Raw genomic sequence first — 56,918 nt, 5'->3', positions numbered from 1 at the left:
TCCGGACGCCGCGGCCGCGCTTCGGACCTGGCCGGGGACGGGGTGGGTGTCGGTGGACGGGGATAGGCTGGTTGTCGTGCACCCCCCGTCCGACCGGACGAGGGGCAGCCGTCGTGTGCGTCGACTCCCCTGGAAGTGATCACATGCTCACCGGTCTGTTCTCCGCCGCCCTGGCCGACCCCGGGCTGGCCCGGGCGCGTGACCTGGCGCGCTCCGGTGCCGCGCAGGTCGACGGCCTCGACATCACCGCCCCACCGGCGCTGCGGCCGTTCGCGGTGGCCGCCGTCGCCGCCGACCCGGATGGTTCCGGTGGCGGGGCGGGGCGGCCCGTGCTGGCGGTGACCGCCACCACCCGCGAGGCCGACGACCTGGCCGCGGCGTTGGGCGGGCTGCTGCCGGCGGAGCAGGTGGTGGTCTTCCCCTCCTGGGAGACGCTGCCGCACGAGCGGCTCTCCCCGCGTTCGGACACCGTCGGCCGGCGACTGGCCGTGCTGCGCCGGCTGGCGCACCCCGAGTCGTCCGACGCGCACGGCAGCACCGGGCCGTTGCGGGTGGTCGTGGCCCCGGTCCGTTCGCTGCTGCAACCGCAGCTCAAGGGGCTCGGCGACCTGGAGCCGGTGCAGCTCGCCGCGGGCGAGGAGGCCGACCTGGAGGAGGTCGCCCGCCGGCTGATCGACATGGCGTACGCCCGGGTCGACCTGGTCACCAAGCGTGGCGAGTTCGCGGTGCGCGGCGGCATCCTGGACGTCTTCCCGCCCACCGACGAGCACCCGTCCCGGGTCGAGTTCTGGGGCGACGAGGTGGAGGAGATCCGCACCTTCGCCGTCGCCGACCAGCGCACCATCGAGCAGGTTCCGCTGCTCTGGGCGCCGCCCTGCCGGGAGTTGCTGCTCACCCCGTCGGTCCGCGAGCGGGCCGCCGCGCTGGCCGAGCAGCACCCCGAGTTGGCCGAGATCCTGGACAAGCTGGCCGAGGGCATCCCGGTGGAGGGCATGGAGTCGCTGGCGCCGGTGCTGGTCGGCCCCGACTCGCTGGAGCTGCTGCTGGACGCCATGCCGGCCGGCACCCACGTGCTGCTGTGCGACCCGGAGCGCATCCGCACCCGGGCGCACGACCTGGTGCGTACCTCGGAGGAGTTCCTCCAGGCCAGTTGGGCCGCCGCCGCGGTCGGGGGCCAGGCCCCGGTGGACGTCGGCGCCGCCGCCTTCCGCACCCTGGCCGAGGTGCGCGCCACCGCCGGCAAGCTCGGCCAGCCGTGGTGGACGCTGTCCCCGTTCGGCTTGGTCGAGGCGGAGGCCGCCGACACGCGGCAGCCCTGGGAGGACGCGCCGGAGCAGGCCGTCGTCACCCCGGACGATGCCATCGCGGTGACCCTTTCCGCCCAGCCGGCTCCGCTCTACCACGGCGAGACCGCCCGGGTGGTCGACGATCTCAAGCGCTGGGCCGGCGAGGGCTGGTCGATCGCGCTGGTCTTCGAGGGGCACGGCCCCGCCCAGCGCGCGGTGGAGGTGCTGCGCGACGCCGGGCTGGGCGCCCGCCTCGTCGAGGAGGTGCCGACCGCGCCCGTCCCGGGCGAGCTGGTGGTGACCTGCGGTGCGCTGGGCAGCGGGTTCGTCGATGAGGCATCCCGTTTCGTGCTGCTCACCGGCAACGACGTGACCGGCGGTCGGGGCACCTCGACGCGGGACATGCGCAAGATGCCGAGCCGGCGTCGCAACACCATCGACCCGCTGGAGCTCAAGGCCGGCGACTTCGTGGTGCACGAGCAGCACGGCATCGGCCGGTACGTCGAGCTGGTGCAGCGCACCGTCAACGGCGCCAGCCGGGAGTACCTGGTCATCGAGTACGCGGCCAGCAAGCGCGGCCAGCCCGGTGACCGGCTCTTCGTCCCCACCGACCAGCTCGACCAGCTCTCCCGTTACGTGGGCGGCGAGCAGCCGACCCTGCACAAGATGGGCGGCTCGGACTGGCAGAAGTCCAAGGCCCGGGCCCGCAAGGCGGTTCGGGAGATCGCCGCGCAGCTCATCCAGCTCTACGCCGCCCGGAAGGCGTCCAAGGGCCACTCGTTCGGCCCGGACACGCCGTGGCAGCGTGAGTTGGAGGACGCCTTCCCCTGGCAGGAGACGCCGGACCAGCTCGCGGCGATCGACGAGGTCAAGCGGGACATGGAGCAGACCGTTCCGATGGACCGGTTGATCTGCGGTGACGTCGGCTACGGCAAGACCGAGATCGCGGTCCGGGCGGCGTTCAAGGCGGTGCAGGACGGCAAGCAGGTGGCGGTGCTGGTGCCCACCACGCTGCTGGTGCAGCAGCACTACAACACGTTCGCCGAGCGGATGGGCCAGTTCCCGGTGGAGATCCGGCAGCTGTCCCGGTTCCAGACCCCGAAGGAGACCGAGCGGACGCTGGAGATGGTCGCCGACGGCACCGTCGACATCGTCATCGGCACCCACCGGCTGCTTCAGACCGCCACCCGGTTCAAGCAGCTGGGTCTGGTGGTCGTCGACGAGGAGCAGCGTTTCGGTGTCGAGCACAAGGAGCACCTGAAGACGTTGCGCGCCTCGGTGGACGTGCTGAGCATGTCGGCCACCCCGATCCCGCGCACCCTGGAGATGGCGATCACCGGCATCCGGGAGATGTCCACCATCGCCACCCCGCCGGAGGAGCGGCACCCGGTGCTCACCTTCGTCGGCGCGCAGGACGACCGGCAGGTCGCCGCGTCGATCCACCGGGAGCTGCTGCGCGACGGGCAGGTCTTCTACCTGCACAACCGGGTCGAGTCGATCGACCGGGCGGCCCGGCGGTTGCGGGAGCTGGTGCCCGAGGCGCGGGTCGCGGTGGCGCACGGCCAGATGGGCGAGGAAGCCCTGGAGAAGGTCATGGTCGGCTTCTGGGAGAAGGAGTTCGACGTCCTGGTCTGCACCACGATCGTGGAGTCCGGCATCGACATCCCCAACGCCAACACCCTGATCGTGGAACGGGCCGACCTGCTCGGCCTGGCTCAGCTGCACCAGATCCGTGGCCGGGTCGGCCGGGGCCGGGAGCGGGCGTACGCGTACTTCCTCTACCCGCCGGAGAAGCCGCTCACCGAGCACGCCCACGAGCGGCTGGCCACGATCGCCCAGCACACGGAGCTGGGCGCCGGCATGTACGTGGCGATGAAGGACCTGGAGATCCGGGGCGCCGGCAACCTGCTCGGCGGCGAACAGTCGGGGCACATCGAGGGCGTCGGCTTCGACCTGTACGTGCGGATGGTCGGCGAGGCGGTCTCCGCGTTCAAGGGCGAGCGGCCGGAGGAGGAGGCCGACGTCAAGATCGACCTGCCGGTCGACGCGCACCTGCCGCACGACTACGTGAGCGTGGAACGGTTGCGCCTGGAGATGTACCGCAAGCTCGCCGAGGCGCGCGACGAGGAGCGGCTGCGCGAGGTGGTCGCCGAGATGACCGACCGGTACGGGGAGCCGCCGGCCCCGGTGCAGAACCTGGTGGCGGTGGCCCGTTTCCGTCTGCTGGCCCGCCGGTACGGCCTGGCCGACGTGTCCATGCAGGGCAAGCACGTCCGGTTCGGGCCGCTGCCGCTGCCCGACTCGAAGCAGCTGCGGCTCAAGCGCTACCACCCGGACGCGGTCTACAAGCTGGCCACCGACCAGGTGAGCGTGCCCCGGCCGAGCACCCGTCGGGTCGGCGGCGAGCCGCTGCGCGACCAGGCGTTGCTGGAGTGGTGCGCCCAACTGCTCTCCGACGTGCTGGGCGCCCCCGCTCCGCTGGTCGGCGCGGCCGGGTGAGGTGGGGGCCGTCACAGCACGGGAGAGGGCATGAGAGAGTGACGGGCATGCGTGCTCGCCGTCTGATCGCCGCCGCCAGCGTCGCGGCTCTGGGTGTCCTCTCCCTCGCCGCCTGCGGAAAGTCCGCCCCGAACGTCGCCGCGTACGTCGGTGACACCACGTTCTCCGTGGACCGGGTGGATGCGATCTACGACGACGTGCAGGCGAAGTACGGCGAGGCGGTCCGGCAGGAGGCCGGTCAGGCGGGCGCGACGCCCGCGCCGGAGCAGTTGCGCTCCGCCGTCACCCGCCAGGACGTGGTGAACCTGCTGGTCAGCCTGGAGCTGGGCAGGCGCGTGGCGGCGGGGAAGAACCTCCAGGTGCCCGACGAGGTCACCCCGCAGCAGCTCGAGCAGAACCTGCGGGTGCCGGCCAGCACCGAGTACGCCAAGCTCTGGGGCGACTGGATCGACCTGCTCCAGGTGCTCAACCAGCAGCTTCCGCCGGCGGAGCTGAGCGACGACTCGATGATGGCCGTCTACCACGCCCTGGAGAAGACCGGGGCGATCAAGGGCGGGCTGTCGGTGGCCGAGGTCCGCCAGGCGTTCGGTGACGGTGGCTTCGTCCGCGCCGCGACCGCGCTCAGCACCGCGCTGGGCGAGGAGGCGACCAAGGTCGACGTCTCCGTCAACCCGCGCTACCAGGCGGTCGGGGTGCCGTCGGTGGTGAGCACCGGCCAGTCCCTGGTCTTCTACTCGCTGCCGTACATCAACGAGCACGGTTCGGTCACCGACATCTCCACGCCGGAGCCGCTGCCGTCGAGCGCGGCCCCGGAGGCCGAGGGCACGGCCAGCTGAGCATGACGGCACGGATCGTCCTGCTGGTCACGTCGCCCCGGCTGCCGGCCGGCCTGCTGACCTCCGCGGCCTGGGATGTCGTACGCCAGCACCCGGTGCTGACCGGCGCGGAGAGCGAGCTGACCACGGCCGTGCGCCAGGCGGGCGCCGAGGTCACCGTGGTGGACGGCCCGGCGGCGCAGCCGCTGCTGGACGCGGTGGCGGCGCACGGGGCGGCGGTCTGGCTGGCCGGGCCGGCGGGCGACGAGTCGCTGGCCCGGGAGCTGGGTCTGCGGCTGGCCCGCGAGCCGGGGTTGGCCGAGCTGGAGTTGATGTACGGCTCGTGGGACCCGCCGGGTGCCCGTTTGCTGGACGCGGTGGCTGTCATGGACCGGCTGGCCTCACCGGGCGGCGACCCGTGGAAGCGGGCGCAGACGCACCGCAGCCTCGCCGGTTACCTGCTGGAGGAGAGCTACGAGGCGTACGACGCGATCAGCGCCGGGGACACCGACGCGCTGCGCGAGGAGCTGGGTGACGTGCTGCTCCAGGTGGTGCTGCACGCCCGGCTCGCAGAGGAGCTGCCCGAGGGCGAGCGGTGGAACGTCGACGACGTGGCGGGTGGCCTGGTCGACAAGATGATCCGACGCAATCCGCACGTCTTCGCCGGCGCGGAGGCGGGCACGCTGGAGGAGATCACCGCCAACTGGGAGCGGATCAAGCGGGCCGAGAAGGCGCGCGAATCGGTGCTGGACGGGGTGGCGCTGAGCCAGCCCGCGCTCGCCCTTGCGGCGACGATCCTGGACCGCGCCGCCCGGGTGGGGCTGGCCGTCCCGCCGCCGCTGGCGGACTCCCAGGTGGACCCGGAGGCGAGGCTCGGCGCCAGCCTCCTGGCCACGGTCGCGGCGGCCCGCCAGGCCGACCTGAACCCGGAGGCCGCCCTCCGCCGCGCGACCCTGGCGTACGCCGAGGCGGTCCGCGCCGCCGAGCGCGCCACCCCGCCCGCCGAATGACGTTGATCAAGAGGTCTGCGTCACCTCCGGGCCGGATCCTGACGCAAACCTCTTGATCAACACGGCTGGCCGAGGGGCGGTCGGTAGGGTCGGGGGGTGGAAGCGTTTGGGGTTCTGGCGGAGCGGGTCGTCGAGGCGTTGCTGGAGTCGCGGCCCGGGGTCGCGACCGCGGCCGGGGACCACCGGTACGACGACCGCCTGCCGGATCTGTCGGCCGACGCACTGGCGGCCGACCGGGCCATGCTCTCCGATGCGGCGAACGCGCTGTCCGAACTGGATCCCGACTCGCTCGACGTCGAGGAGCAGGTGGACCACGCTCTGCTCACCTCCTTCGTGGACCGGGAGCTGTTCGAGCTGACCGAGATCCGGTCGCACGAGTGGGACCCGCTGCACCACAACCCCGGCCCGCTGCTGCACCCGTTGTTGGCCCGTCCGTACGCCCCGGTCGAGGTCCGGCTGACAGACCTGGCCGGCCGGCTCGCGGCCGTACCGGACGCGCTGGCGACGGCTCGCGCGACGCTGCGGGACATGCCGCGGATCCATGCGGAGACGGCGGTCGGGCAGTTCACCGGCACGGCCGCGCTGATCCGCGACGAGCTGCCGCCGCTGCTCGCCCAGGCCCCCGGCAGCCTCGACCGGGTGGAGCCGGCGGCCACCGCGGCGATCGCCGCACTGGAGGAGTTCGTCGCCTGGCTGCGCATCGGCCTGGCCGCCGACGCCGGTCCCGGTCGTGACCCCCGGCTGGGTCGTCGCCGCTGGGAGGCCCGGCTCTGGCACACCCTCGACACCGAGCTGGGCGCCGCCGAGATCCAGCGCCGCGCCTGGGCCAACCTGGACCGGGTCACCGCGGAGATCCGCGAGGCGGCGGTCGAGCTGGTCGGCGGCCCGGCCGACGACGCGGCGGTCCGCCGGGCGCTGGACGTGCTCGCCGCCGAGCACCCGGACGACGCGACCATCGTCGAGCTGGCCGGGGTCACCCTGGACGAGGCGACCGACTTCGTCCGGGCGCACGACCTGGTCAGCCTGGTCGACGACCGGTGCGTGATCCAGGAGATGCCGGAGTTCGCCCGGGGCGTCGCGGTGGCGTACTGCGACTCGCCCGGCCCGCTGGAGACCGCGGCCCTGCCGACCTTCTACTGCATCGCGCCCACCCCGACGGAGTGGCCCGCGCACCGGGTCGAGTCGTTCTACCGCGAGTACAACGACCACATGATCCGCAACCTGACCGTGCACGAGGCGATGCCCGGGCACTTCCTCCAGCTCGCCCACGCCCGCCGCTATGTCGGCGGCACCCGGGTCCGGGCGCTGGCCGAGTCCGGCCCGTTCATCGAGGGCTGGGCCGTGTACGCCGAGGAGCTGATGGCCGGGCTCGGCTTCGGTGGCCTGCCGGTGCGGTTGCAGCAGCTCAAGATGCAGCTACGGATGACCATCAACGCGCTGCTCGATCAGCTGGTGCACGCCGAGGGCCTGCCCGAGGCCGAGGCGATGGCGCTGATGACCGGTCGCGGCTTCCAGGAGGAGGGTGAGGCGGCCGGCAAGTGGCGCCGGTCGCTGCTCACGTCCACCCAGCTCTCCACCTACTTCGTCGGGTACAGCGAGGTGGCGGAGATCGCCGCCGCCCGCCCCGACGGGGTGTCGGTGCGCGACTGGCACGACGCGATGCTCGCCCACGACTGCCCGCCCCCGCGCCATCTGCGCACCTTGCTGGACGTCTGAGGAACGCCCGCGCGCCACCCGGCCTGACATGCGGGTCACCGTCGTGCGGCGGTCACCGTCGCGTCGATCAGCCAGCGCGAGATGGAGTACGCGGGCGGCAGTTCCGCCGGCAGCGCGTCCAGGCCGAACCAGCGGGCCTGGGTCAGCTCCCGGCCGTCGACCACCGGCTCGGCGTGCGGGTCGGCGGCGCGGGCGGTGAAGCCGGCGAGCAGCACCCCGGGGCCGGAGATGGCCCACGGCTGGCTGCCGAAGTAGGCCGGCCGGTCGATGCGCAGCCCGACCTCCTCGCCGACCTCCCGGTGCACGGCCGCCTCCAGCGTCTCGCCGGCCTCGACGAAGCCGGCCACCAGTGCCCACAGCCCGGTCGGGCCGGTGGCGTGCCGGACCAGCAGCAGCTCGTCGGGGCCATGGGCCGGGGCGGGTCGGGTGATCGCCACCAGCACCGCGGCGGAGAGCTGCATCGGGACGTACAGGCCGCAGTCGGGGCAGCGGCGGGAGGTCTCGCCGGGCTGGTCGGTCAGCTCGGCCCGGCAGGCGCCGCACCACCGGTGGGTACGCCGCCAGGTGACGACGGCCAACGCCCGGCCGGCCAGCGTGGCGAGCGGTTCGGGCACCTCGGCGGCGAGCGACGCCCAGCCGCGTGCCCGGCCGGGGACCTCGTCGGCCGTGGCCAGGTCGGTGGCCCACGCGGGCACGCCGTCGAGGGTGCCCAGCGGGACCCAGCGGGTGTCGGCGGGCAGGTCGCCGACCCGGGCCACCGTCCCGTCGGCGTTGGTCAGCAGCTTTGCGCCGACCACCGGCAGGGCGAGGTCGCTGGGCACGGGTGGGCGGCCGAGGTCGGCGCCCGGCTGGAAACCGGCGCGCTGCGCGGCGGGTGCGCTCCCGGCGGCCGGGCCGGTCACGAGCCGCCCGGCCGGCGGTCCACCACGCCGGCGCCGGCGGGCGGGTCGAACGCGTCCTGCTCCACGGTGTCGGAGTAGCGGCTCAGCGCCAGCTCGGCCGGCTTGCCGTCGACCGGCCCGGTGAAGCTGCCGAGCACACCCTCGGTGGTCACGCAGGCGGTGAAGTCGCCGTCCGACCGCTGCACCTCGACGCAGGTGGCGTGTCGACCGGCGACGCTGGTGTCGCTCTGCTTGATGACCGCCTGCGGGTCGAGCGCGGCGGCGGTCAGCATCCCGACCACCACCGGCGGGGTGACGAGGCCCTGCCGGTTCGCCTCGGCGAAGAGCGCCACGGTGGGCTTGGTGCCCGGGGTCGGCGGCGTCACCAGCGTGCACGCCGTACGGCCACCGGCCGCCGTGCACCGGGTGACCGCCTCCGGGGTGACGGTGAGCCGCCCACCGGGGTAGGTGTACGCGGAGCGGGTCGGATCCTGCGCCTGCACGATCTCGGCGCGTTCCCCGCCCGGGAGCTGGTACTCGGCCGAGTAGGTCAGCTCGAGCGCCCGGTCGAGCCGGGCGGCGAGGTCGTTGACGAGGTCGGAGCGGCCCATGGCGCGTCCGGCGTCCTCGAATGTCTGACAGCCGGTGACCGTGAGCGACGCGATGACCGACACGGCGAGCATGCGGAGGGTGGTCGAGGCGGCGGGCATGGCGACCAGCCTGGTCGATCGGGTCCGCGCAGCGCAAACCCGTTGCCGGTTGAGGCCGGGAAATCCGGGAATGTCCGTCAGCGCGGGGCGACTCGGGTGCGCGGGCGACGCCGTGCCCGTTCCTGCGGCCCGATACGCTGCGTTCAACACCTGCCTCAGCCGCACCGTCGCGGCCCACCCACGGACCGGATAACAACAACGAGGAGCGACTCAGTGGCAACCATCGAGGGAATCGTCGCCCGGGAGATTCTCGACTCGCGGGGCAACCCGACGGTCGAGGTCGAGGTCGGCCTGGACGACGGCACGGTGGCCCGCGCCGCCGTGCCCTCCGGCGCCTCCACCGGCGCCTTCGAGGCGATCGAGCTGCGCGACGGTGACGACGACCGCTACCAGGGCAAGGGCGTGGAGAAGGCGGTCTCCAACGTCGAAGACAGGATCGTCGACCAGATCATCGGGTACGAGGCCAGCGAGCAGCGCCTGATCGACCGGAAGATGCTCGACATCGACGGCACCGACAGCAAGTCGGAGCTGGGCGCCAACGCCATCCTCGGCGTCTCCCTCGCGGTGGCGAAGGCCGCCGCCGGCAGCGCGGAGCTGAGCCTCTTCCGCTACCTGGGCGGCCCGAACGCGCACCTCCTGCCGGTGCCGATGATGAACATCCTCAATGGTGGTGCGCACGCCGACTCCAACGTCGACATCCAGGAGTTCATGGTCGCGCCGATCGGCGCGCCCACCTTCCGTGAGGCGCTGCGCTCCGGCGCGGAGGTCTACCACGCGCTGAAGTCGGTGTTGAAGAAGAAGGGCCTGTCGACCGGGCTGGGCGACGAGGGTGGCTTCGCGCCGAACCTGCCGACCAACGCCGCCGCGCTGGACCTGATCGCCGAGGCGGTCGAGAAGGCCGGCTACCGGCTCGGGACCGACATCGTGTTCGCGCTCGACGTGGCGGCGACGGAGTTCTTCGACAACGGCACCTACACCTTCGAGGGCACCCCGAAGTCCGCCGAGGAGATGAGCACCTACTACACCAAGCTGGCCGACGAGTACCCGATCGTGTCGATCGAGGACCCGCTGGCGGAGGACGACTGGACCGGCTGGCAGACGCTGACCGCCTCGATCGGCGACCGGGTGCAGATCGTCGGTGACGACCTCTTCGTGACCAACCCGCAGCGCATCGCCCGCGGCATCGCGGAGAAGGCGGCGAACGCGGTCCTGGTGAAGGTCAACCAGATCGGTTCGCTGACCGAGACGCTGGACGCGGTGGACCTGGCCCACCGGGCCGGCTTCAAGTGCATGATGAGCCACCGTTCCGGCGAGACCGAGGACACCACGATCGCCGACCTGGCGGTGGCCACCGGCTGCGGTCAGATCAAGACCGGCGCGCCGGCCCGCTCGGACCGGGTCGCGAAGTACAACCAGCTGCTCCGGATCGAGGAGGAGCTGGCCGACGCGGCGCGCTACGCCGGCGCCGGCGCGTTCCCGCGCTACCGTTCGGCCTGAGACCGGCGAGCCTCGGGGGAGGGGTGTGACGATGCAGCAGCGCCGCACACCGGGTGGTCAGCGTCCCGCCCGCCGGCCGGGTCAGTCCGGCCGGCCGGGTGGTGGGCGGGCCACGCGGGGATCGGTCCGGGAGACCGGCGTACGCGCCGAGCCGCGGGGCGCCGCGGGTCGGGCGCCGGGCGCGGCCCGGGGCGCCGAGGGGGTCCGCTCCGCGAACCGTCCGGCCGCGGCCCGGCGTACCGCCGCCGGTGGCGCCGTCAAGCGTCTCGCCGCACCCCACCCCCGTGGCCTCACGGGCCGGGCCACCGTCCTGTTCGCGGTGCTGATCGCGCTCGCCCTGGCCTACACCTATCCGGTCCGGGTCTACCTGGACCAGCAGGCCGACATCGAGCGGATGGAGGCGGCACAGGCGGCGCAGGAAGAGGAGATCGCCAAACTTGCCGCCGAGGCCGCCAACTGGAAGGACCCGGCGTACATCGAGACCAAGGCCCGGGAACGGTTCTTCATGGGCCGGCCGGGCGAGAAGATGATGGTGGTGCTGCACGACCCGGAGGGCGCTGCCCGGGACGCCGGGAAGCCGGCCGGGCCGGCCGCCCCGGCCGGGCCGGTCACCTGGTACGACACGCTCTGGTCGAGCGTCCAGGCGGCGGACAGCCAGCAGCCGGGCAAGTGAGCCACCGACCAGCACCAGGAGAGATGGCACCGTGACTGTCGCACCACCGCCGGAGCCGGCGGCGGATTCCGTACCCCTGCCGCACCGTGCGCCGGCCACCGAGGCCGACCTGGCCGCGGTGGGCGCGCAGCTCGGCCGTACGCCCCGGGGGACCCGGGCGGTGGCGCACCGCTGCCCGTGCGGCCTGCCGGACGTGGTGGAGACGACGCCGCGCCTCGCCGACGGCACTCCCTTCCCGACGCTGTACTACCTGACCTGCCCCCGGGCCACCGCGGCGTGCAGCCGGCTGGAGTCGGCCGGGTTGATGAAGGAGATGGCCGACCGGCTGTCGACAGATCCCGAGCTGGCCGCCCACTACCGGGCGGCGCACGAGGACTACCTCACGCGCCGGGAGGCGATCGGCGAGGTGCCGGAGATCGCCGGCATCTCGGCCGGCGGCATGCCGGGCCGGGTGAAGTGCCTGCACGTGCACCTGGGGCACGCGCTGGGTGCGGGCCCCGGGGTGAACCCGTTCGGCGACGAGACGCTGGAGCTGGTCGAGCCCTGGTGGACGGCCGGCCCGTGCGTGGACGTGCCGGCGGGCGAGTGAGCGCCGACGCCGGGTCCTCGGCGCCGGTCGCCGAGGGCCAGATCCTGGTGCGGCGGGCCCGTACGGGCGACGTGCGGGGCATCCGGCGGCTGGTCGACACGTACACCGACGACCGGCGGCTGCTGAGCAAGGCCACCGTCACCCTCTACGAGGACGTGCAGGAGTTCCGGGTGGCGGTCCGGGCCGAGGACGACGCCGTGGTGGGCTGCGGCGCGCTGCACGTGATGTGGGAGGACCTGGCCGAGATCCGTACGGTGGCGGTGGATCCGTCCTGCCGGGGTCGGCGGATCGGGCAGCGCCTGGTGGGTGAGCTGATCGACGCGGCCCGGGAGCTGGGCGTGGCGCGCATCTTCGTGCTCACCTTCGAGACCCGGTTCTTCGCCTCGTTCGGGTTCCGGGCGATCGACGGCGCGCCGGTGCCGCAGCGGGTGTACGAGCAGCTGCTGCGTTCGTACGACGAGGGTGTCGCGGAGTTCCTGGACCTGGAGCGGGTCAAGCCGAACACGCTGGGCAACACGCGGATGCTGCTGCGGCTGTAGTCAGGGCCGGCGCGGGTGGCTGGCGAAGAGCTCCCAGATCAGATTCGACGCCAGGCGTTGGGCGACGGGGTCGACGAGGGTCGCCCCCGCTCACCGCGCGCCGCGACCACGACGATCAGGCAGAGTCCGTCAACACCGCCATCGTCCGTCGCACGCTCGCCCCCTCGTCGACCCGCCGTCCACCCTGGAGGTGTTCCACGTGCGGATCAACCCTTTCGGTTCAGGGCGAAGGCGGGCAGGCTTGGGCCATGCTTCACCTCCAGCTCGGCGCGGCGGACCTGTGCCGGGTGCGGTTCGCCGACCGGCTGCACCCGGTCGGGACCGCGCTGCTGGCCGGGCAGTGGCTGCGTGATCCGACGGTCGCGGTGATGGCGCCGTCCCTGGCCGAGCGGGCAGCGGCTGTCGAGGCTGACGGCGCCGCCCAGGCCGCCACCGCGATCCTGCGGCACCTGCTGCCCGACCGGGGGCGTCTGCCGGATTTCGTCACCCCGTGGGACGGCCTGGAGTCGGTGGCGGCGGGTCTCGAGGCGATCCGGGCCACCCCGGCGCGGCGGGTCCGGGCCGAGGTCACCGCGTCGTACGCCGATGCGGCCCCCAGCCCGCTGCGGCGGCGGTTCGCGGCGGCCGACCCGGAGGTGCTGGACCTGTTCGGCGGGGCCGTTCGCACCTGGTTCGATGCCGTCCTGGCACCGCACTGGCCCGATCTGGTGGCAGCGCACCGCCAGCAGGTGACCTGCGCCAGCCAGCGGTTGGCGCGGCACGGCCTGGCCGGCCTCCTCGAGGGTCTGCATCCGGCGATCCGGTGGCGGGAGCCGGTACTGGAGGTGCGGACCTGGTGGCACGGGGAGTTGACCGGCACCGGGCACGGGCTCATCCTGCTGCCCTCCCCGTTGGCCGGTCCCCGCCCCCGGGTGCTGGTGGAGCCGGGTCGCCCGATCCTGCTCGTCTACCCGGCGCCGATGCCTCGCCCGGCCGCCTCCGCGGGGGTCGACTCCCTCGGGCGGTTGCTCGGCACCACTCGGGCGCTGGTGCTCCGCCGGCTCGCCGGTGATGGCGAGTTGACCACGACGATGCTGGCCCGGGCCGTCGGGATCAGTCTCTCCTCGACGTCGGAGCACGCCACCGCGCTGCGGTCGGCCGGGCTGATCGCCAGCGAACGGGACGGCGGCGCCGTTCGGCACCAGCTGACACCGCTCGGTGCTCACCTGCTGGGTGCGGGCCCGGAGGCGTCGATGCCATACTCCTCCGCGGCGTGGCCCTCCGTCGGCCAGGCAGCGGGGCGACCGCCCGCCCTGCCGTAAGGTTGCTGCCGTGACGACGCGTGTGGCGGCCATCGACTGCGGAACCAACTCGATCCGACTGCTGGTCGCCGACCTGCCCGGGGAGTCGGCCGGGTCGCAGGCTCCGCTGACCGACGTGACCCGGCGGATGGAGATCGTCCGGCTGGGGCAGGGCGTGGACCGGACGGGCCGGCTGGCGCCGGAGGCGATCGAGCGGACCCGGGTGGCGCTGGCGTCGTACGCCGCCGACATCGAGAAGCTCGGTGCGGAGCGGGTGCGGATGTGCGCGACGTCGGCCTCCCGGGACGCGGCCAACGCCGCCGACTTCACGGAGATGGTGCAGCACACCCTCGGGGTCGCGCCCGAGGTGGTCAGTGGTGACGAGGAGGCGCGGCTCTCCTTCACCGGCGCGGTGCGTGGCCTTCCCACCGACGCGAAGGAGCCGTTGCTGGTCGTCGACATCGGCGGCGGCTCCACGGAGTTCGTGGTCGGTGACCGGGCCGGCGGCGTACGCGCGGCGATCTCGGTGGACATCGGCTGCGTCCGGATGACCGAGCGACACCTGCCGGGCGACCCGCCGACGCCGGAGCAGATCGCCGCCGCGCAGGCCGACATCGCCGCGGCGGTGGACCGGGCGCTCGCGGTGGTGCCCGGCCGGGAGGCGGCCACCCTGGTCGGTCTCGCCGGGTCGGTCACGACCATCGTCGCCATCGCCCAGGACCTGCGGGAGTACGACCCGGAGCGGATCCACCACGCCCGGGTGTCGTACGAGGCGGTGGCCCAGGTGACCGCGGACCTGTTGAGCCGGACCAGCGAGCAGCGGTTGGCGATCCCGGTGATGCACCCGGGTCGGGCCGACGTGATCGGCGCGGGCGCGTTGGTGCTCCGCGTGATCATGGAGCGGGCCGGGATGCCGTCGGTGGTCGCCTCCGAGCACGACATCCTCGACGGCATCGCCTGGAGTCTGCGGTAGTCCCGCACCTACCGCGTCGGACGCTGCGACAACATTCCGGTAAGCGCTGCCTCGCGCGTCGCGGAGGCGGCGCTTGTCCCTGAGGTGCGCCCGAGACGCGACGGGTGGGGCGGGGCAGCGATGTCGGCGGGTTCCGTTGACGCTACTTCGCATTGCGCACTAGTGTGCAATGCGTGGACACCACACAGTTGCTGAAGGGCGTGCTCGATCTCGCCGTCCTGGCCGTGCTCCGGGAGGAGGACGGCTACGGCTACGACATCCTGCGCCGCCTCCGGGAGGCCGGGCTGGAGGAGGTCGGCGACGCGTCGGTCTACGGCACGCTGCGCCGCCTCTTCGCCGCCGGCCTGCTCACCACCTACGTCGTGCCGAGCGAATCCGGGCCGCACCGCAAGTACTACTCACTCAACGCCGCCGGGCGTGACCAGTTGACCCGCTCCGGCAAGCTCTGGCGCTCGTTCGCCACCACCATGGACAGTCTGCTCGACGATCGGGGGCTGGCGGCATGACCGTCACGGAGCAGGAGATCACCGACTACGTGGCGCGGGTCCGGGCGGCTCTGGCCGACCTGCCGCCCGCCCGACGCGACGAACTGACCGAGGACCTGCCCGACCACCTCGCCGAGGTGGCCGCGGAGGCCCACGGCACGCTGGTCGAGCGGCTGGGCGAGCCCGAGGCGTACGCCGCCGAGCTGCGCGCCGCAGCCGGCGCCCCGGCCAGCGGCCGCAACCTGGACCAGCGGGTGGCCGCCGCGGTGGTACGCGCCCGGGGCCGGCTGCGGACGATCGACACCCGACTCGGCCCGCCACTGGGATACGAGACGGCCAGCGACTTCCTCCGGCTGCTGCGGCCCGGCTGGTGGGTGCTGCGCGGCTACCTGGCGGCCATGCTGGTCACGGTGATCACCACCGGCGGCAGCTTCGGTCTGCTGCCCCGGTTCGGCGGCGAACTGCTCGCCGGCCTGATCATGCTGGGCGGTTTCCTGCTCGCCTCCATCTGGATCGGTCGTCGCTCCACGCGGCTGCGCCGGTGGCCGCGCTGGGCGTTGCACGCCGGCAGCGTGGTGCTCGTCGTCTTCGCCTTCGCCGCCCTGGTCCAGGCGGAGGACCGGATGCGCTACGACGACTACAGCTACGGCCCGACCGCGGTCGACAGCCAGTACGAGCAGGTCCGGGACGTCTTCGTCTACGACAGCGAGGGTCGGTTGGTGGAGAACGCCCGGCTCTTCGACCAGAACGGCGACCCGATCCGGCTCGGCTATCCGGACTGCGCGGACCCGGCCGACATCTACGGCAAGCCGCTGCTGCGGCCGTACCCGTACTGCCCGGACCAGGCGCCCTTCGGGCCGCGGGCCCCGGGCGTGCCCGTCCCGCCCGCCGCACCCACCACGGCGCCCACCACGAGCCCGGAGCCGACGACGACACCCGAGCCGACCACGACACCGGTGCCGACCGGGACGGCGACCGGTCAGCCCACGGTGGGCCCGACCGCGACGCCCAGCGGCGTGCCGAGCCCCTCCGCGACGGGCTGAACGAGGGTGTGAACCACGTCATGCGGAGAAGCCTGGGAAATAGCTGAACGGACGAGGCGAGCGGGACGACGCCAGAAATCAATGATCGTTACGGTGTCGTCTGCTCATCAACCCCTCGGAAGGAACCCCCGTGTCAGAGCAGGTCGCACCGCCCCCCGCGCCCGACGCCGCGCCGTCCCAGCCGGCCGTCGAGACGCCGCCGCCGGCCGAGCCGGAGGCGAAGAAGTCCGGTGCAAAGAAGGCCCTCGGCATCGTCGGCGCGATCCTGGCGATCGTCGTGGTCGCGGGTCTGAAGTTCGGTCTCGCCACCACGATCGGCAACTTCCTGGACAAGGACGAGACCGCCGCCGCCAAGGCCGGTGACTGCATCGCCGAGCTGCCCGAGGTCACCGGCACCGAGGAGGAGGAGGTCGACGGCGCCAAGGTCGTCGAGTGCACCTCGACCGACGCGGCGTACAACGTGGTCGGCCGGGTGGACGGGCAGACCGAGGCGCAGGCCAAGGCCGGCACGGCGTGCGACCAGTTCCTCAAGGAGGGCGACGAGGGGTACGTCTTCTACAGCATCGCCCCGGGCAAGACGGGCTACCTGCTCTGCCTGACCAAGAAGGCCTGACCGGAGCGCCAGCGGACCGGGCACCAACAGCGACGGCGGCGGGGGGGGGGAACGTCCCCCGCCGCCGTCTGCGTACCCGGAGTCACCACCCGGCGAACGGGAGGTGAATGCCACTGTTCCCGCGTCTTCCCGGCGGCGGCGCGGCATGGCAGGCTACCGGCACGTAGGACCACTGGGCGACCAGCCAACGATGACTGACCGCTAGGAGGACGGCCGATGGGCGAGATGGTGAGCTACCGCAGCAACGGGGGCACGAGCGAGGGGTATCTCGCGATACCCGCCAGCGGTGCGGCAAGCCCCGCCGTCATCGTCATCCAGGAGTGGTGGGGCCTGGTCCCGCACATCCGGTCGGTGGCGGACCGGTTCGCCGAGGCCGGCTTCGTCGCACTCGCCCCGGACTTCTACCACGGTGAGACGACCAGTGAGCCCGACGAGGCGCAGCGCCTGCTGATGGCGATGCGGATGGACGAGGCGGCGAAGGACATCGCCGGCGCCGCCGACTACCTCGCCGAGCGGCCGGAGGTCACCGGAAAGGTCGGCGCGGTGGGCTTCTGCGCCGGCGGCAGCCTGGCCCTCTGGTCGGCCACCATCTCCGAGCGCATCGTCGCCAGCGTGGGCTTCTATCCCGTGCTGCCCTGGGAGTCGATGCGCCCCGACTGGGTCGACTACGCGGGCAAGGCCGCCGTCATCCACTGCTCCGAAGAGGACGGCACGTCGGCCGTCGAGGGCGTGCAGACCGCCCGCCGGGCCATCGAGGAGGCTGGCGGCACCTGCCAGCTCTACGACTACCCCGGCACGTCGCACGCCTTCTTCAACGACGACCGGCCGGAGGCGTTCGACCAGCGCGCCGCCGCCAGCGCCTGGGCCCGCACCCTGGAACTCTTCCGGGCCAAGCTTGGCTGAGCCGCGTACCCCGCACGAGGTCGTCGCCCGCGCCGCGCGGGCGACCGACCTGGCAGACCTGGATGCCGGGGTCAGCGACTGTTTCGCCTGCCCGCGACTGGTCGGGTGGCGGGAGGAGGTGGCCCGCACCCGCCGAGCCGCCTTCCGCGACCAGACGTACTGGGGTCGGCCGGTCCCGGGCCTCGGCGCGGCCGACGCGCGGATCGCCATCCTCGGGTTGGCGCCCGCCGCGCACGGCGGCAACCGCACCGGCCGGATCTTCACCGGTGACCGTTCCGGCGACGTGCTCTTCGCCGCCCTGCACCGGGCCGGGCTGGCCAACCAGCCGACCAGCGTCGCGGCCGACGACGGGCTGACCGTGCGGGACACCCGGATCTTCGCGGCCGTACGCTGCGCGCCGCCGGACAACAAACCCACCCCGGACGAGCGGGACACCTGCGCACCCTGGCTGCACCGTGAGGTCACGCTGATCCGGCCCACCCTGCGCGTCGTGGTAGCGCTGGGCGCGTTCGCCTGGGCAGCGTGGTGGCCGGTGCTGCGCCAGGTGTACGGGCAGCGCCCGCCCAGCCCGCGACCGGCGTTCGGCCATGGGGCACACTGGTCCGGCACGGACGCACCGGATCTGCTCGGCTGCTACCACGTCAGCCAGCAGAACACCTTCACGGGGCGGCTGACACCAGAGATGCTGGACGATGTCTTCGGCTGGGCAAAGCAGCTGGCCGGAGTGGACTGAGACTGCGTGGGGCGGTGGCCATGACGGACGGAACGCGCCCGCCCACGCCGTACCCGACCGGCGAGCCGGGAGTGCTGCGCCAGGTGCTCGGCCTGCTCCGCCGTTGGTGGCCGGTGGGCACGGTCGCCGCCCTGCTCGCCGGGGCCGCGCTGGCCTCCTCGCACTCGTCGATCGGGGCCAGCCGGATACCGCCGGCCGCGGAGAACGTTCCGTGGGTCCCCGAGTACCCGACGGCGCAGCCGTCGCCCTCCATCCCGGTGGAGCCACGCGACGCCGGCGAGGCCACCCAGGCCCACGTTCCACAGTGGATCGCCACCGTGGCGGTGGTGCTGCTCGGGCTGGCCATCCTCACCGTGTTCTGCTACCTCGCCTGGATCCTCATTCGCGGCGCGGTGCGCCGCACGACCCGGGCGCTGCCCGCGCAGAAAGCCCGGCGTACGGCCGAGGGCACCGCTCGTGAGGTGGTCGCCGCCCTCGACGCCGGTCTCGTGGAGCTGGACGACCGGGACACCGATCCCCGGGTCGCGGTGATCGCCTGCTGGGTGCGCCTGGAGGAGGCCGCCGCCACGGCCGGTGTTGCCCGGCAGCCCGGCGACACCCCCACCGACCTGGTCACCCGGCTGTTGCGGGGCGACCCGTCGGCCGGGGTGCCGGCGATCGTCAGCGCCGACGTGCTGGCCGAGTTCGCGCACGTCTACCGGGAGGCCCGGTACGCCACCCGCCCCGTCGACGAGCGCACCCGTGACCAGGCGCGGGCCGCGCTGCGCCGGCTGCGCCACGAGCTGGCCGCGGTGGCTCCGACCTCGGAGGAGGTGGTGGCACCGTGAGCGCGAGGAGTGAGCCGGGTTTGCGAGCCCCGCAGTCGCGAACAGAGGGAACACCCGTGAGCGCGAGGAGTGAGCCGGGTTTGCGAGCCCCGCAGTCGCGAACAGAGGTGACACCGTGAGCGCGAGGAGTGAGCCGGGTTTGCGAGCCCCGCAGTCGCGAGCAAGGCTGGCACCGTGAGCAGCACCAGCATCGACGACCTGCTCGCCTTCGAGGAGGAACCGGCACCGACCGGCCCACGTTCGCGCGGCGGTCGGGTCGGCTCGGTGCTGCGCTCGCTGGCGATCGCCGCCGCGCTGGTCGCGGTGCTGGTCGCCGGGCTGCGCGCGGTCGGCCTCAAGGTTTCCCTGCCGGTGCTGGTCGCCGGGGTGCTCGCCGTTCTGGCGGTCCGCCGGGTCACCGCCCTGGTCGCGCCGCCACCCCCGCCCCCGGCGGGTGGCCGGGTCGCGACGGGTGAGGAGGACGGCAGCTACAACTGGGGCTCCCGGGACGCGTTGCGCACCGCGATCAACCGCTGGGAGTGGCCGCTCGACTGGTCCACGACCCGTCCCGAACGCTTCAGCGGAACCGTCCTGCCCCGGCTCGCTGAGTTGGCCGACGAGCGGATGCGCCTGAAACACGGCGTCACCCGCGAGTCGGACCCGGCCCGTGCCCGTGTCCTGCTGGGCGACCGGCTGTCGACGTTCCTGGACAGCCCGCCTCGCCGCCCCCCGTCGCCGCGCGACCTCGCGGTGATCGTCGCCGAACTGGAGAAGATCTGATGAACGACGTGGACCGGAGCATGCCCGCCGCAGAGGTCGGCAGTCTGGCCCGGGCGGTGCTGGACGCGGTCGGCACCGTCGTGGTCGGCAAGCGGGACGCGTTGGAGTTGGTCCTCGCCGGCATCCTGGCCGGGGGCCACGTCCTGCTGGAGGACCTGCCGGGTCTCGGCAAGACGCTCACCGCGCGTTCCTTCGCCCAGGCGCTCGGGCTGGACTTCCGTCGGCTCCAGTTCACCCCGGACCTGCTTCCCGCCGACGTCACCGGCTCGTTCCTCTACGACCAGCGCAACGGAGACTTCACCTTCCGGGCTGGCCCGGTCTTCACGAACCTGCTCCTCGCCGACGAGATCAACCGGACGCCCCCGAAGACCCAGTCCGCGCTGCTGGAGGCGATGCAGGAGAAGCAGGTGTCGGTGGAGGGGGTGACCTACAAGCTGGACGAGCCGTTCCACGTGCTGGCCACCGCCAACCCGATCGAGTACGAGGGCACGTACCCGCTGCCGGAGGCGCAGCTGGACCGCTTCCTGCTGCGGGTCTCCTTCGGCTACCCGGAGCACGACGAGGAGTGGGAGGTGTTGCGCCGCCGGATGGGCCGCCGCCGCGAGGAGGCGGAGATCAAGCCGGTGGTCGACGCGGCCACGCTGCGGGCGATGCAGGCCGCCCTGGAGGACGTGGTGGTGGAGGACTCGATCGGCCACTACATCGTGGCGCTCACGGCGGCCACCCGGGAGCACCCTTCGGTGCTGGTGGGCGCGTCGCCGCGTGGGTCGCTGGCGTTGCTGCTGCTGGCCCGGGTCCGCGCGGTGCTCGGCGGCCGGGACTACGTGGTGCCGGAGGACGTCAAGGAGGTGGCGGCGCCCGCGCTGGCCCACCGGATCACCCTGCGCCCGGAGATGTGGCTGCGCCGGGTCGACCCGGCGTTCGTGGTCGGCGAGGTGCTGGAGGCGACTCCCGCCCCGGCCAGCGGCGCCCTGCCCAGCTACGCCGCCGGCGGGCCCCGGCGCTGATGACCGGACCGACCGTGCCCGTGCCGCGTTCCGCCGAGCCGGAGCCGGCCGCCGGCTGGGCGCCCACGTGGGCGCTCGGGCGGGCGGTGCTGCTCGCCGGCCTGCTGTTGGTGGCGGGGGTGCTGCTGGGCCGGGTCGACCTGATCGTGCTGGCCGCCCCGTTCGCGCTCGGCACCGCGTACGCGCTGCGCCGCCGGCCCTCCGCGTTGCCGCAGGTCTGGATCACCCCCGGTGACGACGGGCCGCTGGTCGAGGGTGGCGAGGTCGCGGCGGCGGTGAGCGTCGGTAACCCGGACAGCGTCGACTACGACCTGGTGGTGCTGCGGTCCCGGGTCTCTCCGTGGCTGCGGATTGAGCGGGCCGGCTTCGGTCACGACGGGTCGGCCGACGGGGCGACGCCCGGCGCCGTTCCGTCGCCGACCGGCGGCGCGCGCCGTTCCGTCGCCGACCGGCCGTTCGTGACCTCGGTGCCCCGGGCCGCCGCGGTGGACCTGGAACTTTCCGGCAAGGCCCTGCGCTGGGGTCGGCACCCGATCGGTCCGGCCGGCGCCCGGGTCGCCACGGCGGGCGGCCTGCTGGTCTCCCGGGCGGTGATCACGGAGCCGGTCCGGATGCGGGTCTATCCGCGCACCGAACCGTTCGAGGCGGTGGAGGCGATGCCCCGCGCCGCCGGCCTGGTGGGGGCGCACCACTCCCGCCGGCCCGGTGAGGGCGGCGAGCTGGCCGGTGTCCGGGTCTTCGCGCCCGGTGACCGGCTGCGCCGCATCGACTGGCGTGTCTCGCTGCGCGCCCGGCAGCTGCACGTGGCGGCCACCCTCTCCGATCGGGACGCCGAGGTGGTGGTGCTGCTCGACGTGCTCGCCGAGGCCGGCCGCTCGGGCGGGGTCGGCGGTGCGGCCTCGGTGTTGGACACCACCGTGCGGGCCACCGCCGCGATCGCCGAGCACTACCTGCACCGGGGCGACCGGGTGTCGCTGCTGGAGTACGGGCCGGGAGCGCGTCGGCTGCGCGCGGCCGCCGGTCGCCGGCAGTACCTGACGGTGCTGGAGTGGCTGCTCGACATTCGCGCCCAGTCGTCCCCGCACGAGCCGTACGACCAGGTCTTCGGGCCGCAGTTGCTCTCCTCGGACGCGCTGGTGGTGGTGCTCACCCCGCTGCTGGACGAGCAGTCGGCGCAGATGCTGGCCCGGCTGGCCCGCGCCGGGCGGTTCGTGGTGGCGGTCGACACGCTGCCGAGCGACCTGACGCCGCCGAAGGACGGGGGCTGGGCCCCGGTGGCGTACCGGCTGTGGCGGCTGGACCGGGAGACGATGATCGGGCAGCTCCGGGAGCACGGGGTTCCGGTGGTCCGCTGGGCCGGTGCGGGCAGCCTGGACCAGGTCCTGCGGGACGTGGCGAGACTGGCGACGGCACCGAGGGTGGGTGCCCGGTGAGCGCGAGGAGTGAGCTGGCGAGCGCCGCAGTCGCGAACGAAGGCGGGCACCGATGATCGACGTTGTCACCGGGCGGGTCAGGGCGGCCCAGGACACCCTCGCCCGGATCAGTCTCGCGCCGCTCCTGGTGCGGGCGGGAATCTTCCTAATCGTGCTGGCCGGGTTCGCGCTGGCGTTCCCCGCCGAGGTGTTGACCGGCCGGCCGCTGTTTCTCCTCGCGGTGGCGGCGCTGCTGCCCGCGGTGGGGCCGCGCCGCGTCTGGCCCACCTTCGCGGCACTGGTCACGGTCGGTGGCTGGCTGCTCGCCACCGACGGGTACGGCCGGCCGGTGGCGCTGTGGCGGCTGCTCGCCCTCGCGGCACTGCTCTACCTGGGGCACACCCTCTGCGCGCTGGCCGCGCTGCTGCCCTACGACGCGGTGCTGGACCCGGAGCTGATCACCCGCTGGCTGCTGCGGGCGGGCGCGGTGCTGCTGGGCACCGCGGTGCTGGGGGTGCTGCTGTTGCAGGTCGCGGGCCTGGGCGGGGAGGGCGGCCACCAGTGGGTCACCGTGCTCGGTCTGCTCGTGGCCGTGGGGATCGCCGCGTTGCTGGGCTGGCTGCTGCGGCGCAGGTAGCCGGGTGGGGCGGCAGGGTTACGCAGGTCACAGGGGTTGTGCTCCGTCACAGATGGGGGGCGCGAGCGGGATTACCTGAGCCGGCCGGGGAAAGATAGATAACGTGAATCCGAAGCGGATCCTTGTGGTGGGTGCCGGGCACGTCGGTCTCTATGCGGCCCTGCGCCTGTCGAAGAAGCTCAGCTCCCGTGAGGCTGAGGTCATCGTGGTGGACCCCCAGCCGCACATGACGTACCAGCCGTTCCTGCCCGAGGCGGCGGCGGGCAACATCTCCCCGCGGCACTCCGTGGTGCCGCTGCGGCGTGAGTTGCGGAGGTGCACGGTGGTGGCCGGCACGGTCACTCGTGTCGAGCACGACCGCAAGGTGGCCACCGTGCAGCCGATCGTCGGCCCGGCCCGGGAGATCGCGTACGACCACGTGATCGTGGCGCCCGGTTCGGTGTCCCGGACGCTGCCGATCCCCGGCCTGCACGAGCAGGGCATCGGGTTCAAGACCATCGGCGAGGCGATCTACCTTCGCAACCATGTGCTGGACCGTCTGGACGTGGCTGCCGTCACCCCGGATCCCGAGGTTCGCCGTTCGGCGCTGACCTTCACCTTCGTCGGTGGTGGGTACGCCGGCATCGAGGCGCTCGCCGAGATGGAGGACATGGCCCGGGACGCCATGCGCTACTACCCGGAGCTGAAGCCCGAGGACATGCGCTGGGTGCTGGTGGAGGCCACGCAGCGGGTGCTGCCCGAGGTCGACCGGGACATGGGCGCCTACACGGTGCAGCAGCTGCTCAAGCGGAACATGGACATCCGGCTGGACACCCGGCTCGAGTCCTGCGTCGACGGGGTGGTCAAGCTCTCCGACGGCGACAGCTTCCGCTCCGACACGATCGTCTGGACGGCCGGCGTGAAGCCGTCGCCGATGCTGGACGCCACCGACTTCCCGCGCGACGACCGGCGGCGGGTCACCTGCCTGCCGACTCTCCAGGTGGTCGACGGTGACCGGGTTGTCGAGGGCGCGTGGAGCGCCGGAGACTGCGCCGCCGTGCCGGACCTGACCAAGGAGCCGGGCAACTTCTGCTCGCCGAGCGCGCAGCACGCGGTACGCCAGGCCGCCCGGATGGCCGACAACATCGCGGCGGTGATCCGGGGCCGTGAGCCGGTGAACTACAAGCACAAGCACGTCGGCAGCGTGGCCAGCCTCGGCCTGCACAAGGGCGTCGCCCAGGTGTACGGCGTCAAGATGACCGGCTGGCCGGCCTGGTTCATGCACCGGACGTACCACATGAGCCGGATCCCGTCGTTCAACCGCAAGGTGCGGGTGGTGGTGGACTGGTCGCTGGCGTTCTTCCTCAAGCGTGAGGTCGTCGCCCTGGGCCAGCTGCACGACCCGCGCGAGGAGTTCGTCGAGGCGTCGCAGCCGGTGGGCGCGCCCCGCGTCTGACCCAGCGGTAAGAAAGGGCCCCTTCCCACCGGAAACGGCGGGAAGGGGCCCTTTTCTCACATGGGGGTCAGACGCGCCAGGTCCAGGCGTCGGCGATGCGGGTGCCCGGGCCGTAGAGCTGCTCCAGCGTCCCCCGGAGACTGTCGGCGTGTGGGGCGTCGTCGGCCAGCGCCACGCAGGAGGCGCCCCAGAAGTCGGCGTCCCGGGCGGCCTGCCGGCGCTGCTCGTCGCCGATGGCCGGCTGGTCACCGCGCCGGGCGACGTCCGCCAGCAGGGAGGAGGTGGGCTGCTTGAAGGTGCCCATCGCCGCGGTGCCGCCCCGCCCGTACGGGCCGATGAAGAAGCCCTCGGGCAGACCGAAGCCGGCGTCGGCGGCGGCCGCCCAGCGCATCGGCCACGGCTCCTTGGGGGTGGGCAGCGGCACGGGGACCAGCACCCCGCCGGGGCGTACGCACTGCCGCCAATGCCCGCCGGTGATGAACTCCGGCACGGCGGGCCGCTCGGCCGTCGGCAGCGGGGTCGGGAAGATCGGCAGCAGCGCCGCGACGACGGCCAGCGGCACCAGCCGCCGGGTCCGGCCGGTGCTCCGCAGTGCCCGGTCGACCGCCAGCACCAGAAGCGTCGCGATGATGGGGAGCAGCGCCAGGCCGAACCGCATCGGCAGCGCGCCGTCCACCACCGGCAGCCCGGCCAGCAGGGCGTACGGGCCGGGGAGGGCCGTCCTGGTGCCGCCGAGCACCACCTCCGGGCCGAGGGAGAGCGCGCCCATGGCCAGCGCCGCCACCACGCAGGCCAGCACCAGCCGGCGCCGCCCCGCCCGGACCCAGATCGCGCAGGCCGCGGTGACCAGCAGCAACGGCCAACCGAGGAAGCTGTTGTACTCGGCCGGGCCGGTGGTCAACCGGGCGGACTCGGGGCTGCCGGCGACCGACAGCGGGGAGATCGTCCACCAACTGCTCAGGTCGGCCGAGAAGTAGTCCGGGCTGAACATCCCGTCGGCCACCCCCTGCGGCCCGGCGAACTGGAACCACAGCGGGTACCCGAGCACCAGCAGGGCCAGTCCGGTGGCGACCGCCAGCCCGCCGGCGAAGTGGGGCAGCGCCCGCCGGAGGAGGTCCCGGTCCGCCACGGCGTAGCTGACCGCCATCACCAGCAGCGTGAGGGCGGCGAGGAAGAGCACCTCCTCGCCGATGAAGACCTGCGCGATGACCGCCGCGGCCAGCCCGGCGGCGGAGCTGAACATGCGCCGCCGGTCCGGCCCGGCGGGAGGACGATGGGGACGGTCGGCCGGCGTGGCCCCCGGGTCGGACGCGCGCAGCAGCCGGACCACCAGCCAGACGATCACCGGCACCAGCCACTGGGCGGTCATGTGCAGGTGACTGTTGGTCTGCGAGATCATGCCCGGGCCGAACCCGCACAGACCTCCGCCGAGCGCGGCGGCGAGCCGGCGGGCGCGCATCGTGCGGTGGAACAGCAGGTACCAGGCGACGGCGGTGCCGGCCAGGTTCGCGGCGGCGAGCAGCGCGAAGGTGACCGGCGCGCCGAGCAGGAGGGTGACCGGCGCGAAGACGATGCCGAGTGCGATGACCGTGGTGTTGGCCATCAGGTTCACCCCGTCAGGGGCGTTGAGCCGATCGGTGAGCAGGCTGAAGTCGCCGAGCAGCGCCCGCGCGTCGACCGCCAGGAACCACTCGTAGAGCGTCTGGTCCTCCGGGTTGAGCGCCAGCGTCCGGCCGGCCGGGTCGGGCCACAGCCCGTGGGTGAGCCAGCCGGCCAGAACCGCGCAGACCAGCGCGACCACCAGGTCCGCCCGGTGCCGGCGGACGGCGGCCAGCAGCCGGACGGCCCAGGCTCGGCGATTGACCCGATCGGCGAGGCGGAAGGCCTGCTCAGGGGCGGCGTCGGGGGCCGTTGGGGCTGCGCTGCTCACGGCATCGACCCTAGTGCGGCCAGGCTGGCGGGGTACGCCGGGTCGCCGCCGACCGGCTACGGTGACACTGCACCGTGCGTGTCGGCGCGCCGGTGCCACCCGCCCGGGTGGTGGAACGGCAGACACGGCCGCCTTAAAAGCGGCTGCCGAAAGGCGTGCGGGTTCGACCCCCGCCCCGGGCACAGCCGGCACCGGCCCGCATTCTCATTCGTGATCACCACGACTTGGCTGAGCCGTTTACTCTTGGAGGGCACGTTCACGTGCAAACGACCCCCTGAGGGAGGCCAGACAGTGAAGACCTCGAACCCGGTGCTCGCCCGGCTCGGCCAGGCGGCCGAGCGGGAGCGCTCCGCCGGGTACGCACCGACCGGGCCGTACGGACAGCCCGGCATTCCGCAGCAGTACCCGTCCCAGGCCGGTTACCCGGCTGCGCCGCCGACCGTGGCGCCCATGACCGTCGACGACGTGGTGGTCAAGACCGTCGCCCTGCTCGGCATCCTCGGCATCTCCGCCGCGGCCGCCTGGGTGCTCGTGCCCGACGCGCTGGTCGGTGCCGCCTGGATCGGCGCGGCGGTCGTCGGCCTGGTGCTCGGCCTGATCATCTCGTTCTCCCGGATGGCCAACCCGGCGCTGGTCATCACGTACGCGGTCGTCGAGGGCGTCTTCGTCGGCATGGTCAGCAAGGCGTTCGAGTCGGCGTACGACGGCATCGTGCTCCAGGCCGCCGCCGCCAGCTTCGGCATCTTCTTCCTGATGGCGATGCTCTACCGGGCGAAGGTCATCCGGGCCACCCCGGCCTTCGTCAAGGGCATGATCGCGGTGATGACCGGTCTCTTCGCGGTCATGCTGATCAACCTGGTGCTGGCCCTGTTCGGCGTCAACACCGGCCTGCGCGACGGCAGCCCGCTGGCCATCGGCTTCAGCCTGGTCTGCATCGTGGTCGCCTCGCTGAGCTTCGTGCTCAGCTTCAAGGAGATCGAGGACGGCGTCCGGATGGGCCTGCCGCAGCGCTACTCCTGGACGGCCGCCTTCGGCATCCTGGTCAGCCTGGTCTGGCTGTACATCGAGATCCTGCGCCTGCTGAGCTACTTCCAGGGCGACGACTGATCTCGTCCGCAGTGCCGACCGGCGCCCGCCCCGCTTCCGCGGTGGCGGGCGCCGTCGTCTGCGCTGGCCGTGCCGTTTGCCCGCCGTCGCCGGTCCGCCCGGGGCAGAGTGACTGCGAGGGGTACGCGGGCGAAGGAGGCGGCGGTGCGCAGCAACAACCCGGTGCTCAACCGGCTGGACGAGACCGGCCGGCTGGAGGCCCGGGTGCTGGGCGCCCGCGACGTCGAGCCGATGAGCGTCGACGACGTGGTGGTCCGTACCGTCGGGCTGCTGCTGGTCACCGGCGCGGCGGCCGGGGTGTCCTGGGCGGTGGTGCCGGAGGCGGCCTGGGTACCCGCCGCGCTGGCCGGCAGCGCGCTCGCCTCGATCGTGCTGGTCCTGGTCATCTCCCTGCGCGGGATCACCAACCCGGTGCCGATCGTCGGTTACGCCGTACTCCAGGGGCTGTTGCTGGGGGTGGCCAGCCGCGCCTTCGAGCTGGTCTATCCGGGCATCGTGGTGCAGGCGGTGGCCGGCACGTTCGGTGTCTTCCTCGGCATGGCGGCGCTCTACCGGGCCCGGATCATCCGGGCGACGCCCCGGCTGGCCCGGCTGGTGATCGGCACGCTGCTCGGCATCGCAGTGCTCAGCGTGGTCAACCTGGTGTCGTACCTGATCTCCGGGCGGCCGGGGCTGGCGGTCTACAGCGTCGGCGCGGAGGTGGGCTGGCTGCCGTACGCCTTCTCGGTCGTGGCCATCATCGTCGGCGCGCTCAGCTTCATCCTCGACTTCGACCTCGTCGAGCGGTCGGTGCGCGACGGCCGACCCCGCCGGTACGCGTGGCTGAGCGCGTTCGGCCTGCTCACCGGGCTGGTGTTCCTCTACTGGCAGTTGCTGCGGCTGCTCAGCTACCTGCGCCGCTGACCGGCGCGGGGGCCGGCGGTTGATGCCGGCCGTAGACTCGGCGGCGATGAGCGCAGCGGAGTTGGAGCAGGCCGTGCAACTGCTGGTCCGTCAGGTCGGGCACTGGCAGCAGCCTCGCTGGGCGGCGGTGGCGACCACCGGCAACGTGTCCCGCGCCGACCTGGTGCACCGGCTGGTTCAGGAGATCGCCAACCTGGCGGCGGACGCCGAGGGCGGACCGCGCCGGGTGGTGCCCCGGCTGGACAACGACCTGGCGCTGACCGACCAACTGCGGGTGGTGACGGCGGACCTGGTCGCCGCCGGGCCGGCCGCCGAGGTGCTGGCGCGGGCCGCCGCCGAGGTGGCGGCGACCCGCAGCGCGCTCTGAGTTCAGCTCAGCTCAGCCGCTCCAGCACCATGGCCATGCCCTGGCCGCCACCGACGCACATGGTCTCCAGACCGATGGTCTTGTCGTGCCATTCCAGGGCGTTGAGCAGGGTGCCGGTGATCCGGGCGCCGCTCATGCCGAACGGGTGGCCGACGGCGATCGCGCCGCCCATCACGTTCAGCTTCTCCTCCGGGATGCCCAGCTGCCGGTAGGACGGGATGACCTGGGCGGCGAACGCCTCGTTGATCTCGACCAGGTCGACGTCGTCGATGGTCATGCCGGCCCGCCGCAGCGCCTGCCGGGACGCCTCGACCGGGCCGAGACCCATGATCTCCGGTGACAGGGCGGTGACGCCGGTGGAGACGATCCGGGCCAGCGGGGTCAACCCGAGCTCCTCGGCCCGCTGTGCGCTCATCACCACCACGGCGGCGGCGCCGTCGTTGAGCGGGCAGCAGTTGCCCGCCGTGATCCGGCCGTCCGGGCGGAACACCGGCTTGAGGCCGGACACGCCCTCCAGGGTGACGCCCGCGCGCGGACCGTCGTCGGTGCTCACCACGGTGCCGTCCGGCGTGGTGACCGGGGTGATCTCCCGGGCCCAGAAGCCGTCGGTGATGGCCTTCTCGGCGAGGTTCTGGCTGCGGACGCCGAACTCGTCCATGTCGGCGCGGGTGACGTCGTGCACCTGGGCCAGGTTCTCGGCGGTCTGACCCATGGTCAGGTAGATGTCCGGCAGCTCCCCGGACTCGCGCGGGTCGGTCCACACCTCGGCGCCGCCCTGGGCGCGGCGCTTCGAGCGCTCACCCGCCGGCGCGAAGCGCGGGTTCTCCCAGCCGCCGCCGACCAGTGCCTGCGCCTCGGGGGGCAACCCGTCGGAGCTGCCCCGGGCGTACCGGGAGACCATCTCCACTCCGGCGGAGACGAACACGTCGCCCTCGCCGGCCCGGATCGCGTGCATGGCCATCCGGGTGGTCTGCAGCGAGGAGGCGCAGTAGCGGGTCAGCGTTGCGCCGGGCACGGTGTCCAGCCCGAGCAGGGTGGCCACCACCCGGCCCATGTTGAAGCCCTGCTCGCCACCGGGCAGGCCGCACCCGAGGTAGAGGTCGTCGATGGTGGTCGGGTCGAGCTGGGGGATCTTGTCCAGGGCGGCCTGGACGATGGTCGCGGCGAGGTCGTCGGAGCGGACGTCGCGCAGGGACCCCTTGTGCGCCCGGCCGATGGGGGAGCGGGCGGTGGCGACGATGACGGCGTCGCGGGACGACTCAATCGGCATGCATCCACGTTAACCCGCCGGTAACTTGGCGCGGAAGAAGCGGGCACGGCGGGAAATGTCACCCCGCGGCGGGTGGATCTAGCGCCGGGAGGCCACCGCCGCCGCGGCCGCGACGGCGGGCAGCAGGGCGTGCGCCCACACCCGGTAGCCGTCGGCGGAGGGGTGGAAGCCGTCGTGGCAGAGCGTCCCCGCGTCGGCCCGGAACACCGGCCCGGTCTCGGTGGCCAGGTCCACCACCGCGCCGCCGGCATCCAGCACCGCCGTGGTCTGGGCGCGGGCCATCCGCCGCCCCGACCAGCCGACCAACTGCCGCAGCGGGGGCGCGATGGCGCGGACGGCGCCGAGGTCCGGGCAGGTGCCCACCACCACCTCGACCCGCGCCTCGCGCAGCCGGTGCACCGCCGCGCCCAGATACGCCGCCGCGTCGCCGGGCCGGCGCAGCCCGGTGGCGTCGTTCGCCCCGATCAGGATCAGCGCGACGTCGGGCCGCTCGCCGAGCAGGGCCCGAGCCACCTGGGTGGTCAGATCGGTGGAGCGGGAACCGGAGACTCCGACACTGGACAGGTGCACCCGCCGGCCGGTCGGCCCCTCGGCGAGCAGGTTGGCCAACTGCCCACCGATCGTGTCGTCGAGCCGGTCGACGCCCACGCCCAACGCCGACGAGTCGCCGAGCAGCACCAGCCGCAGCGGCGGGGCACCAGCCCGACCGATCGTGGCCCTCAGCGCCAGCCCCAGCTCCGGCTGGGCGTAGCGCCGGTGCCGGGCGGCGAACGCCTCACCGGCCAGGACGACGGCACCGCCCACGGCGCCGGCGAGCAGCGAGATCGCCGCCGCCCGCCCGAGCTGACCCGGGAAACCGGCCGTCACGTCCCGCTCGCTGCGCTCGTTCATGCCAGCCCCTCCACTGTCGAGGTGTCAGCGGCGGACCCGCCCTGCGGCACCGCGCCGACACCGAAGAACGCCCGTCGGCGCAGTTGCGCCCACCGACCGGCCGGCCCCCGGTCGTGGCCCCGGACCTGGGTGCCACTGACCTCGGTGCCGGCGTGCCGGGCCGCCTCCTGCGCGGCCTCCGGCAGCGACCGTACGCCCTCGCCCGCCGTCGGTGTGACCCGTCGTTCGTGCCCCGCGCCGAGCGCGGAGAGCATCGTCGGCAGCAGCGCGGCGGCGGCCATCGCGTACCCCTCGGCGGACGGGTGGAACCGGTCCCAGGCGAACATCCGGTGCGGTTCGGCGGCGAACCGGGGACCGAGCAGGTCACCGAGGGAGACCGTCCAACCGCCCGCCTCGACCACGGCCACCGTCTGGGCGGCGGCGAGCTGTCGGCTCCACCGGTGCGCCAGCCAGCGCAGCGGGGGCTGGATCGGCCGGATCGCGCCCAGGTCGGGGCAGGTGCCGACGACCACCTCGCAACCGGCGTCCCGCAGCGTGTGCACCGCCTCGACCAGGTAGCGCACGGCCAGCCCGCGCGGTGTGCGGTTGGTGATGTCGTTGCCACCGATGAGGATCACCGCGATGTCGGGCTGGCGCTCCAACGCCGCCTCCACCTGGTGCCGGAGCACCGCGGAGATGGCCCCGACGACCGCGAAACGGTGCAGCCGCACCGGACGGTGCAGCCGGCGGGACAGGCCGGTGGCGAGCAGCGCGCCAGGCGTCTCCCGGCGGCGGTGCACCCCGTAACCGGCCGCCGACGAGTCGCCGAGCACGACCATGGTGAGCGCGGGGCCGGGGAACTTCGCGCCGTACACCCCGTCGCAGCGCGGCGGTGGCGCCTCGGCCATCGGAATGGTGCGCCGGGCCTGGCGGGCCTGACCGAGCAGCACCCCGCCGGTCGCGATCGCGGCCGCCGCGGTGGCGCCCGTGCCGATGGCCGCCAGGCGGACGACCCGCCAGGCGTGCCTCCCGCGCGGACCAACCGGTGCGACGGAACCAGCCACCCCCATACCGCGACATTATCTCGCCGGCCCGACACGCCGCTGTCGTCGTGCCGGCTCCCGCGTGCCTGGAAACCGACGCGACGGGGTACCTGTCCGGGGGAGGCCGGCCGACTTGCGCCGACCCGCCACGCTGATCCGGCGGAGAGGAGCGCGACGATGGGGAAGACACTGAAGCGCAGCGCGGCGTTCACGGCCCTGGCCCGGGCACTGGCAGCGGGGGCCCGCGGCGGGCCGTCGCTGGGCGCCCGGTTGGCGGCGCTGCCGCGGATGATCCGGGCCACCGCCCGGGGGGAGTACGACGGCGGCCTACGGCTGGCCCTGATGACCGCGGCGACGGCGTACATCGTCTCGCCGATCGACCTGCTGCCGGAGATCCCGCTGGCGATCTTCGGGCTGGCCGACGACGCGGTCATGATCACCTGGCTGGCCGGGAGCGTGCTCGCCGAGACCGACCGGTTCCTGGAGTGGGAAGCCCGTCGCAGCTCTGTCATCCCCGGGGGGCTGGTGCCCTGACGGCACGTACCCTGGGCGGCGAGGAAACGTCTGCCCGGCCGCCGTCGCCGGCGCCGCAACGAAGGGCACACCGTGCAGTACTACGACAACGTCGTCGACATGATCGGCAACACCCCGCTGGTACGTCTGCGTAACGTCACCGAGGGCATCCAGGCCACCGTGCTCGCCAAGGTCGAGTACGTCAACCCCGGCGGCTCGGTGAAGGACCGGATCGCCCTGCGGATGGTGGAGGACGCCGAGGCCGCCGGCCTGCTCAAGGCCGGCGGCACCATCGTCGAGCCGACCAGTGGCAACACCGGCGTCGGGCTGGCCCTGGTGGCCCAGCTCAAGGGCTACAAGTGCGTCTTCGTCTGCCCCGACAAGGTCAGCCAGGACAAGCAGGACGTGCTCCGGGCGTACGGCGCCGAGGTGGTGGTCTGCCCGACCGCCGTCGCCCCGGAGGACCCGCGCTCGTACTACAACGTCTCCGACCGGCTGACCCGGGAGATTCCCGGCGCCTGGAAGCCCAACCAGTACAGCAACCCGGCCAACCCCCGCTCGCACTACGAGACGACCGGCCCGGAGCTGTGGAAGCAGACCGAGGGCGGGCTCACCCACTTCGTGACGGGCGTCGGCACCGGCGGCACCATCTCCGGCATCGGCCGCTACCTCAAGGAGGCCTCCGAGGGTCGGGTGCGGATCATCGGGGCCGACCCGGAGGGCTCGGTCTACTCCGGCGGCACCGGCCGGCCGTACCTGGTGGAGGGCGTGGGCGAGGACTTCTGGCCGGAGACGTACGACCGGGGCGTCGCCGACGAGATCGTCGAGGTCTCCGACAAGGCGTCCTTCGAGATGACCCGGCGGCTGGCCCGCGAGGAGGGGCTGCTGGTCGGCGGCTCCTGCGGGATGGCGGTGGTCGCCGCCCTGGAGGTGGCCCGCCGGGCCGGCCCGGACGACGTGGTGGTCGTGTTGCTGCCGGACGGCGGCCGCGGCTACCTCTCCAAGATCTTCAACGACTCGTGGATGGCCCGCTACGGCTTCCTCGACAACTCCGGCACCGAGCCGACGGTCGGCGACGCGCTGGCCAGCAAGCCGGGCGGGCTGCCCGAGCTGGTGCACGTCCACCCGACCGAGACGGTCCGCGACGCGATCGACTACATGCGCGAGTACGGCGTCTCGCAGCTGCCGGTGCTCAAGGCCGAGCCGCCGGTGGTGACCGGCGAGGTGGCCGGTTCCATCGCGGAGCGGGACCTGCTCGACGCGCTGTTCACCGGCCAGGCGCACCTGCACGACACCATCGAGCGGCACATGGGCGACCCGCTGCCGATGATCGGTGGTGGCCAGCCGGTCAGCGAGGCCGTCGGCCTGCTCGAGAAGTCCGACGCCGCCCTGGTCCTGGTCGACGGCAAGCCCAAGGGCGTCCTGACCCGTCAGGACCTCCTGGCCCACCTCGGCGCCCGCTAGGCCGTCAGGAACGGCCCGCTCCCGGCCGCCGGGCACCCACATGTGCTCGCGCGGCCGGGAGTGTCAGGCCCGCAGCTCGGTGGGGACCGCGACGACGTCGACGAACGCGCCCTTGCGCAACACGGTCACCGGCAGGCGGGCGCCGATGGCCGGGCCGAGCATCAACCGCTGCAATCCCTGCCCGTCGGCGACGGCTCGTCCGCCGGCGCTGAGGATGACGTCGCCCAGGTAGATCCCGGCCACGCCGGCCGGGCTGCCCGGCACCACCTCCACCACGCGCAGCCCGCGGCGCTGACCGGTACGCGCGGTCACCTCGGGTGGCAGCGGAACCGGTACGCCCGCCACGCCGAGCCAGGCCCGCCGGACCCGGCCGGCGGTGGTCAACTCGGCGATGATCTGCCGGGTGGTGGCGTTGATCGGCACCGCCAGCCCCAGCCCGTAGCCGGCGACGGCGGTGTTCACCCCGATCACCCGCCCGGCGGAGTCGGCCAGCGCGCCGCCGGAGTTGCCCGGGTTGAGCGCGGCGTCGGTCTGGATCACGTCCTCGATCAGCCGGGTGACCCGCCCGTCGCGGGCGGGCAGCGACCGGCCGAGCCCGGAGACCACGCCGGCGGTGACCGAACCGGCGAGCCCCATCGGGTTGCCCACGGCCACCACGAGCTGGCCGATCCGCAGTGCGTCGGCGTCGCCCAGCTCCACCGGTGGCACGGTGGTCTCGTCCACCCGCAGCACGGCGAGGTCGGAGAGCGGGTCGGCGCCGACCACCCGGAACGTCGTCTCGGTGCCGTCGCCGAACGCCGCCGAGCCGCCGGCGGCGCCCTGCACCACGTGTGCGCTGGTCAGTAGCAGGCCGTCGGTGCCCACGGTGACCGCGGAGCCGGCGCCGGCTCCGCGCGCGGTCCGCACCGACAGGGCGGCCACGCTGGGCAGCACCCGGGCCGCCACGGTCGTGACCACCTGGGAGTACGCATCCAGCGCGGCCTCCTCGGCCGGGCCGGACCTGGTGTGATCGGTGTCCATGCACCCGGCAACACCACCTGCCGCGCCGGCATGCCCCGATCCGCCGACAGCGAACATCGACCGACGGGGACCTCGTCTACACCGCCAGTGGGCGGACGTAGCGGAGTTGGAGGGTGAGGGCGGTCCCGATGTGCTCCTCGCGTTCGGTGCCCTCCGGGGTCCAGCCGCCGCGCTGGTAGAAGGCGCGGGCGTGGGCGTTGTCCCGGAGCACCCAGAGCGCCGCCCGCCGCCAGCCCCGGGCACGCATGGCGTCCAGCGCGTCGACCATCAACGTGCGGCCGATGCCCCGCCCCTGCTCCGCGGGGTCCAGGTGGATGGCGTTGAGCAGGCCGGTCGCCGGGTCGTCCTCGTCGTCCGGGCCGAGGTGGCTGAACCCGACCAGCGTGCCGGCGCGCTCCGCCACGGTCAGCCGGTGGGTGTCCCGCTCCCAGGTCCACCGCTCGCTCCAGTACCGCCCCATCGCCTCCGGCGTCGGGTCGGCCAGCGCCTCCACGGGCAGGAAGGACGAGTACGTGGCGACCCGGGAGCGCTGGTGCAGGGCACCCACCCCCATCAGGTCGTCACCGGTGGCGGGGCGGAGCGTGACGGTCACCCGGCCGAGGCTACCCGGCGTGGCGGGAGCTGCACGGTGGTCAGATCCTCGGCGATGATCAGCTCGCCGTCGAAGTGCGCGCGCGCCTCGTCGTGGAATCGGCGCGGGTCGGGGTAGCGCTGCGAGAAGTGGGTGAGCACCAGCCGGCGTACCCCGGACTCGGTCGCCACCCGCGCGGCCTGCGCCGCGGTCAGGTGGCCGACCTCGGCGGCGAGCGCGGCCTCCGACTCCAGGAACGTCGACTCGATGACCAGCAGGTCGGCGTGCTCGGCGAGGGCGTACACGCCGTCGCAGAGGCCGGTGTCCATCACGAAGGCGAACCGCTGCCCCGGCCGGGGCACGCTCACCTCGTCGCGGGTGACGCGGCGCCCGTCGAGGTCGAGGTGCCCGACCCGGATCAGCTCGCCGACGGCCGGCCCGGCGATGCCGTACGCGGACAGCTTCTCCGGCAGCATCCGGCAGCCGTCCGGCTCGACCAGGCGGTAGCCGTACGTCTCGATGGGGTGCCGCAGCCGGCGGGCCTCCAGCGTGCCGCAGCCCAGGGTGATCCGCTGCCCGTCGGCCTCGATCGGCTCGACCCGCAGCTCGGCCGTCTCGTAGAAGGAGGTAGCGTGCCGCAGCCGGGCGAAGTATTCGGAGCCGCCGGCCGGAAAGTGCACGGCGACCGGGTGCGCCACCCGGTCCAGGGAGAGTCGCTGGATGGTGCCGGGCAGGCCGAGGCAGTGATCGCCGTGGAAGTGGGTGACGCAGATCCGGGTCAGGTCGGTGGCCGTGACCGTGGTGTGCAGGAGCTGACGCTGGCTGCCCTCGCCCGGGTCGAAGAGGATCACCTCGTCGTCCCAGCGCAGGACGTACCCGTTGTGGTTGCGCCGCCGGGTCGGCGCCTGACTGGCCGTCCCGAGCACCACCAGCTCGCGCATCGACACGGTGCTCTCCTCCGGCTGAGCTGACCGGCCCGGTAGATAAAGCGACCCCCGGGGTTCTCCACGCTCTCGCGTGGGCCGGCTGGACTGGGCCGGCGCCCCGGGGGTCGGGTGGCTGCCTTGGATTCGCCGCACCGCTGCCACACGGTCTCGACGTTGTTGCCTGTGCCCGCCTCGCGGCGGGCCGTTCACTGTCGAGGACAGCGGCTAGCGGACAGCCACCTCACGAGTCCGATTGCTATACAAGTCTGGACCACCTCCCTTCACGTGTACCGCCACGCTATCGAGTCCCCGCCGGGCTCGGCAACGGATTTCGATCACACGGCCGGACGGGAATGCCCGGCCGCCTCGCGGCGGCCGGGCATCGGTGTCGTGCGGGTCGTGCGGTGGTCAGCCGGCGGTACGCGCCACGCCCACCGGGCAGCTCAGCCCGTTCGGGCCGTGGTTGCAGTACCCGTTCGGGTTCTTCGTTGGCGCCAAATACTGCTGGTGGTAGTCCTCGGCGAAGTAGTAGCTGCCGAGCGGGGCGATCTCCGTGGTGATCTCGCCCTTGCCGGCGCGCGTCACGATCGGCTGGAACGCGTCCCGGGACGACTCCGCGACGGCCCGCTGCTCGTCGGTGGTCGTGTAGATCGCCGACCGGTACTGGGTGCCCACGTCGTTGCCCTGGCGCATGCCCTGGGTCGGGTCGTGGTTCTCCCAGAAGACCTTCAGCAGGTCCTCATAAGCGATCTTGCTCGGGTCGTACACCACCTGGACGACCTCGGCGTGCCCGGTGCGGCCGGAGCAGGTCTCCTCGTACGTCGGGTTCTTGGTGATGCCACCCGCGTAGCCGGCGGAGGTGGTGAACACCCCCGGCAGCGTCCAGAACAGCCGCTCGGCGCCCCAGAAACAGCCCATGCCGAAGACGGCGACCTGGAGGCCCTCCGGGTAGGGGCCCTTCAGCGGGGTGCCCAGCACCTCGTGCCGGTCGGCGACCGGCATCGCGATCGGGCGGCCCGGCAGGGCCTGGTCAGGGGTGGGCAGCTCAGCCTTGGACTGGCGAAGGAACACGATGGAACTCCTCTCGTACCTCTGCCGCATGCAACGCCGGCGGGCCCACGTTCCTTACCCGCCCGGACGGCAGTCAGGCCGTGGGCCGTGGCGGGGGTGGCAGCGCGCCGGCCACCCGGGCCGCGATGTCCCGGGCGTCCTGATCGCCCGGATAGCGGGTACGTGGCCAGAAGAACCCGCGCAGCCCGTCCCCCCTGGTCCGGGGCACCACGTGGGTGTGCAGGTGCGGCACGGACTGCGACACCTTGTTGTTCATCGCCACGAACGTCCCACCGGCGCCCAAACCGGTCTCCACCGCCACCGCGATCCGCTGGACCAGCGCGAAGTAGCCCGGCAGCAGGTCCGCCGGCAGTTCGGCGAGGGTCACCAGGTGCACGCGGGGGACCACCAGCACGTGCCCCGCGAAGACCGGTCGGGTGTCCAGGAACGCCACCCCGTCCGGCTCGTCGGTCACCCGGAACGCCGGCACCTCGCCGGCCACGATCGCGCAGAAGACGCACCCGCTCATCGGCCCAGGCTATGCCCGCTGGCCGGCCACGCCCCACACCGCCGGGCGGGGCACTAGCCTCACCAGAATGAACCACGGCTTCGAGACGCTCGCCATCCACGCCGGTCAGGACCCTGAGGCCCGCACCGGCGCGGTGATCCCACCGATCTACCAGACCAGCACGTACGCCCAGGACGCCGTCGGAGCGCCCCGGCTGGGGTACGAGTACAGCCGTTCCGGCAACCCGACCCGCGACGCGCTCCAGGAGTGCCTGGCCGCGCTCGAGGGCGGGCCGGTCGGGCTCGCCTTCGCCAGCGGCCTGGCGGCCGAGGACACCCTGCTGCGGGCCGTCTGCCAGCCCGGCGACCACGTGGTGATCCCGGACGACGCGTACGGCGGCACGTACCGGCTCTTCGCCCGGGTCGCCCAGCGGTGGGGTCTGGAGTTCAGCCCGGCCAAGGTCTCCGACCCGGCCGCCGTCCGAGCCGCCGTGCAACCGGGCCGTACGAAGATCGTCTGGGTGGAGACCCCGACCAATCCGCTGCTCGGCATCGCCGACATCGCGGCCCTGGCCGGCGTGGCGCACGACGCGGGCGCGCTGCTGGTGGTCGACAACACCTTCGCCTCGCCCTACCTCCAGCAGCCGATCGCGCACGGCGCGGACGTGGTGGTGCACTCCACCACCAAGTACATCGGCGGGCACTCCGACGTGGTGGGTGGCGCGCTCGTCGTCGCCGACGCCGCGCTCGGCGAGGAGCTGCGCTACCACCAGAACGCCATGGGCGCGATCAACGGGCCGTTCGACGCCTGGCTCACCCTGCGCGGCATCAAGACCCTCGGGGTCCGGATGGACCGGCACTGCGACAACGCCGAGCGCCTCGCCGGATACCTGGAGGGGCACGCCAAGGTGGCCCAGGTGCTCTACCCGGGTCTGCCCTCGCACCCCGGTCACGAGGTGGCCGCCAAGCAGATGCGCCGGTTCGGCGGGATGATCTCCTTCCGGGCGGCCGGCGGCGAGGACCACGCGGTGGAGATCTGCAACCGGGCCAAGCTCTTCGTGCTCGCCGAGTCGCTGGGCGGGGTGGAGTCCCTGATCGAGCACCCGGGTCGGATGACACACGCAAGTGCTGCCGGCTCGCCGCTTGAAGTTCCCGGCGATCTCGTGCGACTGTCTGTCGGCATCGAGACGGTCGACGACCTGCTCGCCGATCTGGAGCAGGCACTGGGCTGACCGCTGGGGAGGATGGCCGTGCAGGACATCATGGCGACCTGGGTCGGGGCGACCGCCAAGCAGATCGCCCGGGGCGTACGCAGGGGCGACATCTCGGCCACCCAGGTCGTCGCCGACCACCTCGAACACATCGCGCGCGCCGACGGCGAGCTGGCCGCGTTCCGCGCCGTGCGCGGCGGCGAGGCGATCACCGAGGCGGAGAAGGTCGACGAGCAGGAGGACCTCGCCAACCTGCCGCTGGCCGGGGTGCCGATAGCGGTGAAGGAGAACACGCCTGTCGCCGGCCTGCCCACCTGGAACGGGTCGGCCGCCGTACGCACCGTCGTCGCGGAGGCCGACCACGAGGTGGTCCGCCGCCTGCGCGGCGCCGGTGCGGTGATCCTCGGCGTGACCCGGATGCCCGAGCTGGGGCTGTGGGCGCTGACCGACGACAGCAGCGCGGTGACCCGGAATCCGTGGGACAGGGCGCGTACCCCCGGCGGTTCCTCCGGCGGCGCCGCCGCCGCGGTGGCCGCCGGGCTGGTGCCGATCGCGCACGGCAACGACGGCCTCGGCTCGATCCGGATCCCGGCGGCCTGCTGTGGTCTGGTCGGGCTCAAGCCCGGCCGGGGCGTGGTCCCCTGCCAGCTCGGCGCGGACGACTGGTTCGGCCTCACCGAGCACGGCATGTTGACCACCACGGTGGCCGACGCGGCGGCCGGCTTCTCGGTGCTCGCCGGTCGGCGACCGGAGAAGCTGGTGCCGCCGCAGCGGCTGCGGGTGGGCGTCTCGCTGCGCTCCCCGGTGCGGGGTGTCTCGCCGGACGCGCCCAACCGGGACGCGGTCGCCGCCGCCGGCCGGCTGCTCGCCGCCGCCGGGCACGACACCGTGCCGGCCGACCCGGTCTATCCCACCTCGCTCGGCCTGCAGGGCATCGCCACCTGGTTCGCCGCCGCTGCCGCCGACGTCCGGGCCGCCGGGCTGGACCGGCGCGACCTGCAACGGCGTACCCGGCGGCACGTGGCGCTGGGCGAGTGGGCGCAGCGCCGCGGCTACGTCCGGGAGGCCGACCGGGCCGCCTGGCGGCAGCGCTCGACCGACTTCTTCACCGACCACTCCGTCGACCTGCTGCTCACCCCGGCGCTGGCCAGCGTGCCGCCCGAGGCCGCGCGCTGGGCCGACCGGTCCTGGCGGGCCAACATGACGGCGAACATCCGGTACGCGCCGTACGCGGCCCCGTGGAACATCGCCGGCCTGCCGGCGATCGTGGTGCCGGTGGGTCGCCGCCCGGACGGGCTGCCCGTCGCCGTGCAGCTGGTCGGTCCGCCCGGCTCGGAGCTGCTCCTGCTCGGCGTCGCGGGCCAGTTCGAGATGGCCGCCCCGTGGTCCCGGCACGCCCCCGGCTACCCCCGCGTCGGAACGGGGACGCCGGCCACCGCATGACCGTCCACGGCGTGCGCCGTGGCGACCCCGGTGTCGCCGCAGGGGGTGCCGGGAGCGGGTGGCACGATCGGGGCATGACGGAACTGGTGGGTCTCGACGACGTGCGGGCCGCACGGGAACTGCTCGCCGGCGTCACCCGGACCACCCCGCTGGAGCCCTCCCGGCCGCTGAGCGCGGCACTGGGCGGGCCGACCTGGCTGAAGTGCGAGAACGTGCAGCGGGCCGGCTCGTACAAGGTCCGCGGCGCGTACGTGCGGATCTCCCGGCTGTCGGCGGCGGAGCGGGAGCGCGGCGTGGTCGCGGCGAGCGCGGGCAACCACGCGCAGGGCGTGGCGCTGGCCGCCGGCCTGGTGGGCACCCACGCCACGGTCTTCATGCCGGTCAACGCGCCGCTGCCGAAGGTGGCCGCCACCAAGGGGTACGGCGCGCAGGTCGAGTTGGCCGGCAACACGGTCGACGAGGCGTTGGTCGCCGCGCACACGTACGCCGAGCGCACCGGCGCGGTGCTGATCCACCCGTTCGACCACCCGGATGTGATCGCCGGCCAGGGCACGGTGGCGCTGGAGATCCTCGAACAGTGCCCGGACGTGCGGACCATCATCACCGGCGTGGGTGGTGGCGGTCTGATCTCGGGCATGGCGGTGGCCGCCAAGGCCCTGCGACCGGACGTCCGGATCATCGGTGTGCAGGCGGCCGGGGCGGCGGCCTTCCCGCCCTCCCTGGTGGCCGGGGAGCCGGTCCGGTTGCCCGCCTTCTCCACCATCGCGGACGGCATCGCGGTCGGCCGGCCGGGGGAGATCACCTTCAACCACGTCCGCAAGCTGGTCGACCAGATCGTCACGGTCTCCGAGGAGGACATCTCCCGGGCTCTGCTGATGCTGCTGGAGCGCGGCAAGCAGGTGGTCGAGCCGGCCGGCGCGGTCGGCGTGGCCGCGCTGCTGGCCGGTGTCGTGGAGGTGGAGACCCCGGTGGTCGCGGTGCTCTCCGGCGGCAACATCGACCCGCTGCTGATGATGCGGGTGATCGAGCACGGTCTGGCCGCCGCGGGTCGCTACCTGCGGGTGACGGTGCGCTGCTCGGACCGGCCCGGGCAGCTCGCCTCGCTGCTCAGCCAGATCGCCGAGCACCGGGCCAACGTGGTGGACGTGGAACACCAGCGGGCCAACCCGCACCTGAGCCTCGGTGAGGTGGAGGTGGCGCTGTCGGTGGAGACCCGGGGCGTGGAGCACTCGGACACGCTGATCAGTGCCCTGCGGGCCAGCGGCTATCAGGTGGTCTTCGCCGCCGAGGCGTGACACGCGCAGGTGTCACGCCTCGACGGCGGTGCGCCTGAGAGGTGGTGCGCCGGCCGCGGTCAGCCGGAGAACGGCTCGAAGCCGACCACGGTCACCTTGATGTCGGCGCCGCTCGGCGCCGTGTAGGTGCAGGTCTGGCCGGGCCGACCGCCCAGGATCGCCTTGCCCAGCGCCGACTCGGGGCTGTAGACGGTCAGGTCGGTGGTGGACGCGATCTCCCGGGAGCCGAGCAGGAAGGTCTCGGTGTCCTCGGTGTCGTCGTCGAAGTAGATCGTCACCACCATGCCGGGCGACACCACGTCCGCCGTCGGCGCCTCGCCGACCTTGGCGGTGCGCAGCAGCTCCTGCAGGTAGCGGATGCGGCCCTCGGCCTTGCCCTGCTCCTCGCGCGCGGCGTGGTAGCCGCCGTTCTCCCGCAGGTCGCCCTCCTCTCGCCGCGCGTTGATCTCCGCGGCGATCGCCGGGCGGTTGGCGATGTGCTCGTCGAGCTCCGCCTGGAGGCGGTCGTACGCGTCCTGGGACAGCCAGGTTGCGGGCGCCTCGTTGCCAGTGGACACAGGCGTTCTCCTCAGTTGTGCGTGGCTGGCTGACAGGTGAACTACCAAGTTACCAGTGCGGTACGACACAGGGTGTCGGTGATCACCGCTGGTGTCCGCATCCGACACCGCGAGTAGGTGCCCCCACGGGACCTCCGCGGCGGTCTGCCGCGGTGCGTTCCCGCAGGTCAGGCCGGGGCTCGGCAGCGCAGCACCTCGCCGATGAACGGCCGCGCGGTCGTCGCCAGGCGGTGCCGGGTGGTGACGTGCCGGTCGCCCGGCCCGGCGGTCACCGTGACCTCCTCGCGGGCCACCTCGGCGCCGGCCCGGTCGCGGGCACGCAGCGCGCAGACCGCCGATCCGCCCGGAGGTACGGTCACCCGGAACTCGAGCAGCACCTGGTTGTCCGTGATGTCCGTGTAGGTGATTACCTGGGCGTCGTAGACCGGGTCGCCGTACTGCTGGTACAGCCGGAACGAGATCAGGGTCAGCGTTCCCAGCAGCGCCACGAGCGCCAGCGCGGCCAGCAGCGTGCGGCGGCCCCGTCCGCCGGGCGCCCGGCGCCGGCCGTAGCGGCCAGCCGGAAAAACTGGCGCACCCGGTGAAATTGTGGCGTGCGTCTCGGTCACCGGCGGGTATCTCCTGGCGTTGTTGTCGGCGGCATCGGCAAGAATGACAGAGTCCATCCTCCCAGCCCGGCCCGACGGCAGGAACGGCAGGTCGGGCCCCGTGGCGCCAACCGGCGACGGGGTGCGGAGGATCCCGGCAGGTCAGCCGGTCGAGCCCGGTCGGGTCCACCGTCCGGCACAGACGAGGAGCGCCGAAGTTGGCAGAGCAACTGCGTCTCATGGCCGTCCACGCCCATCCGGACGACGAGTCGAGCAAGGGCGCGGCGACCATGGCGAAGTACGTCGCCGAGGGGGTGGACGTCCTGGTCGTGACGTGCACCGGCGGTGAGCGCGGCAGCGTGCTCAACCCCAAGCTCGACCGGCCCGACGTGTGGGCCAACATCGCCGACATCCGGCGTGCCGAGATGGACGCCGCCCGGGCGATCCTCGGCGTCGAGCAGGCCTGGCTCGGCTTCGTCGACTCGGGGCTGCCCGAGGGCGACCCGCTGCCGCCGCTGCCCGAGGGCTGCTTCGCCCTCCAGGACGTCGAGGTGGCCGCCGGCCCGCTGGTGCGGCTCATGCGCGAGTTCCGCCCGCACGTCGTCACCACGTACGACGAGGAGGGGGGCTACCCGCACCCCGACCACATCATGTGCCACAGGGTGAGCGTGGCCGCGTTCGAGGCCGCCGGCGACCCGGAGCGCTACCCGGAGCTGGGCGCCCCGTGGCAGCCGCTGAAGCTCTACTACGACATCGGCTTCTCCAAGGCCAAGATCATGGCGCTGCACGAGGGCATGCTCGCGGCCGGCCTCGAATCGCCCTACGAGGAGTGGCTCAAGCGCTGGGAGGAGCGGCCCGACAAGGGCCCGCGCATCACCACCCGCGTGGAGTGCGCCGAATACTTCCCGGTCCGCGACGACGCCCTGCGCGCCCACGCCACCCAGGTCGACCCGGACGGCTTCTGGTTCCACGTGCCCATGGAGCTGCAGCGGCGCGCCTGGCCGACGGAGGACTTCGAGCTGGCCCGTTCGATGGTCGACAGCCCGATGCCCGAGTCCGACCTCTTCGCGGGAGTGCGGGAGACGGCGCACGCGCGCTGATTCCGCGCGGAGCTACCCTGGTAGGCAGTCGCACATCGGAGGAACGCCATGCTGACCGCTTCCCAGGTGCTCGCGGAGAACAACTTCGGGGACACCCGCACGGGTGGCCTGGCCGGTCCGATGGGTCTCTTCCTCATCCTGGTGCTGGCCACCGCGACCATCCTGCTGATCCGCAACATGAACGCCCGGCTGCGCCGGTTGCCCGACCGGTTCCCGCAGCAGACGCAGCCGACCGACCCGACCAGGGCCGAAGGGGCAGTCGTCGATCCGACAGACGGGACCGGAGCGCGTGATTCCTCCACGCCCGCTCCCAATGGGCACCAGCAGCACCGGAACGGGTAGTCCGCGCATGATTCACGTCGAACCGGGTGGTCGCCCCCTGTTGCGACCACCCGGTTTGGCTTAGCCTTCCGCCGGGGGGACCAAAAGTCCCCGAGCCGTGCGCGGGAGGGGGCGCCGATGACCGTCACAGCACCGGCCGCCCGCCGTATCGTCGTCGGTCGGTCGGCTGACGGGGGAGGTCGATGACCTCCGGTCCGGCCGCCGAGCCGTTCGACCGGCTCGGGGTGCGCGGCACACCTGCCCGGTTGCTCGTCCTCACCGCCGCCGTGACGCTGACCGCCCTCGTCGCCGCCGGGGTGGGGCTGGCCCTCCCGGCGAGGTTGCCGTCCGACGACCCGCTGGGCGGTCCGGCGCGCTTCGGCATCGCCGTCGCGGTCGTCGCCGTCGCCCAGTTCGCCCGGCTGCGGTTCCGCTCGGCAGCCGGCATGGTCAGCATCACCTGGGGCGAGGCGGCGTTGATCGTCTGTCTCTACCTGGCCCCGGCCGGCTGGCTGCCGTCGGCCACCCTGCTCGGCGCCGGGCTGGCCTGGACGGTGCTCTCGCTGCACAACGACCGCCGTCCCGTGCTGGAGATCGTCCGGATCGCCGCGTCGCTGGCCGCCGCGGCGGCGCTGGCCGTGTCCGTGGCAACCGCGCTGGGGCATCCGCTGCTCGCCCGGCCCACCCCGATGCTGGCGTTGGCCGTGATCGTGGGCTCGGTGACGTACCTCCTGGTGACCGCCTGGCTCAGCGGGGTGACGTTGGGCCTGCGGCACGGGCTGCCGATCGGGCCGCCGCTGCTCGCCGCGCTGCGCGGCAAGCTGCTGATGTTCGTCGGCAACGTGGCGGTCGGCCTGGTGGTGGTCGCGTTGCTGGAGCTGGACGCGCGCTGGCTGCTGCTGCTCCCGCCGTTGCTGTGGCTGCTCCAGCAGACCTACCGCTTCCGGCTGCGCGCCGACCAGGAACGCCGGACGTGGCGAGCCTTCGCCGAGGCCACCGCGGCCCTCAACCAGCTCGACGAGCGGGGCGTCGCCAGCGCGGCGGTGACCGGCGCGCTGACGCTGTTCAACGCCGAGCTGGTCGACGTGGACGTGGCCCGCGCCGACGGCCGGTGGCGTCGCTACCGGGGTGACGCCGGCGGCCAGTTGGTCGACCGGGAGGTGGGCCCGCCGGACGGGTCGGAACCCGACGAGCACGAGCTGGTCCGTTCGCTGTCGGTGGGCGCCGCTCCGGTCGGCCGGCTGCGGGTCCGGTTCCCCCGCTCCGCTCCGCCCACCGCCCGGGAACGCGACGCGGTGGCCGCGTTCGGCGACGCGCTAGCCGCCGCGCTGCACGACGCCGCGACCCACCGCGAGCTGCGGCTGGTCACCGCCCGGTCGTCGTACGAGGCGGTCCACGACCCGCTCACCGGGCTGGCCAACCGGGCGGCCATGCTCAGCAAGGGCGACCAGTCGCTGCGGCAGCTCGCGCACGATCACCCGGTGGCGTTGCTGCTGCTGGACATCAACCAGTTCAAGGAGGTCAACGACACCCTCGGGCACGCCGCCGGCGACCAGCTGCTGCGGCTGACCGCGAACCGGCTCAGCGCGTTGGTCCGCCCCGGCGACCTGCTCGGCCGGCTCGGTGGCGACGAGTTCGCGCTGCTGCTCACCTCGGTGCCGGTGCTCGGTGACCGGGCCGCCCCGATGGCGCACGCGCTGCGCCAAGCCCGGGAGATCGCCGAACGGCTGGCCGCGCCGACCGAGGTGGCCGGGGTACGGATGTCGATCGAGGTCTCCGTCGGTGTGGTCGTGGCCGACGCCGGCACCGCCGACCTGACCGAGCTGCTGCGTCGCGCCGACATCGCGATGTACCAGGCCAAGGAGGGTGGCGGCAGTGTCGCCGCGTACGACAGCGCCCGCGACGCGGCCAGCACCGACCAGCTCGCCCTGCTGGCCGAGCTGCGCGAGGCGCTGAAGGTCGACGACCAGCTGGTGCTGGCGTTGCAGCCGGCGGTCGACCTGGCCACCGGTGCGCCCACCGGCGTCGAGGCGTTGATCCGGTGGCGGCATCCCCGGCGCGGCTGGCTGGGCCCGGCCGACTTCATCCGCCCGGTGGAGAACAGCGAGCAGCTCGGGACCTTCACCCGGTACGTGCTGGACAAGGCGCTCGGCGTGGCCGCCGACTGGGCCCGGGAGGGGCTGGACGTCCCGATCTCCGTCAACCTGTCGGCGCGCAGCCTGCTCGACCCCCGGCTGCCGGCGGAGATCGCCGACGCGCTGCGCCGGCACCAGGTGCCGCCACGCCGGCTCGTCCTGGAGATCACCGAGACGGTGGTGATGAGCGAGCTGGAGGTCATCGACGAGGTGCTGGCCACGCTTCGCTCGATGGGTGTGCAGCTCGCGGTGGACGACTTCGGCACCGGGTTCTCCTCGCTGACCTTCCTGACCCGCATCGCGGTGGACGAGTTGAAGGTCGACCGCTCGTTCGTGATCCGGATGGCGGACTCGCCGGAGGCGGCGGCCATCGTGCGCACCACCGTGGGCCTCGCCCACGAGCTGGGGCTGCGGGTGGTGGCCGAGGGGGTGGAGACCGCCGAGCAGCGGTTGGCCCTGGCCGAGCTGGGCTGTACCTCCGCGCAGGGATACCACTTCTTCAAGCCGATGCCCGCGGACAAGATCGGGGCGGTGCTCGGGTCGCTGCGCGACTCGGCGGAGTCGAACGTCTTCCGGCTCCGCGCCGACGGCGCTTCCTGACCCTGGTCGCTCCCGGACGGGGCAGTCAATCACCGGCCGAGCCCCTAGAGTCGATTGAGCTGCGCAGATGTGTGGATCTCCGCAGCCGACACGTCCACCTGTCGAAGGGGCAGCATGCGACTCTCCCGAAAACGTCCCATCCTCGCGGCGACGCTCGCGCTGACCGCCGCTGCGCTCGGCGCGCTGGTCGCGGCTCCACCCGTGCAGGCCAAGGCACCCCAGTCCGCCTCGCTGACGGTGACCGGTGACGCGGACGACCCGGTCACCGAGGGCCGGAGCTACTCGTTCGCCACGGCGAGCGGGGACGGCTTCAACGTATGGGGCACGGCCAACCACCTCACCGTCCAGGTCTTCGACCCGCCCGCCGGCCCCTGGACCATCGACCTGAGCGCGCCGGTCGGTCAGTCCCTGGCCGTGGGCACCTACACGGGCGCCACCGGGAACACCTACGAGAGCCCTCTGCCGGGGATCGCGCTGAGCGGCAACGACCGGATCTGTTCGTACGGGCAGACGGGCTCCTTCACCGTCACCGACATCTCCTGGGGCCCCTACGGCTACCTGGAGCGGTTCGACGCCACGTTCGAGCAGCGCTGCAACTACAGCACGGGCTCGGCCCGCGGTGAGGTGCACGTCGCCAACCCGCCGGCGCCGCCGGTGCTCGCCGTCGGCGTGGAGGTGGCCGCCTCGGGCACCATCGACACCGGGACCGGCGAGGCGACGGTGCGCGGCACGGTGACCTGCACCGCACCGGCCACGGTCTACGTGGAGGGCCAGCTCAGGCAGGCAGGGCACGGGCAGCTCGCCGAGGGCATCGTGCGGGCGGAGGTCGCGTGCACCCCCGGCGCCCCGATCGCCTGGACGTCGAGTTCACCCTCGTTCAGCGCCACCCCGTTCCGGCGGGGCGACGTGGCGGTGACCGCCAACGCCCTCTCCTACGACACGACGTACGACATCTTCGTCAGCGACTCCGACACGGCCACGGTCAGGCTGAAGCGGAGCTGATCCGGTCCCGGTCCGGGCCCCGGGACCCGGACCGGGACCGCGGACCGGTGACCACCGGGCGGGACGGGCCGGGGGTGGTTATGGTCGTCGGGTGAACCGACTCGCCGGCGCCACCAGTCCGTACCTCCTCCAGCACGCCGACAATCCGGTCGACTGGTGGCCGTGGTGCGACGAGGCGTTCGCCGAGGCGAAGCGGCGGGACGTGCCGGTGCTCATCTCGGTGGGTTACGCCGCCTGTCACTGGTGCCACGTGATGGCCCACGAGTCGTTCGAGAACGAGCAGGTCGGCGCCCTGATGAACGACGACTTCGTGTCGATCAAGGTGGACCGGGAGGAGCGACCGGACGTCGACGCCGTCTACATGACCGCCACCCAGGCGATGACCGGGCAGGGCGGCTGGCCGATGACCGTCTTCGCCACCCCGGACGGCACCCCGTTCTTCTGCGGCACCTACTTCCCGCGGCCGAACTTCGTGCAGTTGCTCCAGTCGGTCGCCGCCGCCTGGCGGGACCAGCGCGAGGCGGTGGTGCGCCAGGGCGCCGCGGTGGTCGAGGCGATCGGCGGCGCCCAGGCCGTCGGCGGTCCCACCGCGCCGCTGGACGCCCCGCTGCTCGACGCCGCGGCCGCCACGCTGGCCAACGAGTACGACGCGAGGAACGCCGGCTTCGGAGGCGCCCCGAAGTTCCCACCGCACATGAACCTGCTCTTCCTGCTGCGCCACCACCAACGCACCGGCGACCCGCGCAGCCTGGAGATCGTCCGGCACACGGCCGAGGCGATGGCCCGAGGCGGCATCTACGACCAGCTCGCGGGAGGTTTCGCCCGCTACTCCGTCGACGCGCACTGGACGGTGCCGCACTTCGAGAAGATGCTCTACGACAACGCGCTGCTGCTCCGGGTCTACAGCCAGCTCTGGCGGCTGACCGGCGACCCGCTCGCCCGCCGGGTCGCCCGGGACACCGCCCGGTTCCTCGCCGACGAGCTGCACCGGCCGGGGGAGGGCTTCGCGTCCGCGCTGGACGCCGACACCGAGGGCGTCGAGGGGCTCACCTACGCCTGGACGCCCACCCAACTCGTCGAGGTGCTGGGCGAGGAGGACGGCCGGTGGGCGGCCGACCTGTTCGGCGTGACCGAGGCGGGCACCTTCGAACACGGCACGAGCGTGCTGCGGCTCGCCCGGGACGTCGACGACGTGGCACCCGAGATCCGGGCCCGCTGGCAGCAGGTGGTGGGACGGCTGCTCACGGCCCGGGACAGCCGTCCACAGCCGGCCCGTGACGACAAGGTGGTGGCCGCCTGGAACGGCCTGGCGATCACCGGCATCGTCGAGTTCCTCCAGGTCGCCGCGCTGTACGCGTCGCCGCAGGACGAGGACGCCAACGTCATGGAGGGCGTGACCATCGTCGCCGACGGCGCGATGCGCGACACCGCCGAGCACCTGGCCACCGTGCACCTGGTGGACGGCCGGTTGCGCCGGGTCTCCCGGAACGGCGTGGTCGGTGAGCCGGCGGGTGTGCTGGAGGACTACGGCTGCGTGGCCGAGGCGTTCTGCGCGCTGCACCAACTCACCGGCGAGGGCCGCTGGCTCACCCTGGCCGGCGGGCTGCTGGACACCGCGCTGGAGCACTTCGCCGCTTCCGGGGGCGCCTTCTACGACACGGCCGACGACGCGGAGCAGCTGGTCACCCGGCCGGCCGACCCGACCGACAACGCCACCCCGTCCGGCCGGTCGGCGCTGGTCGCCGGGCTGGTCGCGTACGCGGCGCTGACCGGGGAGACACGCTACCGGGAGGCCGCCGAGGTGGCGCTCGGCACGGTCGCGCCGATCGTCGGGCAGCACGCCCGGTTCACCGGGTACGCGGCCACGGTCGGCGAGGCGCTGCTCTCCGGGCCGTACGAGATCGCCGTGGTGACCGACGACCCGGTCGGCGACCCGCTGGTGGCGGCGGCCCGGCGGCACGCCCCGCCCGGCGCGGTGCTGGTCGCCGGCCGCCCGGACCAGCCCGGGGTGCCGCTGCTCGCCGACCGGCCGCTGGTCGACGGGCGGTCCGCCGCGTACGTCTGCCGGGGCTTCGTCTGCCAGCGCCCGGTCACCTCGGTCGAGGAGCTGGTCGCCGAGCTGAGGTGAGCGCCCGCGCCGGTCCGCCTCGGTGGCTGCCCCGTGCAGGCGCACGCCGCCCGCCTCGGTGGTTGCCCCGTGCAGGCGCACGCCGCCCACCTCGGTGGTTGCCCGCTGTAGCGCCCTGCCCGGGCGCCGAGGGGCGGCCCGTGGTGGCCGGGACCGGTCGACGGCGTGAGCGCCGGCCCTCCCGGCGGCCACGTCGGCGGCCCGGATAGGCTGGCCGCGCTATGGATTCCCGTACCGGTCTGCCTGTTGTCGGCATGGTGGGTGGTGGCCAGCTGGCCCGGATGACCCACCAGGCCGCGATCGCCCTCGGCCAGTCACTGCGCGTGCTCGCGGCCGCCCCCGACGACGGCGCGGCGCTGGTCGCCGCCGACGTCCAGTACGGCGACCACACCGACCTGGCCGCACTGCGCACCTTCGCCAAGAGCTGCGACGTGGTCACGTTCGACCACGAGCACGTGCCGACCGAGCACATTCGCACGCTGGCGGCCGAGGGCGTCACCCTGCACCCGCCGGCGGACGCGCTGCTGCACGCCCAGGACAAGCAGGTCATGCGGGAACGCCTGGCCGAGCTGGGCGCGCCCAACCCGAGATGGCGGCCGGTCGGCGAGACCGCCGACCTGGTCGGCTTCGGCGAGCAGGTCGGCTGGCCGGTGGTGCTCAAGGCGGCCCGGGGTGGCTACGACGGCCGGGGGGTCTGGCTGGTCGACGACGCCGTCCAGGCCACCGAGCTGGCCCGGACGCTGCTCGCCGGTGGCACCCGCCTGATCGTCGAGGAGCGGGTGCCGCTGCGCCGCGAGCTGGCGGTGCAGGTGGCCCGCTCGCCGTTCGGCCAGGTGGCCGCGTACCCGGTCGTCGAGACCGTGCAGCGGGACGGCATCTGTGTGGAGGTGCTGGCCCCGTCGCCCGACCTGGACGAGGAGCTGGCGGTCGCCGCCCAGCAGCTCGCCATCGACCTGGCCACCGCGCTCGGCGTGGTCGGCCTGCTCGCCGTGGAACTCTTCGAGGTGCGCGACGCGGCCGGCCGGCCCGCGATCGTGGTCAACGAGCTGGCGATGCGCCCGCACAACTCCGGCCACTGGACCATCGAGGGCGCCCGGACCTCCCAGTTCGAGCAGCACCTGCGGGCGGTGCTGGACTACCCGATGGGCGACACGACGCTCGCCGCACCGGTGGTGGTGATGGCGAACGTGCTCGGCGGCGAGCCGGGCGGGATGTCGATCGACGAGCGGCTGCACCACCTCTTCGCCGCAGAGCCGGGGGCGAAGGTGCACCTCTACGGCAAGCAGGTGCGACCCGGCCGCAAGATCGGGCACGTCACGGTGCTCGGCGACGACCTGGACGACGTACGGGCGCGGGCCGCGCGGGCGGTGCGCTGGCTGCGCGAGGGGCACGAGTGAACGCGCGGGGCGTGCTTCCGGGCCTCGGAGCCGCGAACGAAGGGGAGTCGCAGTGAGCACGGTCGGGCTGATCATGGGCAGTGACTCGGACTGGCCGACCATGCGGGCGGCGGCGGAGGTGCTGGACGACTTCGGGGTGCCGTACGAGGTCCGGGTGATCTCGGCGCACCGCACCCCGGTCGCCATGATCGAGTACGGCCGCGACGCCGCCGACCGTGGCCTGAAGGTGATCATCGCTGGTGCCGGCGGTGCCGCCGCGCTGCCGGGCATGGTCGCCTCGGTGACCCCGCTGCCGGTGATCGGCGTGCCGGTGCCGCTGAAGCACCTCGACGGCATGGACTCGCTGCTGTCCATCGTCCAGATGCCGGCCGGGATCCCGGTGGCCACCGTCTCGATCGGCAACGCCCGCAACGCCGGCCTGCTCGCCGTGCGGATCCTCGGCGCGGCCGACGAGCAACTGCGCGCCAGGATGACGAGCTACCAGCAGGACCTGGAGGAGCTGGTAGCCACCAAGGAAGCCGCCCTCCACGCCACCCTGACCTGACCCGCCCTCCCGGCGAAGGGCTTCCGGCGACCCCCAAACCCCTCACTCCGCTGGTCACCTGGACTCTGCGCGCACCTTCCCTGTCGGGTGGATCTCGCGGCGTGCGGTCGTCCTGGCCTCGCGGGATGGTGGGTCGGCCCGCTCACCGCACCCGGCGCACGAACCCGGCCCGCTCGCCGTGCCCACTCGCTCTGGCCGCACGGACCGTCCGCCTTATCTCATGCCGCGTAGGGCGGTCTGAAGGCGTTCCTGGGCGCGTCGGCGGCGCTCGTTGCTGGCGCCGAGCACCAGCAGCAGGATGCCCACCGGGATCAGTGCCAGCCACGGGCCCAGGCTGAACAGCGCGTGGATCGCGGTGATCGCGGTGACGGACGCGCCGACGATCACCGGCGCCTGCTGCCGGCTGGACGAGCCGAAGATCAACACCGCCACCGCGCCGAGCAGCAGCAGCATCTGCCGCAGCGTGCTGGACTCGGTGGCGAGCACGATCGCCAGGGTCGGCACGAACGCGGCGACGAGCGCCGGCCCGTACGCGACCCAGCTGCTCATGTCCGATCGGTGGCGCAGCTCCAGCACACCGACCAGCAGCGCCAGCGCGGCGAACGGCAGCGTGTACGCCTCGGGCAGCGCCACGTCGGCGACCCGCATCAGGATCCACCAGGCGGTGATCTCGCAGGCCACCACGGCCCAGAACAGGATCCGGCGCTCCACGGGCCGGCGGCCGGGCCGGGTGGCCGCCACCCCGAGGACCGCGCCCCAGGCGGCCAGCAGGGCGGCGATGTGCCGGGGCGAGTCGAAGGCGAGGGCCAGCGCGATGAGCGCCGCCGCGTACCCGCTCCACTCCACGGTCGCGGCCTCGCGCTGTGCCTCCGGGCGCCGCAGCCGGGGCAGGGTCGCCGCGAACACCTGCAGGGCCGCTCCGACCGCGAGCACCCCGAACGCGGACCAGACCGCGGCCAGCCCGGCCACCAGACCCGCGGTGAGCACGAAGAGTTGCGCCATCAGCGAGGCGAAGAGCCAGCCGAGGATGCGGGCGCGCTGGGTGGTGCCGTACAGGGCCGCCACCGCGCCCACGCCGACCGCGCCGCCGAGGGTGAACAGGGTCAGCTCCCGGGTGGCCAGGCTGCCGGCGAGCCCGGCGCCGCCGGCCGCCATGCCGATGACGAACACCAGCACCCGGGCCAGCCGCAGCGAGCGGGCCCGCTCGACCAGTGGTGGTGGCGGGGTCAGCGCGAGGCCGAGCATCGAGATGGTGAAGACGGAGAGCGCGGCGAGGGCGCTCGACGGCCAACCCCTGCCGAGCGCGATGGGCGCGATCAGCAGCGTGACGGCGGCGCCGGGCAGCACCACCGGCACGGCCCGCGAGCGCCGCCCGCCGCTGAACCCGGTGGCGGCCAGCGCCGCGGTCGCGGTGAGCAGCAGCGCGGTCAGCACGTGGGTCGGGTCGACCACGTCCGGCGGTGGGGTGAGGAGTTCCGGCGGCGGGCCCTCCCAGATGCGGGTCAGCGTGCGGTGCGGCTCGACCAGGGCGGTGACCAGGGCGGGCGCGATCGAGGCGAGCGCCAGGGCGGTCGGCAGAGCGGCCGCGGCCAGCGCGCCGGCGGACGGGCTGACCCGCCACCGCCGCCGTTCCGGGTCGTCCGGCAGCCGCCGCAGGGCGCCGTCGAGCAGCACGGCCCAGCGCCGGACCGGTTGGGCCGAGCCGGCCGGTGGCACGGTGGCCGCGCGGACCAGTTCGGCCAGTACGCCCAGCAGTGCGGCGGCGGCCGCGTAGACGCCCGAGGGGAGGCCGGTGGGGATGGCGGCGAGCGCGCTGATCGTGGCCCCGCCGACCACGGCCACGCTGACCCAGGGCAGGTACTGCGGGACGTGCCGGCGGACGGCGGCCACGGCGGCCAGGCCGAGGCTGGACGCGGCCAGCGCGGCGGTCAGCACCACCTGCGCCGAGTGTTCGAACTCGGCGGCCAGCGCCGCCACCGAGCCGGGAAGGGCGAGCAGCGCCGCACCGGCCGCCGCACCGCCGATCTGCACCAGGTGCGGGGGCATCCCCTCGGTCTCGATGTCGGTCACCTGCGGCCCGGCGAGGACGCGGGCCAACGTCGCCACCACCACGCCGATCAACGCGATGCTGCCCAGCGCCAGCGCGGTGGTCCACGGCCGGACCAGGCCGGCGCCGGCGGCGTGCAGCGCGACGATGCCGGCCACAGTGGCACGGGAGAGCCCGGCGCGGGCCTCCTCCGTGGCAACGGCGGCCATGCCGAAGACGGTGGCGACCATCCCGCCGACCAGGACCGGCGACCACCAGGGCAGGTCGAACGCGGCGGGCGCGCCGATCGTGGCGAGCACCACCGCCGCCCCGGACACGTCCCACCGCCACGGCGGCGGGAGCAGGATGCCGGCGGCGAGAGCCAGCAGGGCCAGCGCGACCGGGGCCTGCCAGGTGGCGCCGCCGGTCGGCGCGGCCGGCCAGCCGCTCAGGTCGCCGTCCCAGATCGGGCCCGGGGTCGCCAGCACGCCCAGCCCACCGCGCAGCGCCGTCCAGCCGGCGAGTACGCCGATCAGCACACCGCCGGCGGCGATGCCGAGGATCGGCCCGCGCCGCCACTCCTCGGGCATGGCGCGTGCCCCGACGGCGACCACCAGCACCAGGCCGGCGGCCACCGCCAGCTGCCCGCCCGGGGTGAGCACCGCGGCGATCCGGACCAGCGTGGCGATCAGGGCGGTGGTGACCGCCGCGGCGGCCAGGTCGGAGCCGTCCAGGGTGAGGTCGGAGCGGCGGCCGGCGTCGATCGACGGTGCCAGGAACAGCAGGACCGCGGCGACCAGCAGCAGCGCGCCGACCCAGGCGTCGGCGACGGTCGCCCCGGGCGCGCCGAAAGCGGCGGCGGTGACCACCAGCGCGCCCAGCCCGGTGCCGACGGACAGCGGCGTCGGGATGCGCCGTTGGGACACCTGCACCATGGCGGCGTAGCCGAGGGTCACGCAGACCGCGAGGAAGCTCGCCGCCAGCACCGGGACCGTCACCTCGCGCAGGCTGGCCGGGGTGGGTGTCGGGTCGGTGGGCACGGTGGCGGCCACGAACGCGGCGACCGCCCCGGGCAGCGCGAACGCGGCGCCCCCGGCGGCCCAGGCGGTGACCGTGTCGGCGGCGGCCGAGGCGATCCGAACCCGGGACGCCAGCGCGACCAGCGCGCCGGCCGCGAACAGGGTGAGCAGGACCGCGGCGGTGAGCGGCGGCCGGGCCAGGCTGGCGCCCGCGCCGAACAGGCCCACCACGGCGGCCCCGACGGCGTGCGCCAGCGCCGCCCGGGTGGTGCGTGCGGAGAGGCCGATCACCCCGATGCCGACGGCGGTGAGCACCATCGGCCAGGGGGCCGACGCCCAACCGAGACCGAAGGACGCCGGCACGGCGAGCGCGGTCAGCGCCGCGCCGGCGACCGCGAACTCGCGCCGGATCTCCGGTGGCAGGGCCAGCACCGCGGCGATGGTCAGCAGGAACGCGGCACCGGCGAGCTGCCAGGCGGTGGGCCCGACCGCGGCGGCCAGCTCGGCCGCGTACCGGTCGAGGTCGGCGCCCCAGGCGGGCAGCGCCGCCCGGACGGGGGCCACCCCGGCGCGCAGCGCGCCCCCGGCGACCACCAGCCCGCTGACGGTGAGCGCCACCGCCGAGGCGACCTGCGGGCCCCGGCGGGCGGCCTCGGGAACCGCGCGCACCGCCAGCCCGGTCACGGTGATGACCGCCGCGATCAGCAGCAACGCCCGGCCCGGAAGCGCCACCGAGGCGATCCGGCTGAACGTCCCGATGACGGCCAGGGTGAGGATGCCGGCCGCGACGTCGGGCAGCGGCGGCCGGCGCAGCACCAGCGCACCACCCAGCCCCACCGTGGCGGCCAGCAGGAGCACCACCCCGGCGCCGGTGGCCGCCGGCACGGTCTCCGCCCGGAGCAGGGCGGTGACCGCGTACGCCAGGGCGACGGCGACCGCCACCGCGTGGAGCAGCCAGATCAGCTCGCGTAGCCCGGGCACCGGGCGGATCGGCCGGGTGTCGGCGGTCCCGGAGGACGCGTCGATCACCTCGGCGGCCTCCTCCGGGTCGCCCTCGGGCCGGCTCTCCGCGCTTCGTTGCCGGGGCGCAGCCGGCGTGGCCGGGGTCGGGACAGGCAGGTCCTGCCGGACGGGCCGCTCCACCGTCACCACGGAGCGGGTCAGCCAGAGGTCGAGGAGGGCCACCAGGGTCAGCACCAGGGCCCAGCCGCCCGGGCCGGTGATCCGGTCGTACGCCAGCAGCGGCAGCACCGGCTGCGCGGCGAGCACGGTGGCGAACCGCGGTGTGCGCAGATCCGTCCAGCGGGCGTACCCGAACGCGACGGCGGTGGTGGCCGCGAAGATCATCCCGGCGAAGACCGCGCCGGAGGCGCCACCGCCGCCGATCCGGTCCACCGCCCAGAGGGCGTTGCCGGCCAGCGGCACCAGCAGCAGGCCGACCGCGGAGATCGTCTCGGCGGTCGAGGTGAGCCCGCGACGGGCCAGCGCCGGCGGGGCGAGCAGCATCAGCACGGTGGCGAGGAGCAGGATGCCGAGGCGGGCCAGCGCGTCCATCGAGCTGGTCGCCACCGCGGCGAAGACCACCGCGGACACGCCGAGCAGCAGCGCGCCCAGCCCGAGGGGGATGTTCTGCACCTCCCGGGAGGACGCCTCCGGGGGGTGCTCCGGGTCGTCCGCGTCCAGCCACGAC

49 protein-coding genes, 1 tRNA gene and 1 pseudogene are annotated in these 56,918 nt (G+C 73.7%); 37 read left to right on the top strand and 14 right to left on the bottom strand.

All coding sequences use genetic code 11. The annotated features are described in order from the left end of the window. The first annotated feature begins 143 nt into the window (after positions 1 to 143). The 4 genes from mfd (at position 144) to DKT68_RS27610 (ending at position 7,326) form a co-directional block, all read left to right on the top strand. A complete protein-coding gene (gene mfd, locus DKT68_RS27625; RefSeq protein ID WP_109820313.1) occupies positions 144 to 3,785 on the top strand; it encodes a transcription-repair coupling factor in 3,642 nt (1,213 codons plus the stop codon). Between the two features lie 47 nt (positions 3,786 to 3,832). Continuing rightward, on the top strand, positions 3,833 to 4,621 hold the full coding sequence (locus tag DKT68_RS27620) for a SurA N-terminal domain-containing protein (protein ID WP_109820312.1): 789 nt from the start codon (positions 3,833 to 3,835) through the stop codon (positions 4,619 to 4,621). A gap of 2 nt (positions 4,622 to 4,623) precedes the next feature. Continuing rightward, positions 4,624 to 5,610, top strand: coding sequence for a nucleoside triphosphate pyrophosphohydrolase (locus DKT68_RS27615; RefSeq protein WP_109820311.1), 987 nt, complete (start codon positions 4,624 to 4,626; stop codon positions 5,608 to 5,610). 96 nt (positions 5,611 to 5,706) lie between these two features. After that, positions 5,707 to 7,326 (top strand): DUF885 domain-containing protein, encoded by a 1,620-nt coding sequence (locus DKT68_RS27610; protein WP_109820310.1) that lies wholly within the window; start codon positions 5,707 to 5,709, stop codon positions 7,324 to 7,326. A gap of 35 nt (positions 7,327 to 7,361) precedes the next feature. Here DKT68_RS27610 and nudC read toward each other — a convergent pair whose 3' ends face one another. After that, entirely contained in the window at positions 7,362 to 8,228 is an 867-nt protein-coding gene (gene nudC / locus DKT68_RS27605; protein WP_109820309.1) for an NAD(+) diphosphatase, read from the bottom strand. Beyond that, on the bottom strand, positions 8,225 to 8,917 hold the full coding sequence (locus tag DKT68_RS27600; RefSeq protein WP_109820308.1) for a hypothetical protein: 693 nt from the start codon (positions 8,915 to 8,917) through the stop codon (positions 8,225 to 8,227). The genes nudC and DKT68_RS27600 overlap by 4 nt, the downstream gene beginning before the upstream one ends. Positions 8,918 to 9,130: 213 nt before the next feature. Here DKT68_RS27600 and eno point away from each other — a divergent pair, with 213 nt between their 5' ends. From eno to DKT68_RS27515, 17 genes are all read left to right on the top strand, one after another. Beyond that, the gene (eno, locus tag DKT68_RS27595; protein ID WP_109820307.1) at positions 9,131 to 10,414 is read left to right on the top strand and encodes a phosphopyruvate hydratase; all 1,284 of its coding nucleotides are present in this window, start codon (positions 9,131 to 9,133) and stop codon (positions 10,412 to 10,414) included. Positions 10,415 to 10,445: 31 nt separating this feature from the next. Beyond that, positions 10,446 to 11,087: an FtsB family cell division protein gene (locus DKT68_RS27590; protein WP_109820306.1), complete on the top strand. Its 642-nt coding sequence runs from the start codon at positions 10,446 to 10,448 to the stop codon at positions 11,085 to 11,087. A 31-nt stretch (positions 11,088 to 11,118) separates the two neighbouring features. Next, positions 11,119 to 11,676, top strand: a complete 558-nt coding sequence (locus DKT68_RS27585) for a DUF501 domain-containing protein (RefSeq protein ID WP_109820305.1) — start codon at positions 11,119 to 11,121, stop codon at positions 11,674 to 11,676. Continuing rightward, positions 11,673 to 12,215 carry an amino-acid N-acetyltransferase gene (locus DKT68_RS27580; RefSeq protein ID WP_109820304.1) on the top strand — a complete coding sequence of 181 codons (543 nt, stop codon included), beginning with the start codon at positions 11,673 to 11,675 and terminating at the stop codon, positions 12,213 to 12,215. The genes DKT68_RS27585 and DKT68_RS27580 overlap by 4 nt, the downstream gene beginning before the upstream one ends. 248 nt (positions 12,216 to 12,463) lie before the next feature. Next, on the top strand, positions 12,464 to 13,516 hold the full coding sequence (locus tag DKT68_RS27575; protein ID WP_109820303.1) for an ArsR/SmtB family transcription factor: 1,053 nt from the start codon (positions 12,464 to 12,466) through the stop codon (positions 13,514 to 13,516). A 22-nt stretch (positions 13,517 to 13,538) separates the two neighbouring features. Next, positions 13,539 to 14,468 (top strand): Ppx/GppA phosphatase family protein, encoded by a 930-nt coding sequence (locus tag DKT68_RS27570; protein ID WP_109820302.1) that lies wholly within the window; start codon positions 13,539 to 13,541, stop codon positions 14,466 to 14,468. 173 nt (positions 14,469 to 14,641) lie between these two features. After that, positions 14,642 to 14,974, top strand: coding sequence for a PadR family transcriptional regulator (locus tag DKT68_RS27565; protein WP_109820301.1), 333 nt, complete (start codon positions 14,642 to 14,644; stop codon positions 14,972 to 14,974). Beyond that, positions 14,971 to 15,996 carry an HAAS signaling domain-containing protein gene (locus DKT68_RS27560; RefSeq protein ID WP_109820300.1) on the top strand — a complete coding sequence of 342 codons (1,026 nt, stop codon included), beginning with the start codon at positions 14,971 to 14,973 and terminating at the stop codon, positions 15,994 to 15,996. The genes DKT68_RS27565 and DKT68_RS27560 overlap by 4 nt, the downstream gene beginning before the upstream one ends. 130 nt (positions 15,997 to 16,126) lie before the next feature. After that, positions 16,127 to 16,609 (top strand): LppU/SCO3897 family protein, encoded by a 483-nt coding sequence (locus DKT68_RS27555; protein ID WP_109820299.1) that lies wholly within the window; start codon positions 16,127 to 16,129, stop codon positions 16,607 to 16,609. Positions 16,610 to 16,825: 216 nt separating this feature from the next. After that, complete coding sequence (locus tag DKT68_RS27550) at positions 16,826 to 17,512, top strand: dienelactone hydrolase family protein (protein WP_109820298.1); 687 nt, start codon at positions 16,826 to 16,828, stop codon at positions 17,510 to 17,512. Then, a complete protein-coding gene (locus tag DKT68_RS27545; RefSeq protein ID WP_109820297.1) occupies positions 17,505 to 18,245 on the top strand; it encodes a uracil-DNA glycosylase in 741 nt (246 codons plus the stop codon). Before DKT68_RS27550 ends, DKT68_RS27545 begins: the two co-directional genes overlap by 8 nt. Positions 18,246 to 18,265: 20 nt before the next feature. Further along, entirely contained in the window at positions 18,266 to 19,072 is an 807-nt protein-coding gene (locus tag DKT68_RS27540) for a DUF4129 domain-containing protein (RefSeq protein ID WP_109820296.1), read from the top strand. A gap of 174 nt (positions 19,073 to 19,246) precedes the next feature. Next, a complete protein-coding gene (locus tag DKT68_RS27535) occupies positions 19,247 to 19,831 on the top strand; it encodes a hypothetical protein (protein ID WP_109820295.1) in 585 nt (194 codons plus the stop codon). Continuing rightward, positions 19,831 to 20,838 carry an AAA family ATPase gene (locus tag DKT68_RS27530; protein ID WP_109820294.1) on the top strand — a complete coding sequence of 336 codons (1,008 nt, stop codon included), beginning with the start codon at positions 19,831 to 19,833 and terminating at the stop codon, positions 20,836 to 20,838. The genes DKT68_RS27535 and DKT68_RS27530 overlap by 1 nt, the downstream gene beginning before the upstream one ends. Continuing rightward, a complete protein-coding gene (locus tag DKT68_RS27525) occupies positions 20,838 to 22,271 on the top strand; it encodes a DUF58 domain-containing protein (RefSeq protein WP_109820293.1) in 1,434 nt (477 codons plus the stop codon). The genes DKT68_RS27530 and DKT68_RS27525 overlap by 1 nt, the downstream gene beginning before the upstream one ends. A gap of 52 nt (positions 22,272 to 22,323) precedes the next feature. Further along, the gene (locus DKT68_RS27520; protein WP_109820292.1) at positions 22,324 to 22,887 is read left to right on the top strand and encodes a hypothetical protein; all 564 of its coding nucleotides are present in this window, start codon (positions 22,324 to 22,326) and stop codon (positions 22,885 to 22,887) included. A 103-nt stretch (positions 22,888 to 22,990) separates the two neighbouring features. After that, positions 22,991 to 24,322, top strand: a complete 1,332-nt coding sequence (locus tag DKT68_RS27515) for an NAD(P)/FAD-dependent oxidoreductase (protein WP_109820291.1) — start codon at positions 22,991 to 22,993, stop codon at positions 24,320 to 24,322. Positions 24,323 to 24,389: 67 nt separating this feature from the next. On the opposite strand, the gene DKT68_RS27510 is transcribed toward DKT68_RS27515, so the two are convergent. Then, a complete protein-coding gene (locus DKT68_RS27510) occupies positions 24,390 to 26,252 on the bottom strand; it encodes a hypothetical protein (RefSeq protein ID WP_109820290.1) in 1,863 nt (620 codons plus the stop codon). A gap of 101 nt (positions 26,253 to 26,353) precedes the next feature. Here DKT68_RS27510 and DKT68_RS27505 point away from each other — a divergent pair. From DKT68_RS27505 to DKT68_RS27490, 4 genes are all read left to right on the top strand, one after another. Next, a tRNA-Leu gene (locus DKT68_RS27505) sits at positions 26,354 to 26,434 on the top strand. 109 nt (positions 26,435 to 26,543) lie between these two features. Further along, positions 26,544 to 27,359 carry a Bax inhibitor-1/YccA family protein gene (locus DKT68_RS27500; protein WP_109820289.1) on the top strand — a complete coding sequence of 272 codons (816 nt, stop codon included), beginning with the start codon at positions 26,544 to 26,546 and terminating at the stop codon, positions 27,357 to 27,359. A 144-nt stretch (positions 27,360 to 27,503) separates the two neighbouring features. Then, positions 27,504 to 28,262, top strand: coding sequence for a Bax inhibitor-1/YccA family protein (locus DKT68_RS27495; RefSeq protein WP_109820288.1), 759 nt, complete (start codon positions 27,504 to 27,506; stop codon positions 28,260 to 28,262). 46 nt (positions 28,263 to 28,308) lie between these two features. Next, positions 28,309 to 28,629 (top strand): hypothetical protein, encoded by a 321-nt coding sequence (locus DKT68_RS27490; RefSeq protein WP_109820287.1) that lies wholly within the window; start codon positions 28,309 to 28,311, stop codon positions 28,627 to 28,629. A 7-nt stretch (positions 28,630 to 28,636) separates the two neighbouring features. Here DKT68_RS27490 and DKT68_RS27485 read toward each other — a convergent pair whose 3' ends face one another. The 3 genes and pseudogenes from DKT68_RS27485 to DKT68_RS27475 form a co-directional block, all read right to left on the bottom strand. Next, on the bottom strand, positions 28,637 to 29,899 hold the full coding sequence (locus DKT68_RS27485) for an acetyl-CoA C-acetyltransferase (protein WP_109820286.1): 1,263 nt from the start codon (positions 29,897 to 29,899) through the stop codon (positions 28,637 to 28,639). 78 nt (positions 29,900 to 29,977) lie between these two features. Continuing rightward, a complete protein-coding gene (locus tag DKT68_RS27480) occupies positions 29,978 to 30,790 on the bottom strand; it encodes an SGNH/GDSL hydrolase family protein (protein WP_109820285.1) in 813 nt (270 codons plus the stop codon). After that, a pseudogene (locus DKT68_RS27475) lies at positions 30,773 to 31,839 on the bottom strand (SGNH/GDSL hydrolase family protein); the annotation flags it as partial. The gene DKT68_RS27480 and the pseudogene DKT68_RS27475, both read right to left, overlap by 18 nt. 150 nt (positions 31,840 to 31,989) lie before the next feature. Between DKT68_RS27475 and DKT68_RS27470 the strand changes: the two are divergent. Together DKT68_RS27470 and DKT68_RS27465 are read left to right on the top strand one after the other, a co-directional pair. Then, positions 31,990 to 32,346, top strand: a complete 357-nt coding sequence (locus DKT68_RS27470) for a YkvA family protein (protein WP_109820283.1) — start codon at positions 31,990 to 31,992, stop codon at positions 32,344 to 32,346. A gap of 72 nt (positions 32,347 to 32,418) precedes the next feature. Next, entirely contained in the window at positions 32,419 to 33,789 is a 1,371-nt protein-coding gene (locus tag DKT68_RS27465) for a cystathionine beta-synthase (RefSeq protein WP_109820282.1), read from the top strand. A 63-nt stretch (positions 33,790 to 33,852) separates the two neighbouring features. Here the strand turns inward: DKT68_RS27465 and DKT68_RS27460 are convergent, their stop codons facing one another. The 5 genes from DKT68_RS27460 to DKT68_RS27440 all read right to left on the bottom strand — a co-directional run bounded on the left by DKT68_RS27460 (position 33,853) and on the right by DKT68_RS27440 (position 37,885). Continuing rightward, complete coding sequence (locus DKT68_RS27460) at positions 33,853 to 34,809, bottom strand: S1C family serine protease (RefSeq protein ID WP_109820281.1); 957 nt, start codon at positions 34,807 to 34,809, stop codon at positions 33,853 to 33,855. A gap of 76 nt (positions 34,810 to 34,885) precedes the next feature. Further along, positions 34,886 to 35,401: a GNAT family N-acetyltransferase gene (locus tag DKT68_RS27455; protein ID WP_109820280.1), complete on the bottom strand. Its 516-nt coding sequence runs from the start codon at positions 35,399 to 35,401 to the stop codon at positions 34,886 to 34,888. Next, positions 35,398 to 36,327, bottom strand: a complete 930-nt coding sequence (locus tag DKT68_RS27450; RefSeq protein ID WP_109820279.1) for a ribonuclease Z — start codon at positions 36,325 to 36,327, stop codon at positions 35,398 to 35,400. Before DKT68_RS27450 ends, DKT68_RS27455 begins: the two co-directional genes overlap by 4 nt. 387 nt (positions 36,328 to 36,714) lie before the next feature. Next, a complete protein-coding gene (msrA, locus tag DKT68_RS27445) occupies positions 36,715 to 37,377 on the bottom strand; it encodes a peptide-methionine (S)-S-oxide reductase MsrA (protein WP_109820278.1) in 663 nt (220 codons plus the stop codon). A gap of 73 nt (positions 37,378 to 37,450) precedes the next feature. Continuing rightward, positions 37,451 to 37,885, bottom strand: coding sequence for an HIT family protein (locus DKT68_RS27440; protein WP_109820277.1), 435 nt, complete (start codon positions 37,883 to 37,885; stop codon positions 37,451 to 37,453). A 67-nt stretch (positions 37,886 to 37,952) separates the two neighbouring features. Here DKT68_RS27440 and DKT68_RS27435 point away from each other — a divergent pair, with 67 nt between their 5' ends. The 3 genes from DKT68_RS27435 (at position 37,953) to ilvA (ending at position 41,812) form a co-directional block, all read left to right on the top strand. Next, positions 37,953 to 39,095 carry a cystathionine gamma-synthase gene (locus DKT68_RS27435; RefSeq protein ID WP_109820276.1) on the top strand — a complete coding sequence of 381 codons (1,143 nt, stop codon included), beginning with the start codon at positions 37,953 to 37,955 and terminating at the stop codon, positions 39,093 to 39,095. Between the two features lie 12 nt (positions 39,096 to 39,107). Next, positions 39,108 to 40,517, top strand: a complete 1,410-nt coding sequence (locus tag DKT68_RS27430; protein ID WP_109820275.1) for an amidase — start codon at positions 39,108 to 39,110, stop codon at positions 40,515 to 40,517. Between the two features lie 74 nt (positions 40,518 to 40,591). After that, complete coding sequence (gene ilvA, locus DKT68_RS27425) at positions 40,592 to 41,812, top strand: threonine ammonia-lyase (RefSeq protein ID WP_109820274.1); 1,221 nt, start codon at positions 40,592 to 40,594, stop codon at positions 41,810 to 41,812. 59 nt (positions 41,813 to 41,871) lie between these two features. Here the strand turns inward: ilvA and greA are convergent, their stop codons facing one another. Both greA and DKT68_RS27415 read right to left on the bottom strand, forming a co-directional pair. Continuing rightward, positions 41,872 to 42,369 carry a transcription elongation factor GreA gene (greA, locus tag DKT68_RS27420; RefSeq protein ID WP_109820273.1) on the bottom strand — a complete coding sequence of 166 codons (498 nt, stop codon included), beginning with the start codon at positions 42,367 to 42,369 and terminating at the stop codon, positions 41,872 to 41,874. Positions 42,370 to 42,536: 167 nt separating this feature from the next. Beyond that, complete coding sequence (locus DKT68_RS27415) at positions 42,537 to 42,977, bottom strand: DUF4307 domain-containing protein (protein ID WP_109820272.1); 441 nt, start codon at positions 42,975 to 42,977, stop codon at positions 42,537 to 42,539. 197 nt (positions 42,978 to 43,174) lie between these two features. Here DKT68_RS27415 and mca point away from each other — a divergent pair, with 197 nt between their 5' ends. The 7 genes from mca (at position 43,175) to purE (ending at position 52,183) form a co-directional block, all read left to right on the top strand. Next, positions 43,175 to 44,056 carry a mycothiol conjugate amidase Mca gene (gene mca / locus DKT68_RS27410; protein ID WP_109820271.1) on the top strand — a complete coding sequence of 294 codons (882 nt, stop codon included), beginning with the start codon at positions 43,175 to 43,177 and terminating at the stop codon, positions 44,054 to 44,056. Between the two features lie 48 nt (positions 44,057 to 44,104). Next, on the top strand, positions 44,105 to 44,398 hold the full coding sequence (locus DKT68_RS27405) for a hypothetical protein (RefSeq protein ID WP_109820270.1): 294 nt from the start codon (positions 44,105 to 44,107) through the stop codon (positions 44,396 to 44,398). 182 nt (positions 44,399 to 44,580) lie between these two features. Next, positions 44,581 to 47,112, top strand: coding sequence for a putative bifunctional diguanylate cyclase/phosphodiesterase (locus DKT68_RS27400; RefSeq protein ID WP_109820269.1), 2,532 nt, complete (start codon positions 44,581 to 44,583; stop codon positions 47,110 to 47,112). 114 nt (positions 47,113 to 47,226) lie between these two features. Next, entirely contained in the window at positions 47,227 to 48,114 is an 888-nt protein-coding gene (locus tag DKT68_RS27395; RefSeq protein ID WP_109820268.1) for a hypothetical protein, read from the top strand. 91 nt (positions 48,115 to 48,205) lie between these two features. Continuing rightward, positions 48,206 to 50,242, top strand: coding sequence for a thioredoxin domain-containing protein (locus DKT68_RS27390; RefSeq protein WP_109820267.1), 2,037 nt, complete (start codon positions 48,206 to 48,208; stop codon positions 50,240 to 50,242). A 221-nt stretch (positions 50,243 to 50,463) separates the two neighbouring features. Then, a complete protein-coding gene (locus DKT68_RS27385) occupies positions 50,464 to 51,639 on the top strand; it encodes a 5-(carboxyamino)imidazole ribonucleotide synthase (protein ID WP_109820266.1) in 1,176 nt (391 codons plus the stop codon). Positions 51,640 to 51,691: 52 nt separating this feature from the next. Then, positions 51,692 to 52,183: a 5-(carboxyamino)imidazole ribonucleotide mutase gene (gene purE / locus DKT68_RS27380; RefSeq protein ID WP_109820265.1), complete on the top strand. Its 492-nt coding sequence runs from the start codon at positions 51,692 to 51,694 to the stop codon at positions 52,181 to 52,183. Positions 52,184 to 52,396: 213 nt separating this feature from the next. On the opposite strand, the gene DKT68_RS27375 is transcribed toward purE, so the two are convergent. Then, positions 52,397 to 56,918 (bottom strand): SCO7613 C-terminal domain-containing membrane protein (locus DKT68_RS27375; RefSeq protein ID WP_109820264.1); only part of this gene is annotated, 4,522 nt, incomplete at its 5' end.

The sequence above is a fragment of the Micromonospora acroterricola genome (assembly GCF_003172955.1).
Classification (GTDB): Bacteria; Actinomycetota; Actinomycetes; order Mycobacteriales; family Micromonosporaceae; genus Micromonospora; species Micromonospora acroterricola.
This window is presented reverse-complemented; position numbering and strand designations above follow the sequence as displayed.

Excerpts from the sequence above, each read along its gene's own strand:
- mfd (WP_109820313.1), top strand. The coding sequence starts at position 144 with ATGCTCACCGGTCTGTTCTCCGCCGCCCTGGCCGACCCCGGGCTGGCC.
- DKT68_RS27620 (WP_109820312.1), top strand. The coding sequence starts at position 3,833 with ATGCGTGCTCGCCGTCTGATCGCCGCCGCCAGCGTCGCGGCTCTGGGT.
- DKT68_RS27615 (WP_109820311.1), top strand. The coding sequence starts at position 4,624 with ATGACGGCACGGATCGTCCTGCTGGTCACGTCGCCCCGGCTGCCGGCC.
- DKT68_RS27600 (WP_109820308.1), bottom strand. The coding sequence starts at position 8,917 with ATGCCCGCCGCCTCGACCACCCTCCGCATGCTCGCCGTGTCGGTCATC.
- DKT68_RS27590 (WP_109820306.1), top strand. The coding sequence starts at position 10,446 with ATGCAGCAGCGCCGCACACCGGGTGGTCAGCGTCCCGCCCGCCGGCCG.
- DKT68_RS27575 (WP_109820303.1), top strand. The coding sequence starts at position 12,464 with ATGCTTCACCTCCAGCTCGGCGCGGCGGACCTGTGCCGGGTGCGGTTC.
- DKT68_RS27560 (WP_109820300.1), top strand. The coding sequence starts at position 14,971 with ATGACCGTCACGGAGCAGGAGATCACCGACTACGTGGCGCGGGTCCGG.
- DKT68_RS27550 (WP_109820298.1), top strand. The coding sequence starts at position 16,826 with ATGGGCGAGATGGTGAGCTACCGCAGCAACGGGGGCACGAGCGAGGGG.
- DKT68_RS27540 (WP_109820296.1), top strand. The coding sequence starts at position 18,266 with ATGACGGACGGAACGCGCCCGCCCACGCCGTACCCGACCGGCGAGCCG.
- DKT68_RS27530 (WP_109820294.1), top strand. The coding sequence starts at position 19,831 with ATGAACGACGTGGACCGGAGCATGCCCGCCGCAGAGGTCGGCAGTCTG.
- DKT68_RS27525 (WP_109820293.1), top strand. The coding sequence starts at position 20,838 with ATGACCGGACCGACCGTGCCCGTGCCGCGTTCCGCCGAGCCGGAGCCG.
- DKT68_RS27520 (WP_109820292.1), top strand. The coding sequence starts at position 22,324 with ATGATCGACGTTGTCACCGGGCGGGTCAGGGCGGCCCAGGACACCCTC.
- DKT68_RS27490 (WP_109820287.1), top strand. The coding sequence starts at position 28,309 with ATGAGCGCAGCGGAGTTGGAGCAGGCCGTGCAACTGCTGGTCCGTCAG.
- DKT68_RS27485 (WP_109820286.1), bottom strand. The coding sequence starts at position 29,899 with ATGCCGATTGAGTCGTCCCGCGACGCCGTCATCGTCGCCACCGCCCGC.
- DKT68_RS27480 (WP_109820285.1), bottom strand. The coding sequence starts at position 30,790 with ATGAACGAGCGCAGCGAGCGGGACGTGACGGCCGGTTTCCCGGGTCAG.
- DKT68_RS27470 (WP_109820283.1), top strand. The coding sequence starts at position 31,990 with ATGGGGAAGACACTGAAGCGCAGCGCGGCGTTCACGGCCCTGGCCCGG.
- DKT68_RS27460 (WP_109820281.1), bottom strand. The coding sequence starts at position 34,809 with ATGGACACCGATCACACCAGGTCCGGCCCGGCCGAGGAGGCCGCGCTG.
- DKT68_RS27440 (WP_109820277.1), bottom strand. The coding sequence starts at position 37,885 with ATGAGCGGGTGCGTCTTCTGCGCGATCGTGGCCGGCGAGGTGCCGGCG.
- DKT68_RS27435 (WP_109820276.1), top strand. The coding sequence starts at position 37,953 with ATGAACCACGGCTTCGAGACGCTCGCCATCCACGCCGGTCAGGACCCT.
- DKT68_RS27430 (WP_109820275.1), top strand. The coding sequence starts at position 39,108 with ATGGCCGTGCAGGACATCATGGCGACCTGGGTCGGGGCGACCGCCAAG.
- ilvA (WP_109820274.1), top strand. The coding sequence starts at position 40,592 with ATGACGGAACTGGTGGGTCTCGACGACGTGCGGGCCGCACGGGAACTG.
- DKT68_RS27405 (WP_109820270.1), top strand. The coding sequence starts at position 44,105 with ATGCTGACCGCTTCCCAGGTGCTCGCGGAGAACAACTTCGGGGACACC.
- DKT68_RS27400 (WP_109820269.1), top strand. The coding sequence starts at position 44,581 with ATGACCTCCGGTCCGGCCGCCGAGCCGTTCGACCGGCTCGGGGTGCGC.
- DKT68_RS27395 (WP_109820268.1), top strand. The coding sequence starts at position 47,227 with ATGCGACTCTCCCGAAAACGTCCCATCCTCGCGGCGACGCTCGCGCTG.
- DKT68_RS27385 (WP_109820266.1), top strand. The coding sequence starts at position 50,464 with ATGGATTCCCGTACCGGTCTGCCTGTTGTCGGCATGGTGGGTGGTGGC.